The sequence below is a fragment of the Streptomyces sp. NPDC088147 genome (assembly GCF_044741565.1).
Classification (GTDB): Bacteria; Actinomycetota; Actinomycetes; order Streptomycetales; family Streptomycetaceae; genus Streptomyces.
This window is the reverse complement of record NZ_JBIUSY010000005.1, coordinates 284,919-342,589: the sequence shown is the minus strand read 5'-3', so window position 1 is coordinate 342,589 and position 57,671 is coordinate 284,919. Positions and strand designations below refer to the sequence as shown.

At 66.4% G+C, this 57,671-nt stretch carries 42 protein-coding genes and 1 tRNA gene (1 of these 43 only partly in view); 24 read left to right on the top strand and 19 right to left on the bottom strand.

All coding sequences use genetic code 11. The annotated features are described in order from the left end of the window. The 3 genes from ACIOGX_RS19530 to ACIOGX_RS19520 form a co-directional block, all read right to left on the bottom strand. Nucleotides 1-27, bottom strand: the start of a protein-coding gene (locus ACIOGX_RS19530) for a DUF397 domain-containing protein (protein WP_129768573.1). It extends 183 nt beyond the left edge of the window; only the first 27 of its 210 coding nucleotides appear in the window; the start codon lies at nt 25-27; its stop codon lies off the left edge, out of view. A 296-nt stretch (nt 28-323) separates the two neighbouring features. Further along, nucleotides 324-1,181, bottom strand: coding sequence for a helix-turn-helix transcriptional regulator (locus tag ACIOGX_RS19525; RefSeq protein WP_129768574.1), 858 nt, complete (start codon nt 1,179-1,181; stop codon nt 324-326). Nucleotides 1,182-1,655: 474 nt separating this feature from the next. After that, nucleotides 1,656-2,399 (bottom strand): GPP34 family phosphoprotein, encoded by a 744-nt coding sequence (locus ACIOGX_RS19520; protein ID WP_129768575.1) that lies wholly within the window; start codon nt 2,397-2,399, stop codon nt 1,656-1,658. Nucleotides 2,400-2,570: 171 nt separating this feature from the next. Here ACIOGX_RS19520 and ACIOGX_RS19515 point away from each other — a divergent pair, with 171 nt between their 5' ends. Together ACIOGX_RS19515 and ACIOGX_RS19510 are read left to right on the top strand one after the other, a co-directional pair. Beyond that, nucleotides 2,571-4,916 carry a serine hydrolase gene (locus tag ACIOGX_RS19515; protein ID WP_401914677.1) on the top strand — a complete coding sequence of 782 codons (2,346 nt, stop codon included), beginning with the start codon at nt 2,571-2,573 and terminating at the stop codon, nt 4,914-4,916. A 237-nt stretch (nt 4,917-5,153) separates the two neighbouring features. Continuing rightward, nucleotides 5,154-7,007, top strand: coding sequence for an MFS transporter (locus tag ACIOGX_RS19510; protein ID WP_401914675.1), 1,854 nt, complete (start codon nt 5,154-5,156; stop codon nt 7,005-7,007). Between the two features lie 73 nt (nt 7,008-7,080). On the opposite strand, the gene ACIOGX_RS19505 is transcribed toward ACIOGX_RS19510, so the two are convergent. The 5 genes from ACIOGX_RS19505 to ACIOGX_RS19485 all read right to left on the bottom strand — a co-directional run bounded on the left by ACIOGX_RS19505 (nt 7,081) and on the right by ACIOGX_RS19485 (nt 14,429). Further along, nucleotides 7,081-8,163, bottom strand: coding sequence for a C40 family peptidase (locus ACIOGX_RS19505; RefSeq protein ID WP_129768577.1), 1,083 nt, complete (start codon nt 8,161-8,163; stop codon nt 7,081-7,083). A gap of 28 nt (nt 8,164-8,191) precedes the next feature. Next, nucleotides 8,192-8,674 carry a poly-gamma-glutamate biosynthesis protein PgsC/CapC gene (locus ACIOGX_RS19500; protein WP_129768578.1) on the bottom strand — a complete coding sequence of 161 codons (483 nt, stop codon included), beginning with the start codon at nt 8,672-8,674 and terminating at the stop codon, nt 8,192-8,194. Beyond that, nucleotides 8,671-10,395 (bottom strand): poly-gamma-glutamate synthase PgsB, encoded by a 1,725-nt coding sequence (gene pgsB, locus ACIOGX_RS19495; RefSeq protein WP_401914672.1) that lies wholly within the window; start codon nt 10,393-10,395, stop codon nt 8,671-8,673. Before pgsB ends, ACIOGX_RS19500 begins: the two co-directional genes overlap by 4 nt. 6 nt (nt 10,396-10,401) lie before the next feature. Further along, nucleotides 10,402-12,717: a HAMP domain-containing protein gene (locus ACIOGX_RS19490; protein WP_356512438.1), complete on the bottom strand. Its 2,316-nt coding sequence runs from the start codon at nt 12,715-12,717 to the stop codon at nt 10,402-10,404. A gap of 359 nt (nt 12,718-13,076) precedes the next feature. Beyond that, the gene (locus ACIOGX_RS19485) at nt 13,077-14,429 is read right to left on the bottom strand and encodes a CapA family protein (RefSeq protein ID WP_401914668.1); all 1,353 of its coding nucleotides are present in this window, start codon (nt 14,427-14,429) and stop codon (nt 13,077-13,079) included. A gap of 53 nt (nt 14,430-14,482) precedes the next feature. On the opposite strand from ACIOGX_RS19485, the gene ACIOGX_RS19480 reads away from it, so the two are divergent. Beyond that, nucleotides 14,483-15,445, top strand: a complete 963-nt coding sequence (locus tag ACIOGX_RS19480; RefSeq protein WP_401914665.1) for a hypothetical protein — start codon at nt 14,483-14,485, stop codon at nt 15,443-15,445. A 164-nt stretch (nt 15,446-15,609) separates the two neighbouring features. After that, complete coding sequence (locus ACIOGX_RS19475) at nt 15,610-16,479, top strand: adhesin (protein WP_401914663.1); 870 nt, start codon at nt 15,610-15,612, stop codon at nt 16,477-16,479. A gap of 176 nt (nt 16,480-16,655) precedes the next feature. Here the strand turns inward: ACIOGX_RS19475 and ACIOGX_RS19470 are convergent, their stop codons facing one another. From ACIOGX_RS19470 to ACIOGX_RS19460, 3 genes are all read right to left on the bottom strand, one after another. Next, a complete protein-coding gene (locus ACIOGX_RS19470; protein WP_401914660.1) occupies nt 16,656-17,567 on the bottom strand; it encodes a calcium-binding protein in 912 nt (303 codons plus the stop codon). Between the two features lie 346 nt (nt 17,568-17,913). Further along, complete coding sequence (locus tag ACIOGX_RS19465) at nt 17,914-19,359, bottom strand: FG-GAP and VCBS repeat-containing protein (RefSeq protein WP_401914657.1); 1,446 nt, start codon at nt 19,357-19,359, stop codon at nt 17,914-17,916. A gap of 253 nt (nt 19,360-19,612) precedes the next feature. Continuing rightward, nucleotides 19,613-19,885, bottom strand: coding sequence for a hypothetical protein (locus tag ACIOGX_RS19460; RefSeq protein ID WP_356512449.1), 273 nt, complete (start codon nt 19,883-19,885; stop codon nt 19,613-19,615). A gap of 331 nt (nt 19,886-20,216) precedes the next feature. Between ACIOGX_RS19460 and ACIOGX_RS19455 the strand changes: the two genes are divergently transcribed. The 6 genes from ACIOGX_RS19455 (at nt 20,217) to ACIOGX_RS19430 (ending at nt 27,227) form a co-directional block, all read left to right on the top strand. Further along, complete coding sequence (locus ACIOGX_RS19455) at nt 20,217-20,930, top strand: Crp/Fnr family transcriptional regulator (protein WP_401914654.1); 714 nt, start codon at nt 20,217-20,219, stop codon at nt 20,928-20,930. Nucleotides 20,931-21,023: 93 nt separating this feature from the next. Continuing rightward, complete coding sequence (locus ACIOGX_RS19450; RefSeq protein ID WP_356512453.1) at nt 21,024-21,833, top strand: hypothetical protein; 810 nt, start codon at nt 21,024-21,026, stop codon at nt 21,831-21,833. Continuing rightward, a complete protein-coding gene (locus ACIOGX_RS19445) occupies nt 21,826-24,093 on the top strand; it encodes a hypothetical protein (RefSeq protein WP_401914651.1) in 2,268 nt (755 codons plus the stop codon). The genes ACIOGX_RS19450 and ACIOGX_RS19445 overlap by 8 nt, the downstream gene beginning before the upstream one ends. Next, nucleotides 24,090-25,163 carry a hypothetical protein gene (locus ACIOGX_RS19440; protein WP_356512457.1) on the top strand — a complete coding sequence of 358 codons (1,074 nt, stop codon included), beginning with the start codon at nt 24,090-24,092 and terminating at the stop codon, nt 25,161-25,163. The genes ACIOGX_RS19445 and ACIOGX_RS19440 overlap by 4 nt, the downstream gene beginning before the upstream one ends. Beyond that, nucleotides 25,156-26,601: a DUF4407 domain-containing protein gene (locus ACIOGX_RS19435; protein WP_401914648.1), complete on the top strand. Its 1,446-nt coding sequence runs from the start codon at nt 25,156-25,158 to the stop codon at nt 26,599-26,601. The genes ACIOGX_RS19440 and ACIOGX_RS19435 overlap by 8 nt, the downstream gene beginning before the upstream one ends. An 86-nt stretch (nt 26,602-26,687) precedes the next feature. Then, entirely contained in the window at nt 26,688-27,227 is a 540-nt protein-coding gene (locus ACIOGX_RS19430; protein WP_356512461.1) for a Pycsar system effector family protein, read from the top strand. A 297-nt stretch (nt 27,228-27,524) separates the two neighbouring features. On the opposite strand, the gene ACIOGX_RS19425 is transcribed toward ACIOGX_RS19430, so the two are convergent. Beyond that, nucleotides 27,525-27,597: transfer RNA gene (locus ACIOGX_RS19425), tRNA-Arg, on the bottom strand. A 395-nt stretch (nt 27,598-27,992) separates the two neighbouring features. Between ACIOGX_RS19425 and ACIOGX_RS19420 the strand changes: the two genes are divergently transcribed. Together ACIOGX_RS19420 and ACIOGX_RS19415 are read left to right on the top strand one after the other, a co-directional pair. Beyond that, complete coding sequence (locus ACIOGX_RS19420) at nt 27,993-28,310, top strand: helix-turn-helix domain-containing protein (RefSeq protein ID WP_401914645.1); 318 nt, start codon at nt 27,993-27,995, stop codon at nt 28,308-28,310. A gap of 268 nt (nt 28,311-28,578) precedes the next feature. Continuing rightward, the gene (locus ACIOGX_RS19415; RefSeq protein ID WP_401914642.1) at nt 28,579-28,809 is read left to right on the top strand and encodes a hypothetical protein; all 231 of its coding nucleotides are present in this window, start codon (nt 28,579-28,581) and stop codon (nt 28,807-28,809) included. A gap of 43 nt (nt 28,810-28,852) precedes the next feature. On the opposite strand, the gene ACIOGX_RS19410 is transcribed toward ACIOGX_RS19415, so the two are convergent. The 3 genes from ACIOGX_RS19410 to ACIOGX_RS19400 all read right to left on the bottom strand — a co-directional run bounded on the left by ACIOGX_RS19410 (nt 28,853) and on the right by ACIOGX_RS19400 (nt 30,923). Next, the gene (locus ACIOGX_RS19410; protein ID WP_281196396.1) at nt 28,853-28,981 is read right to left on the bottom strand and encodes a hypothetical protein; all 129 of its coding nucleotides are present in this window, start codon (nt 28,979-28,981) and stop codon (nt 28,853-28,855) included. A gap of 363 nt (nt 28,982-29,344) precedes the next feature. Further along, the gene (locus ACIOGX_RS19405) at nt 29,345-29,650 is read right to left on the bottom strand and encodes a hypothetical protein (RefSeq protein WP_401914639.1); all 306 of its coding nucleotides are present in this window, start codon (nt 29,648-29,650) and stop codon (nt 29,345-29,347) included. A 751-nt stretch (nt 29,651-30,401) separates the two neighbouring features. Next, complete coding sequence (locus ACIOGX_RS19400; protein WP_401914636.1) at nt 30,402-30,923, bottom strand: VUT family protein; 522 nt, start codon at nt 30,921-30,923, stop codon at nt 30,402-30,404. Between the two features lie 555 nt (nt 30,924-31,478). Between ACIOGX_RS19400 and dpdE the strand changes: the two genes are divergently transcribed. From dpdE to dpdD, 8 genes are read left to right on the top strand one after another with little or no spacing between them, the layout of a single operon-like run. After that, nucleotides 31,479-34,763 carry a protein DpdE gene (dpdE, locus tag ACIOGX_RS19395; protein WP_401914634.1) on the top strand — a complete coding sequence of 1,095 codons (3,285 nt, stop codon included), beginning with the start codon at nt 31,479-31,481 and terminating at the stop codon, nt 34,761-34,763. After that, nucleotides 34,756-37,359, top strand: a complete 2,604-nt coding sequence (gene dpdF, locus ACIOGX_RS19390; RefSeq protein WP_401914631.1) for a protein DpdF — start codon at nt 34,756-34,758, stop codon at nt 37,357-37,359. The genes dpdE and dpdF overlap by 8 nt, the downstream gene beginning before the upstream one ends. Further along, on the top strand, nt 37,359-38,270 hold the full coding sequence (gene dpdG, locus ACIOGX_RS19385) for a protein DpdG (protein ID WP_401914629.1): 912 nt from the start codon (nt 37,359-37,361) through the stop codon (nt 38,268-38,270). Before dpdF ends, dpdG begins: the two co-directional genes overlap by 1 nt. Next, nucleotides 38,263-41,334, top strand: coding sequence for a protein DpdH (gene dpdH / locus ACIOGX_RS19380; protein WP_401914626.1), 3,072 nt, complete (start codon nt 38,263-38,265; stop codon nt 41,332-41,334). Before dpdG ends, dpdH begins: the two co-directional genes overlap by 8 nt. Before the next feature lie 5 nt (nt 41,335-41,339). Further along, on the top strand, nt 41,340-42,020 hold the full coding sequence (locus tag ACIOGX_RS19375) for a hypothetical protein (protein WP_401914624.1): 681 nt from the start codon (nt 41,340-41,342) through the stop codon (nt 42,018-42,020). Beyond that, nucleotides 42,017-46,522, top strand: coding sequence for a protein DpdJ (dpdJ, locus tag ACIOGX_RS19370; RefSeq protein WP_401914622.1), 4,506 nt, complete (start codon nt 42,017-42,019; stop codon nt 46,520-46,522). The genes ACIOGX_RS19375 and dpdJ overlap by 4 nt, the downstream gene beginning before the upstream one ends. Continuing rightward, entirely contained in the window at nt 46,519-47,040 is a 522-nt protein-coding gene (dpdK, locus tag ACIOGX_RS19365; protein ID WP_401914619.1) for a phospholipase D-like domain-containing protein DpdK, read from the top strand. Before dpdJ ends, dpdK begins: the two co-directional genes overlap by 4 nt. Then, complete coding sequence (gene dpdD, locus ACIOGX_RS19360; protein ID WP_401914616.1) at nt 47,037-49,058, top strand: protein DpdD; 2,022 nt, start codon at nt 47,037-47,039, stop codon at nt 49,056-49,058. The genes dpdK and dpdD overlap by 4 nt, the downstream gene beginning before the upstream one ends. 55 nt (nt 49,059-49,113) lie before the next feature. Here the strand turns inward: dpdD and dbpB (ACIOGX_RS19355) are convergent, their stop codons facing one another. From dbpB (ACIOGX_RS19355) to ACIOGX_RS19340, 4 genes are read right to left on the bottom strand one after another with little or no spacing between them, the layout of a single operon-like run. Next, nucleotides 49,114-50,211: a DGQHR domain-containing protein DpdB gene (gene dbpB, locus ACIOGX_RS19355; RefSeq protein ID WP_401914613.1), complete on the bottom strand. Its 1,098-nt coding sequence runs from the start codon at nt 50,209-50,211 to the stop codon at nt 49,114-49,116. A 47-nt stretch (nt 50,212-50,258) separates the two neighbouring features. Next, nucleotides 50,259-51,512, bottom strand: coding sequence for a tRNA-guanine transglycosylase DpdA (dpdA, locus tag ACIOGX_RS19350; protein WP_401914610.1), 1,254 nt, complete (start codon nt 51,510-51,512; stop codon nt 50,259-50,261). After that, on the bottom strand, nt 51,509-52,651 hold the full coding sequence (dbpB, locus tag ACIOGX_RS19345; RefSeq protein ID WP_401914607.1) for a DGQHR domain-containing protein DpdB: 1,143 nt from the start codon (nt 52,649-52,651) through the stop codon (nt 51,509-51,511). The genes dpdA and dbpB (ACIOGX_RS19345) overlap by 4 nt, the downstream gene beginning before the upstream one ends. Next, the gene (locus ACIOGX_RS19340) at nt 52,648-53,208 is read right to left on the bottom strand and encodes a hypothetical protein (protein WP_401914604.1); all 561 of its coding nucleotides are present in this window, start codon (nt 53,206-53,208) and stop codon (nt 52,648-52,650) included. Before ACIOGX_RS19340 ends, dbpB (ACIOGX_RS19345) begins: the two co-directional genes overlap by 4 nt. A 436-nt stretch (nt 53,209-53,644) precedes the next feature. On the opposite strand from ACIOGX_RS19340, the gene queC reads away from it, so the two are divergent. From queC to ACIOGX_RS19320, 4 genes are read left to right on the top strand one after another with little or no spacing between them, the layout of a single operon-like run. Continuing rightward, on the top strand, nt 53,645-54,355 hold the full coding sequence (queC, locus tag ACIOGX_RS19335) for a 7-cyano-7-deazaguanine synthase QueC (protein ID WP_401914601.1): 711 nt from the start codon (nt 53,645-53,647) through the stop codon (nt 54,353-54,355). Nucleotides 54,356-54,357: 2 nt separating this feature from the next. After that, complete coding sequence (gene queE / locus ACIOGX_RS19330; protein ID WP_401914598.1) at nt 54,358-54,993, top strand: 7-carboxy-7-deazaguanine synthase; 636 nt, start codon at nt 54,358-54,360, stop codon at nt 54,991-54,993. After that, a complete protein-coding gene (gene queD, locus ACIOGX_RS19325; RefSeq protein WP_066947680.1) occupies nt 54,993-55,349 on the top strand; it encodes a 6-carboxytetrahydropterin synthase QueD in 357 nt (118 codons plus the stop codon). Before queE ends, queD begins: the two co-directional genes overlap by 1 nt. Nucleotides 55,350-55,352: 3 nt before the next feature. Next, nucleotides 55,353-56,120 carry a GTP cyclohydrolase I FolE2 gene (locus tag ACIOGX_RS19320; protein ID WP_401914596.1) on the top strand — a complete coding sequence of 256 codons (768 nt, stop codon included), beginning with the start codon at nt 55,353-55,355 and terminating at the stop codon, nt 56,118-56,120. Nucleotides 56,121-57,671 lie beyond the last annotated feature (1,551 nt).

The following is a 57,671-nucleotide window of genomic DNA, read 5'->3' as shown; positions in this document are numbered from 1 at the left end:
GTCCGTAGCGCCCTGAAGAATTGCCATGTTCGCTCCGGTTCCGCAATGGGTGTGAAATAGCGCCAACTTCCTGCTGGCATGATCGACGCTACTAGCCCCACTCCAAGGGCGGGACGGGCGTTCACTCGTCCTGATGGCTTATGCCCGGCGGGTCTTCCGCATCCGGGTAGCGGAGGTGTACCTTCCCCTCCCTCTGGCCGGAAAAATCGGCGTACTCGACATTCCGCGCAAATGCCTTGGTGGTGGGCCCAGGCCGGAGCGGCCGACCGGCCGCCGGCGGCCGTCCTCGGGGCCGGGCGGCCGGTATACGGCTCGAAGATCCGCTAGCGGGCGTATTCCTTGGCGATATCCGCGATGAACTGCCGGGTCTGATCGGCATTCAGCGCCTGTGCCCGCAAATGCTCGTACATCACGCTGTAGCGCTGTACGTCATTCGCCTTCTCCAGATAAAGGTCGCTCGTCACGCCCTCGATGTAGACCACGCTGGAGTCCGACGCGTCCGGGAATTCGAGAATCGCGTAGTGCCCGGTGATCCCGGGATGCGCGCCCATGTCGAAGGGCAGCACCTGCACCGTCACATGCGGGAGCTGCGACTGCTCGACGAGGTGCTCCAACTGCTCGCGCATCAGCTGCCGGTCGCCGACGCGACGGCGCAGCGCCGCCTCGTCCACCACCGCCCACAGCCGCAGCGGATCGTCGGGCGTGTTGATACGGTCCTGCCGCCGCAGCCGGACCCCAACGCGCTTCTCCACGTCGAGCACGGGGGATTCGGGCAGCGCGCCGTTGATGAGCGCCTCCGCGTACGGCCGGGTCTGGAGCAGTCCGGGGACGACCTGGGGCTCGTACACGCGCAGCGACGCCGCGTCCGTCTCCAGACCGATGTAGACGCTGTACGGGATGTCGCCGAAGGCGTGCCACCAGCCCTGCTGGCGGGAGTCCTTGGCCATTTGCATCAGCGAGTCCACGATGCGCTGGTCCTCGACCTCGTACACCCCGCAGAGGTCACGGACATCGCGCTGGCTGATGGAACGGCGGCCGTTCTCCAGACGGCTGATCTTCGACTGGGAGACCAGCAGGCGCTCCGCCACCTCCTCGGCCGTCATGCCCTTCAGCTCGCGAAGCCGGCGCAACTCCTGGCCCAATCGGCGTCGCCTGACGGTGGGATTGACGTTGGACGCCACGGAAACTGCACCTCCGGCTGCGTAGCTGTACGTATCTACTGCTCAGCAGACTGCCACCAAATGCCGTGACTGCGCTGGAAAATGGCCACAGAGGCCATGGGGCCCGGTCTGCGCGGTTCCTCCGCGCGCCGGTGCGAGCGCCCTCGCGCCGGGACGGACTCCTGTCCGCCTCGGGCGCCCTGATGGCCCCTCTCCCCCCGCCGTCCCCGCCCACGGGCCGTCAGGGGCCCGCCCCGGGCCGTCAGGGGGCCGTCAGGGAGCCGTACGAAGGCCATCAGGGGGCCAACGCGCGACGCGCGGGGCGGTCAGACTGGTGTGGTCTGACCGCCCCGCGCGTTGTGTGCGGCTCCCGAACCGGCTCTGGGGACGTCGGTGCGGCGGACTGCTGTGGTGACGCTTCCCGCGGTTCCCGCGCGTGCTGCGGGTGTTCGGGGTCATGCGGGTGTCGCGGGTCGTGCGGGTGTCACGGGTCGTTCAGTGCGCCGGAACGCGGGCCATGCCGCCGTGGTGCGGCTGCATCGGCACAGCCCCTGGGGGCCGTCCGCCGCCCGGGGCGCTGGGGGCGCCCTGGGCGGGATTACGGCGCGGCTGTGCGCCCACGCCGTTCTGGACGTCCATCACGGCGTGCGCGACGAGACCGCCCATGGGGTCATGTCTGATCAGGTCCCGGAGCCGGGAGCGCGACGAACGCCCCTCGTTACCGGGATACAGGTGCTTGCCGAGTCCGACCGCGTGGGCCAGCGCGGCGAGCGCCGCGGTCCGCGGGTCCGGCGGTACGCCGGTGCGGATCGCACTGTCCAGCCGGGTCCTGATCTCCCGGCTGATCGCCGTCTCCGTCGCCTGGTAGCGAGTCGTCGGCAGCACTCCGCACATCTGGCCCGCCACGGCATGCACCATGCCGCATCGCTCCAGATGCGAGAGATAGGTCTGGCGCAGCCCCAGTCGGGGCCCGCCAATCCAGTGGACGGCCCGGACCGGGCTGCCGCGTCTGCGCAGCAGCTCCAGTGCGGAGTCCAGAGTCGGATCTCCGGTCGGCCGTGGCATCACCACGGCGATACGATCCCCGTCAGGGGCTATCCGTCCTGCCAGAGCCAGCTCCACTAGCTGTGCTCCGGCCAGGCCGAGGTCGAGCGACTGCGGCTGCGCTGTGGTACCCGTGGCCGGGTCCAGAGCGAGCAACAGAAGCTCCTCCGGAATTGTTCTGCGGCTCCTGCCCATCCATGCCTCCCCGCGTGGATGAATGACAGGGTGACCCCTCTCACATTGGTCTGTCGAGGGTGCCTGGGTGCTTTGTGCGGGAACCGTTATGTATGTCGTTCTCGTCTAGCACGTTGGCCGAGGTCTCAGAGCAGGACACTGATAGATGCTTCGGACAGTGCGGTACGTCGGATGAGACATGAAGGAGACACGGTGGCGGGCGAGTCCCCCGGCAAGTCGGATCAGCGGAAGTCATCGGGGGAGACGGCTCCGGGAGAGCGGGACCCGCGGCTCGCGGTCTTCCGCGAACCGGCGACAGGGGCGGCGGACGCGGCAGGGCGGGCGGAGCGCGATGACTCCGGCTCGGCGGTGTCGACGAAGGTCGCGATCGCAAATCGCACAGAGGAGTCCACGGAGTCCGAGGCGGCCGAGGACGCACGCGAATCGGACGGTCGGCGCATTGCTCCGGCCCCGCAGCCGCGGAAGGCCGAGCCCGCGAAGGCGGAGGGCGGGAGCGGGAGCGAGCGCGACGCGGAGGGTGAGGCGGAGAGCGCTGACGCCGGCTCCGGAGCCTCGAAGGGCGACGGCCCGGGGAAGCCCGCGTCCGCCGACGCGGGTGCCGATACGAGTGCCGATACGGGTGCCGACGCGGACGCCGGTGCGGACGTGGACACGGACACCGAACCGGATACCGGCACTGGTGCGCCGAAGACCGACAAGGACGACAAGGGCGGCCAGTCCGACGCATCGGGCGAACCCGTCAAGGGGGGCAAGGGCGGCACGGTCCCCTCCTGGGCCACGCCCGCCGAGGAAGACGTCACGACGGACACCAAGGCCGACGCCAAGGACGGCGCCAAGAAGGCCCCGGAGGCCGGCTCCAAGGACTCCGGTACCGGCTCCGGCACCGACGGGCCCTCCGCCGACTCGGAGCCCGTCGACCAGCCCACGGCCGTCTTCAGGGCGCTGCCCCGGCCCGCCGTCGATCAGCCCACCACCACGCTCACGGTGCCCGGGAAGCGCGAGGAGAAGGCCAAGGCCGCAGAGAAGGCCGCCGACGGGAAGCCCGCTGAAAAGCCCGCCGAGAAGGCCGAGTCGGCCGCCGAGCGGACCAGCACGTTCGTACCGCTGCGCCGGGACGACACGCCGCCCGCCGCCGCGACTCCGCCCCGGTCGTCGTACCCGTCGCCGTCCCCGGCCGCGCCCACCGCGCTCCCCGAGGCGGCCGAGCGGACCCGGCAGCAGCCGATGCCGCCGATGCCGCCGCTCGATCTGCTGGCCGAGCTGACGAACAAGCCCGCCCCGCCCGAGACTCCGGTCCGCACGGCCGTCCGGCGGGTCAAGATCTACACGCCCTTCGCCCTGCTCCTCCTGGTCGTCCTGGGGATCGTGCAGGCCGTACGGCCGCTCCCGGCGCCCACGCTGGCACTCTCCGCCGACCCCACGTTCACCTTCGAGGGCGGCAAGCTCGACATGCCGTGGCCCGGCGAAGGGCAGGGCGGCGTCGAGGTCGAGGGCGTCGGCACGATCGGCATGTACGGGGAGCAGAAGCCCGCTCCGATCGCGAGCGTGGCGAAGGTGATGACCGCGTACGTGATCCTCCGGGACCACCCGATCAAGGGCGAGCAGGTGGGCCCGGAGATCGAGGTCGACAAGAAGGCGGGTGAGGAGGCCAACCGCCCCGACGAGTCGACCGCGCCCATAAAGGAAGGGCAGCGGTACACCCAGAAGCAGATGCTCCAGCTGCTGATGATCCCGTCGGGGAACAACGCGGCCCGGCTGCTGGCCCGTTGGGACGCGAAGTCGGAGCCGGCGTTCGTCGAGAAGATGAACGCCGCCGCCAAGGACCTCGGCATGACGAACACGACGTACACGGACCCGAGCGGTCTCGAGTCCACCACCGTGTCCACCGCCGCCGACCAGATGAAGCTGGGCAAGGCGGTCATGCAGAACGATGTCTTCCGCGAGATCGTGAATCTGCCCCAGGTCAGGATCCCGGGCATCGACAACCTGATCATCAACAACAACTCGATCCTGCTCGAACCCGGCGTGAGCGGGATCAAGACCGGCTCGTCCACCCCGGCCGGCGGCAATCTGCTGTGGTCCGCCGACACGATCGTCGACGGCCAGAACCGCCGGATCATCGGTACGGTCATGGGCGCCCAGGAGGGCGTGAAGCTCTGGGACAAGCTGGAGCTGTCGATCCAGAACAGCCTCAAGCTGATCAAGGCCGCCCAGGACGGCGTCACCTCCGCCACGGTCGTCAAGAAGGGCGATGTCGTCGGGTACGTGGACGACGGCCTCGGCGGCCGGACCCCGGTGGTCTCCACCAAGGACCTGAAGGCGGTCGGCTGGGCGGGCCTCCAGGTGAAGCTCCACCTCGGCGCGGGCAAGGAGACGGTGCCGCACACGGCCGCCTCCGGCACGGTCGTCGGGGAGGTCACCGTCGGCACCGGGGCGGGCAAGGTCTCCGCGCCCGTGGCGCTCCAGGGAGAGCTGGCGGAACCGGGCTTCGGCGCGAAGCTCACCCGGGTCGGCTGACCCGCCGGCCACACGTCGGACAGGCCCCCGGGGCCTGGCGGCCGGGGAAGGCGCCGGAAATGGCGTCCTCCCCGGCCGCCGTCACGTGTTAGCGTCCCGAAACGGACATCTGCATGAGGCACCCGCTCGGCCGGCCGTCCGGGCAACCGCCGGACGCGGGGACGGCGTCTCGCAGCATGTCGGGGGTCGGCACACCGGGTGGGACAACGGTGAGACGGAAAGACGTGGAGAGCCGTAGTGACCACCACTGAGCCGACGCAGGCCGACGGCGCCGCCCCGCCCGGCGGCGTCACCTCTGCCGACCGGCGGGACACCGCCCGGCCACGAATACGACTGCCCGCGCAGCGCGGTGGCGGCGAGCCGCCCGAAGGTCCCCGGCGGTGGGCGGCCCCCAGACGGTGGGTGTCCCGGCATCCCGTTCTCCTCACCACCGCAGTCGCCGCCCTCACGCACGTGGTGTGGTTCCTCTTCTTCGCCAACAGCGGCGGCGACATCGCCGCGCAGGACGCCTGGGCCGAGTTCGTCGGCCGGCACCCGGACTCCGCGTACAACCTCGCCTGGTACGGCGGGATGCACCCGGTCTCGTACAGCGTGGTCTCGCCCTATCTGATGTCCGTCCTCGGCGTCCGTACGACGATGATGATCGCCGGGACCGTCTCCGCCGCCCTCACCTCACTGATCCTCGTCCGGGTGCGGGCCGTCCGTAACCCGGTGGCCTGCTCGCTCGCCGGGGTCTTCGCGTTCCTCTGCAACGCCCTGTCGGGGCGGGTGACCTTCGGCCTCGGCATGATGTTCGCGCTCGGCGCGGTCGCGGCGGTGTTCTGCTGGCCGTACCGCTGGCGGACCAAGCGCTGGGCCAAGGCGATCGCCGCCGCGCCGCTCGCCGGTCTCGCGACCGCGGCGAGCCCGGTGGCCGGGCTGTTCCTCGGGGTCGTCGCGGCGGCGCTGTTCCTCAACAAGCGGCGCCCCGGGGCGTACGCGCTCGGTCTCGCGCCGGCCGCCGTGGTGGCGCTCTCCTCCTGGCTGTTCCCGTTCTCCGGGACGCAGCCGATGTCGGTGGGGACGGCCTCGCTGCCCTTCCTCTTCGCGGTGCTCGTGTTCGTCCTCGTCCCCAGGGCGTGGCGTACGGTCCGGGTCGCCGCGGCGGTCTACGGCGTCGGGGTGCTGCTGACCTATGTGATCGATTCGCAGATCGGGTCCAATGTGTCCCGGTTCGCGATGGTCATCGCGGGCGTGGTGCTGCTCGCGGCCCTGCCGTACACGGCCCCCCGGTCACGCCGCTGGTACGCGCTGGTGGTCGCCTTCGCCGGGCTCAACGTCTGGATAGGGTTCAAGGGCGTCGACGACATGGTGCGAACGGCGCCCACCGCGTCCTGGACGCGTGAACTGGCGCCGCTGGTCAACCAGTTGCAGCTGACCGGCGCGGAGAAGGGCCGGGTCGAGGTCGTCCCCGCCAGGAGCCACCGCGAGGCCTCGGCGCTCGCCCCGTACGTCAATCTCGCCCGCGGCTGGAACCGCCAGGCGGACATGGAACGCAACCCGCTCTTCTACGACGACACCCTGACCGCCGAGAGCTACCGCGGCTGGCTGGACCGCTGGGCCGTGCACTACGTGGTGCTGCCCAAGGGCAAGCCCGACTCGGGCGCGGGTCTCGAGGCCGAACTCGTCCAGAAGGGGCTGCCCTATCTGCAGCACGTCTGGGGCGACTCCAACTGGCAGCTCTTCGCCGTCAAGGACCCGATGCCGCTGGCCGATCCGCCGGCCACCGTGGACCGCGCGGGCGCGGGCGAGCTGACGATCCATGTGAAGTCGGCGGGACGGGTGCTGATCCGGATCCCGTACTCGCCGTGGCTCGGCCTCGTCGACGCGGAGGGCAAGAGCGTGCCGCCCCCGGAGGAGACCCCGGCGTCCAAGGCGGACAAGGACGGGCCCAAGGTCTACACGAACCCCAACGGGTGTCTGCTGAAGGCCGAGACGAACGTGGAGGGCGACGAGTGGACGGAGCTGCTGGCGCCGCGCCCCGGCGTCTACCGGCTGGCCGCGCCGTACCAGCTGCCGCGCGGGACCGGCTGCCCGGAGGAGCTGCGCTGAACCGGCGTGCGACCGGCCGGGGGGCCGTCCGTCCCGTCAGGGCCCCAAGGCCGGACGGACCCCGCGCTCGTCCTCAGAGGCGCTTGGCGCTGCGCAGCGTCGCGGCGTAGTACCCGTTGCCGTCCAGGCGCGACGTACCGCCCTTGTCGCCGATCGTCGGGCCGTTGACCTCTTCGCGGCTGGACACGAAGATCTGGTGCCCGTCCGTGTCGTTGCCCATGTACATCCCGACGTGGTCCAGACGGTTCTTGGTCCGCGCGTCGAGCTTGAAGAAGACCAGGTCGCCGGGTTGGAGCACGCTGATGGACTTCGGCCGTTCGTAGCGCGGCTCGGGCCCCGACAGCTTGATGACGTCGACGCCCGCGTCGGAGCGCGCCATGCCGTTGGCGGTGCGCGGCAGTCCGTCGCCGGCGACGTCGGAGACCATCAGCGGGTAGCGGCCCCGGTAGCCGAACACGGTCCGGATGAAGCCCGAGCAGTCGATCGCGCGGTAACGCGCCGACTGCGGCTGCTTGGTGGTGCCGTCACGGAAGGTGTACGGGATGCCGAGGTAGTCGTAGAAGTCGGACTGTTCGAGGCGGTAGTCGTTGCCCTCGCTGCCCTCCGGGTTGACCGGCCCGAAGGCGGCGTCGCCCGCGTACGGAACGCCCTCGTCGTCCTTCTTGATGGGCGCGCCCTCGACGTACTGGAAGGCGAACGCGAAGAGGTCGTCCTCCTCGCTGCCGTAGTACTCCTTGAACCAGTCCTTGAACCACTTCTCCTTCTCGGCGCCCTTCTTCCACGCCTCCGGCATCAGCCGCACCCAGTTCTCGGTGACCACCCGGGTCTTGGTGTTCGTCGGCTCGTCGAAGGTACGGCTGGGGCCGGTCAGGGTCGCGGTACGCGCGTCGTCGGTGAAGGTGGCGAGGATGTCGCCGTCCCCGCTGCGCAGCACCGAGCGCTCCGGGTTCTTCAGCCGCTCCCAGGTCTGCTCGCCGGCCGTGCTCCCGTTCCCGGACGTCAGCGCCGGGATGTCGGTGATGGCCTGGACGGCGGGCGCCTTCGCCTGCTCGTCCTTGCGGAGTTCAACGGTGAGATAGGCGCTGCCGGCCAGCAGCGCGAGGACCGTCGCGGCATGCAGGACCGGACGGCCCCGCTTCTTGGACTTGGCACTCATGACGATTCGGCTCCCGTGGATGGGCTGGTCAGGCTGACGGCAGGGCGCCGAGCAGGATGCCGGCGGTGAGGACTACATAGGCCGTGAGCGTGACCGTGCCGGTGGCGAGGATGGTCGCGCCCTTGGGCTGACGTACGAGCTGGTAGGCGATCAGACCCGGGACGATGAAGCCGAGCGTCTGGTTCGCGTACAGGAGAGGGAATTCGAGCGAGAGCACGATCATCACGGTGCCCTGGAGGAGCACACCGATCATGACGACCGCGGAGAACAGGCGCTTTCCGTAGAGGATCACGAAGCGCTGGACGAGCAGCGTGGTCACGTACGTCAGTACGGTCACGCCGACGACCATGGCGGCGCGCTGGAGGTCCTCGACGAGGGTCAGCGCCAGCCAGCCCGGCGTGATCATGCCGCCGGGGGAGAGGTTGGTCGTGAGATAGCAGATCAGGGAGAACATCAGGCCCAGGCCGATGCCGATCGCGGCGATCTCGGGGGTGAGGACTGCGGGGATCAACGGGGTTCTCCTGGGTTCTGCGGCGCCACGGAGTGCGAGGGGTTCGGGGTGTGCGGGGCGTTCGGGTGCTGCGGCTGCTCGGGGTGGTGCGGCTGCTGGTGGGGCGCGGGGTGCGCGGAGTCGTCCCGCGCGGGATCGCCGGAGTCGTACGGCTCCTGCTGCCGGCCCTGTGCCTGCTCCGGCATCTGGACCGGTTCGAACAGGCCGCGCTCGCGCGGCGGTCCGGCGGCGGGACGCTGCTGGTAGCGCTGCTCGTACGCCTCCGGGTAGGGCTGGAACGGGTCGAGGCGCGGCGCGTAGCGGGCCAGTGCCACCGTCTCGTCGTGACGCGGGTGCTGCTGCTGGGGCTGCTGCGGGGTGGTCTCGGGGGCGGCGGCGTCGGCGTTGACGACCGGGATGGCGACGGTGTCCGACGCCTGCCCCTGGTCCTGTGTCTGCCCCTGTGTCTGCCCCGGCTTCTGTGCCTGTGCCGGGATGTGGGGCTCCGCCGTCCGTACGGGGGCGGGCGGGTCGGTGGGCCCGTCCTCCGGGTCCGGTGTCTCGTCCGGCGGCAGCTCCGCGAGGTGTTCGAGCAGCAGCTCGCCCTGGCCGTGGATGTTGCCGATCGCGACCAGCGAGGAGTCGGGCCCGAGCATGCCGAGCAGCTCGTGCATGAACTCCTCGGGGTCACGCTTGTCGCCGCCCAGGTCGACCGCGCGCGAGCGCCATTCGGCCGGGATCGCGTCGATGGCGCTCTTGGCCGGGTGGCCGATGACGAAGACCTTCTCCGGCTGGAGCTCGGGGATGATCTCGCCCATCTGGCCGTTGCGCTCGACGCGGTCGGGACGGCAGTTGATGACCACGTGGAGCGGACGGTTGATCGCGCCCAGGTCGAGCAGCTGGTTGATGTTCATCAGCGTCGACTCGGGGTCGTTCGCCGCGAAGACGTTCGCGAACCGCAGCCGCTTGGCGTCCGGCGTGAGGTAGCGCTCCACGGAGAGGACACCCGGGTCCGGCGGCGCGTCGTACATCCCCTGGAGCGCGGTCTCGCGCTCCACGCCCAGCAACTCGGCGACCTTCAGCGCGATGGCCACGTTCTCCTTGAACGTGAACCAGCTGAAGCCGCGCAGCTCCTCGTCGGAGACCGTCTCCGGGTCCGCGTAGATCAGCTGGCAGTTCCGCGCGTCGGCCTCCTCCTGGAGGATCGCGAACCGGTCCTTCTCCGCGGTGACACAGATGCCGTCCTCCGGCATGGAGCGGGAGAGCGAGCGCGCCACGTCGTCGAGGGTCGGGCCCATCTCGGCGAGATGGTCCTCACGTACGTTGCACAGCACACCGATCGTGGACCGGATCAGCTTCGACTGGTTGATCTCCTGGAGCGCCGGCATGACGGCCATGCACTCGATCACCAGCGCGTTGGGGTTGTACGCGGCGGCCCGGCGCACGATACCGATCTGCTCCACCACATTGGCGATGCCGAACTTGCGGTAGACGGGCTCCTCGGTCGCGTCCGGGTGGATGAAGCGGGCCGCCGTACCGGTGGTCTTGGCGACCGTGACCAGATCGCCGCCGCGCAGCGCGCCCGCGCACAGCCGGGTGATGGAGGACTTGCCGCGGATGCCGTTGACCAGCACCCGGGTGGGGATGCGGTTCAGGTTGGTGAAGTGCCGTCGCTGTTCGACGAGTCCGGCGACCAGCAGGATCGCGCTGCACACGAGCAGCACGAAATAGAGGAAGAGCACGGTCGGTCAGATCCTTTCGGCGAGGGCCGGCGGCGCGCCTTCGCGCCTGCGCTGCTCCTGGAGCTGCTGGCGCAGCAGTTCCAGGGAGCGTGCGATGGCCCCGACCTCGTCGTGGTGGCGCGGGTAGAGGACGGTGCGGCGGTCGCCGTCGGCCAGCGTCTCGGCCTGCTTGGCGAGTTCGCGCAGGGGGCGTACGACGACGATGTGCAGCCAGCCGAGGCAGGCGGCGGCGGCGGTGACTCCGAGCAGGCCGGCGAGGACGGTGCGGTTCTGTGCGCTGTACTCGGGGATGGCGAGGGCGGAGGCGGGCTGCCAGCTGACGACGGTCCAGCCGAGCGATTTGGCCGCTCCGCCGCCGGCGAAGGGGGCCGCCGCGGCGATCTGGATGCCGTCGCTGTCACGGAAGAGGACTCCGCTGGGGCGTGTGCTGAGGCCGACCTTCTGGCCGGTGGCCTCGACGAGGGAGTCGAGCCTGCTGGAGGGCAGTTTCTGGAACGCGCGGTAGCCGGTGTTGGAGCCCACGGTCCTGCGCTCGGCGTCGACGATCCGTATCTGGCCGAGACCGGGCCGCTTGAGGAGCGAGTTGAGGAAGTCGACGCGGAACTCGCCGACCACCGAGGCGCCGTCGCGGCCGGGCAGCTCGGCGTATCCGGCGACCTGCGGTTCCTTGGCGTCGGTGTTGAGAATGCCGATCGGGTCGGTGCTGGTGCGCTTGCCGCCGGGGTGCTGCGGGTCGTCGCCCGCCTTGGCGAGGACCGAGCCGTCGGCGGAGAGCACGTACAGCGAGCGGTAGCGCGGGTGCTCGGTCCTGGTGCGTTCGAGGACCTTCGCCATGTCCGCGGGTGCGGTCTGGTCGCCGATGAGGGTGGCGACGGACAGCAGGTCCGCGTGGCCCTCGTTGAGGGCGCGGCGCACCCGGTCGGTGACGGTGTCGGTACGGTCGCGCTGGTCGTTGACGAGCTGCTGCGGTACGACGGCGGTGTCCCCGGCGCGGTTGAGCAGCAGCATCATCGGGGCGGACCAGATCAGCAGCAGGATCCCGCCGCCGGCCAGCAGGGCGCGGGTGCCGACGCGCCGCCCGCGCCGCTTGGAGCCACCGGTTCCGGTGCCCTTGTCCGTGGCCGGGCCCGCGCCGGGCGCGGGGGCGCCGAGCAGCTGGAGCCGCAGCTGTTCCAGCGCGTCCCCGATGCGTCGCGTCTCGCCGAACCGGGGCACGGTCACAGGCCGGGTGAGATCGCCGCGGGTGAGGCGGCGGCTCTCCAGGAAGAGCCGGAGCAGCGGGCGCTGGACCGTACCGAGCAGCAGGGCCACCGCGAGCGCCCCGATGACGATCAGCGCGGCGGCGGACAGCAGGCCGAACAGCGGGTCGTTCACCCGGCTGGTGTTCTCCGGGACGGCGACCTGCGTGACCACGGAGAGACCGAGGCCGGTCGCGTCGGTGCTCTCGCCCGCCTCGGGCGCCGCGAGCGTCGCGTACCCGGCGACCGTGCGCTCGTCGGTGATCCGGGAGCCCGTCATCGTCCCGCTGACGCCGAGGAAGCCGCCGGAGCCCGGCTCCTTGGTCGTCTGCGGGTTCTGGCCGGACTTCTGCGCGGCGAGCTTCGCGAACTCCTTGAGCTGCTTCTCGGTCTGCTTCAGCTCGTCCTTGATGCCCTCGGAGTCGGTCTCCTCGGGGACCTGGAGACCGTCGCTGCTGAGGATCGAGCCGCCCGCGTCGACCACGGCGATCACCCGGAACTTGCCGAGGCTGATACCGGGGACCTTCAGGCTGTTCGAGGTGACCAGCAGCTGCTGCGGCCGGCCTTCCCACGACAGCAGCGCGAAGGTGAGCAGCCGGGTCTCGCCGTTCTTCAGCCGCACCATCCGGGGGGCGAGCCCGTTCTCGTCGGACAGTTTCTTCCGGTCGACCGCGAGGAGCGGCACGTTCTCACCGCGCGCGGCGAGCAGCTTGCCGGACTTGATCTCGACGATGGCCGAGCCGCGCCACTTCTGGTAGACGCTGCCGAGCTTGTCGAGGACGGTGTCGGCGGAGACGGGGTCGCCCGCGTTGAACAGGGCCGCCGTCCGGCTGAGGTCCGTGATCGACTCGTCCAGCGAAGCCCGCAGCGCGATGGCGCCGTCCTCGGCGAAGTGCTGCTGGGAGATCCGGACCGCCTTGGGGAGCGCCTCGTTCTCCGGCTTGCCGAAGCCCAGGGCCGTGAGGCCGGCCAGCGCGAGCAGCAGTGCCGAGAGGACCGCGATCGGTGGGCGTATGCCGCCCAGGAGCGACATGTCGGCCCGTCTGCGGACCTTGTGCCGCCGCTTCGCAGACGAAACGGCCATGGGGTACCTCTCTCAGCGTGGTGCGGGCAGCGCCGTAGCGCGCGCGTCCGTGCGCGCAGGCGGATGAAGCGGATAAAGACGGGCGTGTGGGGGAAGGAGGGGGACGGGGGGATTTCCCCCACCGTTCCCACGCGTCCCACGCGCGAAATTAGGACCGGTCGCGCTGTCGAATGGTTGTGCAAAATCAGACAGTCGCGCGTGTGATCTGTATTACAGATGTTACGTACCGGACATGCGGAACCAGCGGCCGGATGCTGCCGTCAGGGTGCCTCGCACCGTAGGGATTCCGGGCCGCGGGGCGTTGGAGCGCGGTATCCGCGTCCGAAACCCCGGCAGACCGAACAACCTCCGGAATCAGCCTAGTTGGGCGGCTCCTCAAGAGGCGTCAGCCCGTCCTTCGCCGCACCGCGGTTCAGCATCGTGCCTTGTGTACGGTCGAAGGCCAGCCGGTAACGGGCGAGTTGCACCTCGGTGTACTTCTTCCCCTCGTCCGGAGTGCCGCTCTCCGGCTTGCCGTTCCTGAGTGCCCGCGCCACATCCACCAGCCGGTAGTCCGTGACCGCGCCGTCCGGCAGCTTGTCGGGCGTCTCGGGGTCCTCCGGGTCCGGCGGGATGTCGACGAACGTCGGCACGTACTGCGCCCGCACGTCCCACGTACCGCCGCGCTTGGTGAAGGTGAACCAGCCGATGACGCCTTCCTCGGACTGGCCGCTGGGCACCTCGTGCCGGGCGACCTGATTGCCGAGGCTGTAGGCGACCCAGGTGTCGTTGACCTTCTCCATCGGCTGCACGACATGGGAGTGATGGCCGATGACGAGATCGATGCCGGTGTCCTTCGTGAGGCGCTCGGCCAGCTTCATCTGCGGGGGGCTCGGCGCGTTCTGGTGCTCACGCCCCCAGTGGATGCTGAGGATGACCACCTCCGCACCCGCCGCGCGGGCCCGCTTCTCGGCCGCCGCGATCTCCTTGAAGGATGTCTTGTTGACCAGCCACGGCTTGTCCGCGGGCACCTCGTCGGTCCCGAATCCGAAGGCGAAGGAGAGCTGCGCCACCTTCACGCCCTTCACCTCGGTGATGAGTGGCGTGCGCCACTCGTCCTCGCTCCTGGCCGAGCCTGTGTGGCGCAGACCGGCCGCGTCGAGCGCGTCCAGGGTGCGCTTCACGCCGGCGGCGCCGTGGTCGATCGAGTGGTTCGACGCCGTCGAGCAGGTGTCGTAGCCGACGTCCTTGAGCGTGGTGGTGATCTCCGGCGGGACCTGGAAGTTCGGGAACCCCTCGTAGGGCCCGCCCTTCTTGGCGACCACCGGCTCCATGTGGCAGATCGCCAGGTCGGCCTTGCTGATCACCGGCTTCACCCCGGCCATCAGCGGCGCGAAGTCGAGCGTCCCGGCCTTGCCTCCCGTGGCCTTCGCGTCCTTCGTCGCCTGATCCGTCAACGGCGGATGGATCAGTACGTCACCGGCCGCGGCGACCGTGAACGACGGGCCTCCGCCTCCCTTGGCGTCCGTGCCCCCGTCGTCGGAGCCGAGGACGGAACAGCCCGCGACGGCCGTGGCGAGGCAGGCGGCGAGACAGGCTGTCGCGGCGGTACGGAGGGCCGTACGGCCGGCGGCACGTCGTCCGCGGGGCAGAGAGAGCCGTCCGCGGAGCAGGGGGAGTCGTCCGCGGAGCAGGGGGAGTCGTCCGCGGAGCAGAGGGAGGGGTTGTTTCACATAGGTATTTTGAACGTCATATGACACGATCTCCGACCGTGAAGATAACAATCATGGCAAGCCTGCTGGTCGGGGTCCTGATCGCGGCAGCTGTGGTGATCGTCACTCCGGTCCTGGACCGGCACTCCGACGACCCCTCCGCACCCGCCACCGGCAACGGTACCGACCTCGATCTGGAACGCCGGATCGCGGGATTCGCCACGGACACCGTGGCCGACGCCCGCTTCCTGCCGCCCAACCGCGTGGAGCGCGAGACCGTCGCCGCCGGGGTCGGACTCTACCTCGACGGCAAGCGCGGTGAGGCCGAACGCAGGCTCGCCGAGGTCGACTTCGGCGTACACATCCTCCGGGACACCGTGCGGGGGCGGCGGTACGCGGAGATCGCCGACCGGGCCCGCGAGGGCGCGCGCGGCTGGGGGCGGATCTACATCGACCTCGACGCGCCCGCCCGCTTCTCGGTGCAGGTGCCGCACCCCGTCGCCGACGCGTACAGCGAGACCCTCGGCGTCGGCGTGCTGCGCGGCGCCTCCGGCGGGGTGCTGGTCGTGGCCGGTGCCCATCGCACGGCGGGCGAGGGGAACGCCGCGGACGTCGCGCACCGTACCGACACGGTCTTCCACGCGGTCTGCGCGGAACTCGTCGCCCGCGGGCTCGGCGGCATCCAGGTCCACGGCTTCGCGGACAAGACGGCACGGGCGCACGACGCGGTGGTGTCCACGGGCGCGGGCGACGACGGCCGCCCGCAGGCCGTCACCCTGGCGCGGGCCCTGACGGACGACGGCTTCCGGGTGTGCCGCGCCTGGTCGGCCAAGTGCCCGCTGGCGGGGCGCGCGAACAAGCAGGGCCGGCTCGCGGCGGACGACGGAGTCCCGTTCATCCACGTGGAGTTCAGCCGTACGGTCCGGGAGGACACGGACCGCGGGCGCCGGGTGGTGGCGGCGATGACGACGGCGGTCGCGGAGTGGAAGACGACGGCGGGGAAGGCGGCGGGGGGGAAGGCGACGGCGGGGGGTTAGCTCTCCGTGCCGGCCCGCCGTGCTCCGACCTTGGGGAAAGGTCAACCGGCCAATCGTGAGCTTCCGCTGCCGGAGAGTGGCGGGATCCCCCATAGTGGGGCGGCATGAGGTGCGAACGGTGCGGGAGTGGCCGGGGAGTATCGCTGCCGGGCGTGGTGTGCCCCGTGTGCGACACCGTCGCGGGCGGGCCCGAGCGGCACACGGCCCCTGACGACCGCCGCTCGCGCCGTCGCCCGCTGGTGACGGTCGCGGTGGTGGCACTGGCGCTGGGCACCCTGGGGGCGACGGTCGCCCTGGTCACCGGATCCGGAGGCGAAGGCGGAGGCGGCGCGAGCGGGGCGGACGGTGCGGCGGCGGATGGGGTCCCGACCAGGATCGGCCCGCCGGAACTGCCGGGCCTGGGCGGCGGAGGCTCGTCCGCGTCTCAGTCCTCGTCTCCGTCCGTGTCTCCGTCCGGGCCTTCCGCCGACTCTCCGACGGTGTCACCGACCGCGTCACCGACCGAGACCCACGACCCCGACGCGCCGGGCTACTCGGCATGGGCGGGCCCCGGCTGCGCCTCGGGCCAGTACACCGAACACGGCCGCTTCGAGAACGGCGACGCCGCCTGGTACACCGTCACCGACGGCGGCTACGAGGGCGGTTCGTGCGACGGCCGCTTCTCCGCCGTCCCCATGTCCGGCAGCCCCGCCCGGGACCGCGGCTCCACGGCGACCTGGTCCTGGAAGCTGGGCAAGGCGTACGAGAAGTGCGCGCTGGCCGTCTACGTCCCGGACAGTGGCCGCCCGGCCGACACCGCGGGCCACCCCACCGTCTACCGCGTCCTGCGCGACCCCGCCGACACCTCGTCCGCGTACGCGGCCTTCGGCGTACGCCAGACCGCCCACCGCGGCAGCCTGGTGAGCGTCGGCAGCTACCGGGTCGAGGGGGAGTCCTTCTCGGTCCAACTCCTGGACCGTGGGCGGGACTGGGGAGGCGAGGACCGCTACGGAGCCCACCACGCGGCGGCCCAGATGAACCTCTACTGCACGTGACGGGGCTACGGGCCGTTCCCGGGGCCGTTGCCGCTGCCGGGGCCGTTGCTGGGGCACGGCACGGCTTGGTGAGCCGCGCCGTGCCCCGGGCGTGGTGAAGCGGCCGGTTCTGTCGGCGACGTGCCGTCACGTGCCGTCAGGCGCCGTCAGGTGTGGTCACCTGTGGTCAGGTGCGGTCAGTCCTGGTGGACGACGTTCTTGCCGGGGCCCCCGGAGAGGGTGTCCGTGCCGGGACCGCCGTACAGCTCGTCGTCCCCGCTGTTCCCGTAGATCGTGTCGTTGCCGCCCTCGCCGTGCAGGATGTCGTTGCCCTTCCCGCCGTAGATGAAGTCGTTTCCGGCGCCGCCGTGGATCGTGTCGTTGTCGTCGCCGCCCTCCAGCCTCTGCTCGCCCGCGTCGCCGTGGATCTCGTCGTCGCCCGCGCCGCCGTCGACGGCGCTGCCGTCGCCGTTCGAGTAGATCGTGTCGTTGCCGTTGCCACCCAGGGCTATGGTTCCGGCGGCGGCGCGGATGGTGTCGTTGCCCTCGCCACCGGAGGCCACGGTGACCTCGTCCACCGTGAGGTTGTCGTCGCCCTCTCCGCCGATGACGGCGTTGCCGTTGACCCCGCCGGTCTCGGTCAGCGTGTCCTTGCCGGCGCCGAGGTCGATGGAGGCGAAGTAGTACGTGTCGTCGGTGGTGTTGTTGTAGGTGACGACATCGTTGCCGTCGCCGAGGGTCACCTTCAGGGTGGGGTACGGGTCCTGACTGTCCAGCGTGGCGACCGTGCAGGAGACCTTGGTCAGGTCCGCGCTACTGGGGTGGACGCAGTCGGTGCCCGCGGCGATCGGCACGGAGTCGTCGATCACGTAGGTGATCTCCGCGGCGCCGCTGGTCTTCGACGCGGTGACGCTCACGTTGTTGGTCTGGCCCGCGGCGGCCGTGTAGAGGATCGCGTGGTCGGTCGCGCTGAACGCGGCGGTGGCCTCCGGCGCCGCGGCGCCGGCCGTACCGGCCAGGAAGAGCGGAGCGACCAGCCCCGTACCGAGAGCCAGCGTCAGCGCCGATGCGGCACGTACGACTCGGTGGCTGACGAGGGGAGAGGGCATGTGCAAAACCTCCGTGGGGGCGTATGTGGTTCTTACAATTAGTTGTGACCGCCTGGGATCGGAGTTGGTTGCACCCCATGGGTTCGGCATATATCCGCGCATCCGTGGTGCAGTCGCATGGAATATCTGCTGACCAGCGATGTTTGGCTGATGGGCGGCAATACGGCCATTCATCGTCGGGCGCAGTTCAGCGGAAATTCATGAAGGCGAGGAGAATGCCGCGCGGAAAGCGACAGGGCCCGCGACAGCATTCAGGCCACGGACGTCACAGGGGCCGGACCCAGGCGGGTCCGGCCCCTGTGACGGGTGCTGCGCTACGCGGTTATCCGGTCATCCGGCTATCCGGCTATCCGGCGAGGACGTCGCCGAAGTACGACAGACCGGCGGGCCCGCCGACCGAGGCGGCGCCGAAGGTCGTCGAACCGGTGGCGGTGATACCGCTCGTACCGGACTTGAAGAGCCAGACCGACCCCGCGCCCGCGTTCTCGGCGAAGGCGCCGGCCACCAGCTCCGCGCGGCCGTCCTTGTTGCTGTCCGTGAGTTCGACGGAGGCGCCGAACTGGTCGTCGGCCTCGGCGGCGCCGGGCACGTCCGCCGTGTCCTGCGTGAAGCTCTTGGAATTTGTGCCGGTCAGCCCCTTGGCGGAGCCCCGCAGCACGGTGACCGTGCCCGTGGCCCGCTTGCTCCCGATGGCCTCGCCCGGCGCGCCGATCGCGACGTCCGCGTACCCGTCGCGGTTGGTGTCACCCGCGGCCAGACTCCAGCCGAAGCGGTCACCCTTCTTGGCGGTGCCGGGAATTCCGGTGGTGTCCTGGGTGATACGGACCGGCGTACGGGTGGACAGCCCGGCGGCGCTGCCGTACGTCACGGTGATCGCACCTCCGAGGCCACCGTTCGGCTCGTCGGCGGACTTCTCCATGAAGTTGCCGGTGACGATGTCGCCGTAACCGTCCTTGTCGACATCGGCGATGACCGCCTCGTACCCCCCGGCGACCTTGCTCGACGCCTTGAGCCCGGTCTTGCCCCCCTTGTAGAGGACGCTGCGGGTCCGGTACGCGTCGCCGCTCTCCTCCTGGCCCATGACCAGGAGGTCGGTCGCGCCGTCGCCGTTGACGTTCCCCGCGACGATCCTGTCGGCGTTGATGCCGGTCTGGCCGTACGTGTCGATACCGACGAGGCCCGCCGTCTTGCCGGTCCGGGAGATCGGTCCCTTGAAGATGTTCAGTTCGGGTGCGGCGATATTGACGGCGGCCAGGTCGGTGCGTCCGTCCCCGTCGAAGTCACCGGAGGCGAGGCCCCAGCCGAGTTCGTTCCGGTACGTGGGCAGCGGCGCCGAGATGTCCACGGCGGACTTCAGCCCGCTCGCGCCGCCCCAGACGACGGTGAGGACGCCGAAGGAGTCGGTGTCGCCGATCCGCTCGGCGTGCACGCCGACCACCAGGTCGGTGTAGCCGTCCCCGTCGAGGTCACCGGTGGTGAGGCGGTCGCCGAAGTAGTCACTCGTCTCCGGCGTTCCCGGAATACCGGTGGTGGCCTGGCTGATGATGGTGCGCTTGGACTTGTCGAGCCCGTTCTTGGTGCCGTAGACGACGGCCACGTACCCGGCCCCCGCCTTTCCACTGATCTTCCCGAGGGGCGCGGCGATCGCGAGATCGCGGTAACCGTCGCCGTTGAAGTCACCCTGCACCCCGGACGGCGCGGCGACGGCACTCCCCCCGGCGGCGAGAAGCAGCCCGCTGACGAGGGCGGCGGAGGCGGTGGTGGCGAGGATGGTGCGAAGGTGCTGCTGCATGCGTGTCTTCTTCTCCTACGGCACGCCGGACGCCGTGACGGCCGCCCGAGTCGGTATCCCGAACCGACGACACACGGGGGCCGGATCCCTTACCAGGCCTCCGACCCCGCACACGCGCATCGCTCGGTGCAGGTGTGACCACCGAAGGGGCCCGGGGGTTGTACGCACCGCACAGAACGCACTCGCCCCCCGCCCCCACCCCAACCGCGCGGAGCCTCCGACAGGATCCGGACCCACGGACGACGTGTCACGCTCAGCGTGCCGTGAGGTGCCGCCGGGCCGCGGCCCACACGTCGTCGAATTCCCGAAGGGTCAGAGGCTCCTCGACATGCCCTTCCCAGTCGGCGACGGGCGACTCGGCGGTGAAGCCGTACCGGGCGTCATCCTCCCCGACCGACGCGGCCACGACGGGGCGCAGCGCAGGCCCTTCGAGTTCGACCTGCCGGCTCACCCATCCGTCGTCGCCGACCTCGAAGTAGAACCATGTGTCTTCTTCATCCCAGTAACTGCGGAACCATCTGGCCACCGGCTCATCCTGTCCCTTGGCTGTCGTATTCCACTACCTCCACGGTCAGTTGATCCAGGTGACCATCTGTACATTCTCCGATACCGTGCGGCGTTGGTAGCCTCGGGGCCGGCCGAGGACATTTCTGCCGGAGGGCGTGCTGACGCCTGCATAACCGATTCCCTGACGACCTGCTTCGATTACTTCCACGAGGAACGCGTGTTCGGTCAATTCTGGCTGAGAAGCAAGAAAACAGGCCACATCCCGTCCTGTCTGTTTGCCGGCGCTCGGCTCGACGGCAGCATGGTCAGGCTTGAGCGGCGCGTCGCACCGCGGAATGCGATTATCGGGGGTGCTGGTGAATCACGCGTGGCCACCGTCCACGTTTCTCGGCCGGTTGCGAGACACGACGCGGGAAGAACTCCTGAGCCAGGGCACGCCGATGACCTATCCGCCGCATCGCGCCCTGCTCCAGCAGGGCGACGAGAGTCGGCACGTCCTGTTGATCACGAGTGGAGTCGTGAAGGTCGTCGCGAGCGCGGAGAGCGGTTACGACATGCTGCTCGCCGTCCGCATAGGGGGTGACCTGGTCGGTGAGATGGCGGCCTTCGAGGAGCGCCCCAGGTCCGGCACGGTGGTGGCGTGCGGTGACGTGACCGCGCGGATCATTCAGGTGCGAGCACTGGAGACCTTCCTCTCCCACCATCCGGACGCCATGCGGGCCATCCTCCACATGCTGTGTGCCCGGCTGCGCTGGGCCAACCTGCGCCGGATCGAATTCCAGGCCTACGACTCGCTGACTCGGCTGGCCAGGGTCCTTGCCGAGTTGTGCAAGGCCTACGCCCAGCCCGATCCGGACAGTGACGGCAAGCGGTGCGACCTCGGCGTGACGCTCACACAAAAGGAACTCGCTTCGCTGGCCGGCCTGAAGCTCAACACGGCCGAAAAGAACCTGGCCGCCCTGACAGCTCAGGGGCTGGTGGAACGCAGTTACCGAAACATAACCATCTGTGACGTTCCGAAGTTGCTCGAATTCGCCAAAGTCGTGGCTGACAACCCGTACTGATACGGAATCACTTCGCGCACTCTCTCCTAGCCTCTCGGACAGCACCTCGTGGGCAGTGTCTGCCCATCACCTGTCCAGAGAGGAAATGATCGGGTGGCTGCGTGGCCTGACTTCTATCCCTGTACCTGTATCGCCGTGGACGCACAGGGCTACGGAAGCAACAACGACCGTAGACAGTCCGAAATCCAGCACGATCTGCCGCGGCTTCTCGACCGTGCCGCCAGGCGTGCCGGCCTGGACCGCGCGGAGTGGCAGATTCAGCGCAAGGGCGACGAGCAGCTGGCGGTGCGGCCCCTCGACGGCAAGGAACCGCGGCTGGTCGACGACTACATCCGCCAACTCGTCGCCGAACTACGTGAGTACAACGCTCAGCGGGTCCCCGAGGCACGCATGCGGCTGCGGGCCGTCATCCACCAGGGACTGGTGGAGCTGGCCGACAACGGCTTCGCAGGTACGGCCGTGGTGGCCACGGCGCGCCTGCTGAACGCGCGTCCGCTCTACGACGCCCTGGCCGCGCATCCCGGGGCCGACCTGGCGCTGTTGCTGTCCGACGACGTCTTCAGGTCCACGGTGGCGGGGCGTCACACGACCCTGACTCCCGAGGACTTCACCCGCGTCACCGTCCAGGTGAAGGAGTACGAGGCCACGGCCTGGCTGCGCGTGCCCGCGCTCGGCGCGCGGGCTGCCACCACAAACGAGCCCAGGACCGGGGAGACGGGGTGGCCCGAGAGCCCGGCATCGGGGAAGCCCACGGCGGCACGGCCCGGACCGTCCGCCACGGGCGGAGCCGATAGGGCGGGGATCAGCAACGAGTACCGGGCAGACGAGATCAACGTCACCAATGTCGCCGGTCCCGTGGACGCCCGAGGCGCCGTCTTCGGCTTCAGGAGCGCCGGTGGCTGACAAACCGGACCCGGACGACCGGTCCGCCGTACCGCCCGTACCCCCTTCCGACGAGGCGCCCGTACCGGACGACGTCGGTGGAGAGCCGGAAGCCGGGGAGGACGGCCTCGGCCCGGATAGCGGACCGGGCGCGGCTCCCGAGCGGCGTCCGGAGGCGGACGAACGAGAGGAGGACGACCGGGGCTATGACGATCTCCGCCGCGTCCACCAGCTCGTCAACAACAACTTCTACGGCGTTGTCGACGCCTCCGGAGCGGCGTTCGGCTTCGGCTCCGTCTCGTCCCCCGGTCTCGCCCCCGGCACCATCGAGCCCGAGGAGTCGGACCGCGCCCTGCGGTTCTACATCCCGCCGCAGCCCTGTTTCGACGAGGCCCTCGGCAAACTCCGCGAGGACGCCTTCGTTGTGCTGACCGGCCAGGACAACTGCGGCCGGGGCGCGGGCTCCCTCGCTCTGCTCAGGGAGATCCTCGGCGAGGGGGCCGGGCTGCGCAGCCTGTCGCCGGCCAACGCCCTCGCCGAGCTGGCCGTGTCGAAGGACCTCAAGCCGGGGCAGGGGTACGTCATTCTCGACTATGTCGGCGAGCTGAATGTCGAGGCCGTGCAGGCGTACTCGATCGGGCGGCTGAGCGGGGAACTGCGCCGCAAGGGGTCGTACCTGGTGATCACTGCGGGCGGCACGACCCATCGGCGGCTGGCGCTGCGGGACCACTGTGTGGAATGGCGGGCGCCCGACCCTGTGGAGTTGTTCGCGCACTGCAGGGAACTGCTGCCCCACGTCGCCCTCGCGCCGGACACCGAGCGCGAGCTGCGGGAGCGGGTCGGCGAACAGCGCCGCCCCGCGGACGTTGTCGACGCAGCCCTGGTCCTGTCCCAGCAGGGCGCGGAAAGGGCGCTGGACACCCTGCGGGACCGCTGCCGGGAGCTGGTCCGGGAGCTGTTCCGCAGGCAGCCGTCCGCGGACGACCTGATCCCGCTCGCGGCCCTGGCCTTTCTGGAGGGCATCCCGGAGCGGACGTTCGAGAAGGAGTGTGCCGCGCTCGCCGCCCACGTGCGCAACTGGGAGCTGAGCGGTGAGACACCGGCAGCGGAGCCGGACCACGACGACAGGACGGCGCTGCACGGTGCGGTGGCCCAGCAGTCCCGGGCCCGGTGGAAGGAGCGGGCGGAGGGGCTCGTGACGGTCGAGCACCGGCCTGGGCCGAGCCGGAACGCCGGGCGCAGCGAACGTCATCTTGTCTTCACCGAGCCTCGTGTCCGCGAATTCGTCATCGCGGAACTGCATGACCTGTACGGCTATGAGCTCTGGTACCCGCTGCGCCGCTGGCTGACCGAGCTGGCACTGCTGGGCGACCTGGGCACTCGTACGGAGGTGGCCCGCGGTGTAGCGCTCCTCGCCCGACACGCGCTTGTCGAGGTCGACGAGAGCATGTTGAAGGCGTGGTCCGAAGGACTTACCAGTCAGCGAGTGACCGCCGCGCTGACGCTGCAGTTCATGTGCGACGTCGAGCATCTCGCGCCGCAGGCTCTGAACATCGCCCTGGGCTGGACGGAGAACAGCGGGCCACGCCGTGCCGTGACGGCGGCCATGGCCCTGACGGGCCGCCTGGGCGCCCTCTACCGCCTGGAGGCCCTCAAACGGCTTTGGTTCCTGGCACAGCGCGGGGAGCGGATCGCGTTCTCGGCGCACCGCTCGTTGGTTCTGCTGCTGCAGACCGCCGATCAGGACCCCGAGCGTGCGCTGTTCATCCTCCGGTACGTACGGACGGTGATCGCCAGGACTGCGCCGAGGTCCCGCGAGCGGACGATCGCGCTGCGGGCCGCCGTTCAGCTCCTGGAAGCCGTCCGGCTGGAGGCTCCGGAACCCGTCACCGCGGCACTCCTGACCACCGTCCCGGACAGTGCCCGCCACCTGGGGTCCCTGTGGGCGGATGTCCTGCACAGCGGCAACCGAAGCCGGGCGGTCGGCGCGCTGTGCCGGACGCTGGTGCAACTGCGGGACGACCCGTCCGTCACCGACGCCGTACGCGAACTCGGCGAGGCGATGCGGAAAGCCATGAGCGAGCGCCAGTGGGCCGCGCTGTGCCACCACCTGTCCATTGCCCTGAAGCACCCCGACTACGCGATTCCCGGCGCCCGCCAAGTGGCGCAGGTGCTCATCGGATCACTGCGCGGCCGAGCGCCGGCGGACTCCCGGCGTTCCACCGCGTCCCTCATATCCACTTCTCCCTTCACTTCCGCTCAAGGAGGACGAAGCAAGTGAACTACCCCGTCATCGCCGAGCACATCCTGGCCACGGTCCAGGGCACCTGGTGGTCTCGGCGTCGCCGTCGCGACGACGTGCCGCAGCTGCCGCCCGGCGCGGTCTACGTCTTCAGGGTCGGCGGGAACTACCGCCCGTTCCCCGAGGGCATGGTGTACGACCCGTCCCACCCCGACGTACTCGACGCCTCGTCGGTCAGCATGGTCGACACCCGGGCGCGCCTGGTCGAGGTGGAACGCACGCTCCCGTCTGTGAGTGAAGCGGACAACTTCACGGTGCGGGCGTCCTTCACCTGCCAGGTGACCGACCCGGCCGCCATCGCCCGGCAGGGCATCATCGACGTCACCGTCCCGTTGCGCGCCTACCTGGTGGGCGACGGGGACCTGCCGCGGGTGAGCGCCGGGCATCGCGTGGAGGAAGTCAACGCGGTACGGACCGAAGTCAGTCACCGTATGACCGCCTACAGCGCGATCGTGCCGCCACGGGTCACGGGCATGAGCGTGGAATTCGTCAGCGCCGAAGTACACGCGTCGGACGACCTGCGGGACTGGGAACAGAAGCTGCGCGACGAGCGACGCTCATGGGAACTGCAAAGGGGGCAGCGCGACTTCGAGACGCAGGACGCACTCCGGATCGCGGAACTGCTCTCCCAGGGGTCCGACCACGTGGACGCCTTCGGCATCACCCGGAAGGAGATCGACGTCACCGAGGCCGCGGCCCGCATCCATCGGATCACCGAGAAGGAGTCGGCCCGCCGTCACGAGGCCGAGACGTCGGACCGGGCCCACACGCAGGCGCGGGAGACGGCGGAGGTGCAGATACGCCGCGACATGCTGCTGACGCTGCTGCGGCAGATGGGCGGCAGCGAGTACGTCGACTATCACCAGGTACTGGAACAGGTCCTGCAGGAGACGGGCGGTCAGGCCGCGCCCGGCGTCGGAACCGCCGCCGGTACGACCCGCATGGTCGAATCGGGGCAGGCGCGCTCCTTCCGCACGGAAACCGGCAGGGACGGCTCACGCGACCCGCAGGGTGGTCTCGTCGAGGACGAGGACGATCTCGTTGACTGACTTCCTGACGGACCAGGTGACGGCCCCCGGCACGGCGGCGGGCGGCCGGGACACCGGCGATGATGCAGCCGCGCGTAGTGCGAGCGGCCGGACCACCACCCTCACCACGGAGGATGTGTCCGCCGCCCGCACCACCGGTCACGAGGCCCTCGCCGCCCGCCGTCCCGTCGATTTCGACGTCGCACGACGGCTGCGTGCCCTTACCGGCGTCGACGAGGGACTGCTGGCCAGGGTCAAGTACGAGCGGAGCAAGTACACAGCCCTCGGCGGGGTGGTGCTCGGCACCTCTGTCATCGCGGCGTTCTCCATGTGGAACTTCGCGACCGAGGCGCTCGGCAGGGTCTCCATCATGGCCCTCGTCCCGACGGTAATCTGGATGCTGTTCGTGCTCAACCTCGACCGCTGGCTGGTCACTCCACAGCCCAACGCGCGGCGACGGGTCGGCCCTCTTGTCACGCGCTTGCTGATCGCGCTGATGCTCGGCATGGTGATCGCCGAGCCCCTGGTGCTGCGCATCTTCCAGACGGCCATCGAGCAACGCGTGGCCGACGAACGAACCGACACGATGGACCAGTTGCGTACCAACCTGGTGCGCTGCAACCCCGTACCGTCCACGACGCAGACCGTCACGCCGGAGGGCTGCGGCAGGAACTACGTCCTCTCCTTCGGCAGGACACCCGGGGAACGGGTCGAGGAACTGGCCGCCCTGCGCTCGGATGCCGCCGTCCTGCAGAAGCGCGTGGACCGGGATACCTCCAGGCTGGAGGCCATCGACTCCGATGTACGGAACGAGTGTCGCCGGCTGATCCGCATAGCGGCCACCGGCTTGTATCAGCGGACGTCCGAGTGCTTGCGCCTGCGCGACAAGGCACAGGACTACCGGACGACACACCGCACCGATGAGAACGAGAAGCGCCTGGCCCACATGAACAGCCGTGTCTCGGGGATCGAGGCCGAGCAGACCGTCTCACGCGGCGCCTTCCTCAAGGCCCGCGCCGACGGCATCGAGCAGCGTCTGGGCGAGGAGCGTGCCAAGCAGAAAGAGATCGGTGTCCTGGAACGGATGCGGGCGCTTGATCAACTCGCGGCCGGGAACCCCGTGCTGTTCGTGGGCATCTGGCTGGTCCGCCTGCTGTTCGTCCTCCTCGACGTACTCCCCGTGCTGGTGAAGTACCTGAGCGGCGAATCCGCGTACGACCGGATGCTCACCAGCGCGAGCAACAGTGCCGTCAAGATCCACGACGAAGAGGTCCGGCTCGACGAACGCCGGGCCATGGCGAACCTCGAGATCGCCCAGGACGCCATCGAGCAGGAGGTGCGGCGTCACCGCGCCGAGTCGGAGGCGGCGTTCCGGGAGCACAGGGCAGCGATGAACATCCGGGTCCGGCAGGCGGTGAACGCGCTGGAGGACGAGATCCGCCGCTCGACGACGGTCTGACGCACCCGCCTGCACCAGGGACACAGCACCACGGCCGCCCCGCACGCCGGGGCGGCCGCCTGACACCGACGGTACGGAGGGGAAACATGACCACGCCCGGAGACGACGCCGACGTGGACCCGAACACCGCCACCACAGCGGACCGGGGCGCGGAACTCGCCAGGATCCTGTTGTCCGAGGCCCGTGAGGAGCTCACGAAGGCCGACAACAAGGCCGGCCTCTTGCTGGCGTCCCTGGGCGCGGCCCTGACAGCCTTGCTCGGCGCGATCGGCAGCGACGTTATCGCCCTACGACAGTACGCCGCCGTCCCGCAGTTCCTCCTCTGGGCGAGCTGCGCCGCTTGCGTACCGGCACTCGTTCTCCTGGGCCTGGCCATGACCCCACGGCTGGGAAACCCCCGCCGCTCCCGAACTCACTACTTCGGCGACGCGAGGCTCGCGATGTCGGTCGCTCACCTGGAGCGGACAGTCCGCCGTACCGACCCCATGTCCCGTGACCTGAGCCAACTGGCGATCCTGTCCCAGATCGCCTGGACCAAATACCGCTGCATACGCCACGCACTGGCCTGGGGCATGGTCTTCTTCGCGTGCGCGCTGCTGGGCATAGTGACGGGAGCCTCGAACTAGCGGCACAGCGGCTGAGGAACGGCGAGGCCCTGGTCATGACGCGCTCAGCGAGCTCCGCACGCCGATGGCTGCCGAGATACTGCCCGACCAGATCCGAAACGGCCCCACAACCACTCAGAGGTCTGACCCTCGATGCACGTCCGGGCGGAGCTTGTGCCGGATGGTGCTGATCCGGCGGGAGAAAAGTCGGGGCCTGGCGATCCGCCCGCTCACGCAAACGGCCCCGGACGGGAAGTCCGAGGCCGAACAGAACGCCTCCCTGAGGAAGAAACCCCAGGTCAGCGCCGTAACGCGCTGTGCCCCCGGCAGGATTCGAACCTGCGACACCCGCTTTAGGAGAGCGGTGCTCTATCCCCTGAGCTACGAAGGCGGGGGCTTGCCGAAAACCGTGCCGGAAACCCCAGTGGGGGGTGCCGGGCGGGATGAGGCAAACGCCCTGGTCAGGTTTCCGTCGGGGCGCTGTCGGGTGAGGTCCGGAGGGACACTTTCCCAGGCAGGCGCCCTGGAGGTCGACTGACCGCTGACAGCCTAGCGGATAGGGGTTACCGAGGTCGCCCCCGTTGCCACTGCGCGCTGCTGCACGTTCTTGTATACCTTCTGACCTGCGAGTTTCCGGCGGGATGTCTGCGGATGGGACTCGATGCGGTCAGGTGTCGGCAGTGCGGGGGTGGGGCGGCATGTCCGTTTTGGTGAGTAGCTCCGGTTGTTGACCCGCTAGCTGCATCACCTGACCAGGTGGGGGGGGGCACGCCAGGACGCCGCGCGATGTGGACGCGGAAGGGGGAGAGGGCCCTGGGGCCGGGTCGGAGCCGCCGTCCGGTCAGCGGCAGGCAGGTGCCGACGGCGGGGGTGGCACCGGCAGGATCCGATGCTTCTGCTGAGGTCGGGCGGGCCATGGCGTCCACAGGGCACACTCTGCGCACTCTCGCCGACTCGACGGGCGTGACCCATTCCACGGTTAGTAGGGTTCTCAATGGCAAGGTCATGCCCGATCTGGGGACGCTCGCCCGACTTGAGGCGGCCTTCGGCTTCCAGCTCTGGCCGGGGCCGGCGGCCCTGCCTCCGGATCCTTCCTCCCGCTGAATCACCTGCCCGTACGCCTTTCGGCTGCTGCCGCCTTGCGTGGCCACCGCGCGGCGCGATGATTTTTTCATGTGCATGTATGCACCGCCTTTGCGGCGGATGGTCTACCTGCTGTGCTTCGACCCGCGACGCAGGTTGCTCCTGACCTCCGGCACGCCACCCGCTGGTGGTGGCGTGCCGACGCTCCCGGTGATCCGATGCCAGGAGCGTGAGACGTACGAGAGGGCGGCGCGACGGCTCCTCTCAGGCCGATCGGTGCGGCGCGGGGATGTCGTCGCACGTGTGCGTGCGGCACCTTTCCCGGGGGGGTGGGTACCGCGAGGCGCGCGTCTACACGGCCCACTCGCTCGCCACGCAGGCCGACCTTGAAGGCTGCTGGATCCCCTGGTGCGACGCCGTTCAGGACTTGGGTCATCTCGAGATCCCGGAGCTCGCCGTCTTCGTCGAGGGGTACCTCGGTGGCTGGATCCCAGACGGCTGGATCACGCTCGAGCCGTGAGTTCTAAGCCACATCTGGCCCCGTAGCAAGAGGGACAGGCGGGCTACCAGCCGCGGATCTTGCGTCCGAAGTCGGTGTCGGGCCCGAGCAGCGCGTCGGCGACCCGGCCGCCGGAGTCCTTGACGCCGCCGCCGAAGTTCAGGACACCGACCGCGTTGGTGCTGGCGGCCACGCCGTCCCAGTAGCGGGCCTCGCGCTCGAAGCGGACCGGCTCCAGCAGCCGCAGCAGTTCCTCGATGCTGAGTCGGCTGCCACCGTTCGCTCAGCTGGTCGCCTGGTGGGCGGCGATCCGAGGCCGGCGAGCACGGCGGGGGTCGAGACAGCGCCGCGCGTGTGAAGTGAGGGAAGAGCGCCGAGATCACCTGGGACAGCATCGGGACGAGTTCGCGCTCGGCCTGCTCGGCGCTCACGCCCTCCGCCAGGTCGCCCTCGTGGGCCGTCGCCGAGGACAGCCCGAGCCCGCCCCGCCCGTGCAGCGCCGTGATCACCAGAACCCGCAGCGCGGAGAGCGTCACGGCCTCCGGGTCGGTCTTGGTCAGCTGGCGCTTGCGGCCACCGAGCGAGACTTCCACGCGCCGATTACCTCCAGCAGATCCCCGAAGCTACCCTCGCCCACCAACTCGTCTACCCCCACCGCAGTGACGCCGAGTCCCTCCACAACCAACTCGACCGGAGCATGTGGAACAGACGCCTGATCTCCTACGGCCTCGATCGCCAGAAGGTGTTCACGCTCGGCTTCGTCCTGGCCCAGAACGCCACCAGTCAGCGGCTGCACGTCGCTTGCCGTGCAATGGGCGGTGAACCAGCAGGACGGGTCGGAATCAGAACTTGATGAGCCCATACAGCAGGTACCTGCGCCAGAGGACGAAGACGAAGCAAGCGAAACTTTGGCAGTGGCTAGGCTCGTGCCGACCCGCTGCCACAGATAGCGCGCGGCCCGGGCTACGCCGGCGAGACACTGCAGTACTCCGTCCGTGCCTTCAATGACCGCCCGAAGGCCGCGGGAGCAGGTGCCCCCGCGGCATGCCTCACGGTTCTACAGCCAAGGCCAGTGGCCCCAACTCACCGCCCCGAGTCCCAGGCACGCACCTGCTGCACCTGCCACAATCGCGGGCGAGATGTACACCGCGAAGACGGTGCGGCCGCCGACCAGCAGTTGTACGTTTGCGCGCCGTACATGGGAGGACGTCGACGATGGAGCCTCCGGGAACCGGGCGTCGTCCGCGGGGCCATCCCCGCGTGACTGCCGACTGGAACCTGTGCCATGGTGTGTACTCACCAGTTGTCCTTACGCATGAGCACGGCTGCCGTCTCCCTGGCCGCCAAACCTGAAGAAGACGGTGGCACGCGACATTCGGTCCCCCCGGGTTCGAGAGGACACAAAAGGGCCCCACCAGACCTAGGCATGGTGGGGCCCTCATTGATGACGCGACCGTATCGGAAGCGCCAGGAGCGAGGCAAGTTGACCCTGCGACTCGTGCCCTGGCGTCAATGGCCAGGCATTAACCGGGAGTTGTACTGGTACTGCGCACGCACAGGTCAGTGCCACGCGACGCCCACACCAGCGCCCCCGATGACGTCGCCAACGGTGATCAGGTGCTCGCGCTCGCCTGCTTGCGTCGTCGAAGGAGGGCCAGCACGGCGATTGCAGCGAAGGTCATCCACGCCTTGCCGAGAATCTGGCCGGGCAGGTACTCGAAGGAACCGAAGGCCAACTTGAGGAAGAGGAGGCTGTCCGCGAGCAGGCCGACGGCGTTCGAGGCGAGCATCGCGATCAGTAGGCCGCGTTTCCGGAGAGGCTCGTAGACGACGAAGTCCATTGTTTCGGCCACCGCGAAGGCGGCAGCTGAGGCGCCAGCCAGCGCCGGGTCAGCAAGGAAGTACGACAGGATGGTGCCGACGGCTATGGCCGCGAGAACAGCACCACGGCCGGCGGACTCACGGGCAAGGTCCCGAAGTACCAAGGCGAGACCCACCATGTAGACCCCGGCAGGGGCGGCGTAGCCGAAGCCGACGGAGACGGCTCCGAAGTGGGTGACGGCAAGGTTCGCAGCAGGGATGGTGGCGACGTAGGCGACGAGGGTCGCGATACCGGCAGGGGCGGGGACGTTCACGGTCTTCTTTCTGTTTTCGGTGATGTGGTGGTTTGTGCCAATACCGCGCCGTGGACGGACAGCGAGGCGAACGCCCAGACAGTACAACCCAGGCCACTGACATCGGCACGGCTCCTGGCCTTGGAGACTCTGTCTGGGATTGAGTGCACTGCCAGGCGGCATATGCGGATCAGGGCAGCATGGCTCGGCTACATCCGGGCGCACCAGGGAGTGCGCCTGGAGCATGCACGTGCAGGTCAGGCGGAGGTCGTTCCCCGGCGGCGGCGCGAGCGTCGTTGCTGTGCACGGCTCGCTGCGATGGCGGTGTCCCCTCCGGGCAAGATGTTGTTTCGGTCGTATTTTGTGGCGCGATGCATTTAGCGAGCCAGTCCGATAGATCCATTTAGTGCGCATTGGGCGGGTACATGACGACCGTAGAGGGATGCCGCAGGAGCACCTACTATCCAGTATCGAAAACGCATGCGAATTCGCGATCTACTCCGTCGACTGCGTTGTCAGTGGATGCGCTTAAGCTCGTGCCAGTTGTTAAATCAGCAGGTGGGGGCGAGCAGAAGTATGTCTTCGGGCTTCGCGGTTGGACACCTCGTCGAGTTCACGGGGGCTCCGGGCATCGGCCGGGTTGGCGCCATCGACGGCGAGCTGCTGCGCGTCGACTTCTTCGAATCAGTAGCTGAGGAGGTCGTCCACTCTCAGCGTGTGCCGGCGAAGAGCTGCTGGCGGGCCAAACTCGAAGCAGAAACGCGGGTCTATTGGCGCGAACCGAGCACCGGAGATTGGCTCGCTGCCCGGGTCACGGGGGAGCATCTCCCGGAATACTTCATCCAGGTCCCCAACAAGAAGTGGAACGAGCGCGCGAACGAGTGTGATCTCCGAGTGCGCTGGGACCGCCCCGTTCACGATCCCCTCCAAGTCCTCACGAGTGGTGGTGGCGAGTCGGGGTTCTTCCGCGACGCTCGGCTTCCCTTCCTACGTGACCTCGTTGCACAACGGGCTGCTTGCGCGAACATGGCTGCGCTGCTGTCCTCGGCTGCCGAGGTCTTCCCACACCAGATCCGCGCGGCAATGACGGTGCTCACTGATCCGGTGCAGCGATACCTCATCGCAGACGAAGTAGGCCTGGGGAAGACCATCGAGGCTGGGTTCGTCATCCGGCAGACCCTCCTGGACGATCCGCAGGCACGAATTACAGTCGTTGCCCCCGAGCCACTGCGGCGCCAGTGGGACAAGGAGCTCCGCAGCAAGTTCTTCGTCGACGACTTTCCTTCAGCCCGGATTGTGATCACGTCCCACGAGACGCCGGAGAAGTGGTCCGCGTACCACGACAGTGCACTTGTCGTCGTGGACGAAGCCCATGCACTGGTGCAGAACGCCGACGAGGGCCTCTCGCCCTACCGGGAACTATCCGCCCTGGCGCACTCCGCACCGAAGCTTCTGCTCCTGTCCGCGACCCCCGTGACTTCGCACTACACCACTCACCTCGGCCTGCTGCACCTGCTCGACCGCGACCTCTACAGCTGGGACGACCGCGAAGCTTTCGAGCACCGCTACGCCCTACGAGCCGAGTTGGCCGACAGCGTCTACGCCCTGGATGCCACCTTCACCTTCCTGCTGAGGTCCACGCTCAACAACATCCGGCGGATCCTTCCCGATGACCCCCGATTTGAGCACCTTGCAGATCGGATCGTCGAATGCCTCACTGAGGACGATGACCTCCGCGATGAAGTAGAACCCGATGAGCTCTCCCTGCGCGTGGAGGAGTTGCGGGGGCACATCAGCGAGACGTACCGCCTACACCGTCGGGTGATCCGACACCGGCGCGACCAGGTGGAGAGGCCGGAAGACGATACTGAAGAAGGCGAATCCTACGCTGTCCGCGGGCGGAAGCTCTCGGACGTCATCACCCTGCCGTCCACCTTTGATGCGGTCGAAACTGCCCTTACAGAGTGGCGCATTGGCGTCTCGAGTTCCTTGCTCGATGCCGGGCTTGAAGATCAGACCACCGCGTACGCCCGCATCCTCGGTGTCCTCATGTCCAGGACGGGCGGGCCCTTCGACGACTTTGTCGATGCCCTGCGCTGGCGGGTCCGCAGAGATGCCGAGGCGGCGCAACGAGCCGGCCTCAGTGCCCAGGAACAGGCCATGCTCGCCGTGCCCACTCTCATCCCTGCAGAGGTGGAAGCACTCGACGAGCTAGAGAGGCACCTCGACGAAGCAGAGGGCAACCAGCCACTCAAGGCGACGGTCAACGCCCTCGTCCCAACTCTGAATCGCGGTGGACGCATCGTTGTCTTCTGCGGTGCGGGAGTGCTGGCGCAACAACTGGCGTCGTATCTACGGCGGTTGTCTCGTACAGCCTGTGTTGTGGAGCACACCGCACAGGCCGGAGCGGCGGCTTCTGAGGATGCGGTCACGAAGTGGCGCACGGCGCCGGGCACGTCCGTCCTTGTCGCCGACCACACCGCCGAGGATGGCCTGAACCTTCAGGTCGCGAGTGCCGTTGTTCATATGCGCCTGCCGTGGAACCCCAACCAGCTCGAACAACGGATCGGACGGGTTGACCGTTATCCCAGTGGCGAGTCCGGCAGCCAACTCGATGAAGCCAGCCAGTACGTGGTCAGCGCAAGCGCCGAGGATGAAGCCCTTGGCACGGCGTGGCTCAACCTGTTGCGTGAGGGCTACGACGTCTTTTCGAGGTCAGTGTCGACACTGCAGGACGCCATCGCAGAAGGCCGCGATGCTGTCTGGAACGACGCCCTACGAGATGGCCCGTCCGGGCTCGCGTCCGCCCAGCAACGAGTTCAAGATCAGCTCCGCGAAGCGCGCCAACAGATCGAGAAGATGGACATGCTCGAAGCCATCTACCTCGATGTCGATGACCGAGACAGCATGGTCAAGACCCTCAGGGGGCTAGAACTGGAGTGGAGAGAGATTCAGCGCGGTGTCTTCCGGTACACGAGCGCAGGATCTGGCGGTATCAACATCCGCCACTACGAGCGCACGGCCGGCAAGAGCGCCTTCGATCTCGTTGGGTCACGGCCGCAGGTGCCGCCGCGGCTCTACGTGGCGCAGACCGCGGCGCTGGGTCCTGCCATGGCCCAGGGGACGTTCAACCGGTCCAGGGCCCTGCGTGATCCTGGCACAAGGTTGTTCCGCATAGGCAACCCCTTCATCGACGCGCTCGCCGCGTTGAGCGGCATCGACGAACGTGGCCAGGCCACTGCCTACCAGCGAGCGGACCCCAGCCACATGGGTGACCCGGAGCCTTACTTCGGCTTCGACTTCCTGGTTGAGGCCGACATCTCCGTGGCGGCAGAGGCGATGGCCAACCGGGGAGAGGTGGAACGGGCGTTGCAGCGCCAGGCCGATTTCCTGCTTCCGCCGTTCACGCACAGAGTGTGGGTGCGGGCTGGAAGCACCGAGGCACTGACGCTGGCCTCGGCGCTCGAATGGCTGAACGACTCCTACAGCAACCAAGAGTGTCAAAACCTGAGTGGTCAGCGGATTCGTGTTCTCATCGACGTGTTCGGTGGCTGGTCGGAGTTCCGGCATGCTGCTGAGACCGCCGAGAAGGTCGCACGCGACGAACTCTTCTGCGTCACTGACCTGAAGGCACTCTGTGCCGAGGCCCAGGAACGCGGTCGCCGACGACTCGCCGTGACTCGGGCGCAGGCAGAGGCCCGCAGGGCTGCCGGTCGCCTCCTGCGTGAGGACGAAAGCCAACTGGCAGATGTGAAGACCGCTGGTCTGCTCATCGACGGCCTCATGCAGCCCAGCGTACGGCTCATGGTTGCAACCTGCGTTCTCCGCGCTGAGCGAAAGGGGGCACAGGCAGGTGCGTGACAGTTGGATTGGGGCACAGCAACTCTTTGACGCCTGGCCGTTCGTTGTCCCGACGCCGGAAGAGGCGGAATACAGCGGCACATTGCGGCGGCTCAAGGATGCCCTCGACGGCCTGACTGAACAGAGGGCCTCGTGGCGTGACGTGGCAGCATTGACACGGCAGATCCTTCTCGAAGCTCAGGCCGGCGGAAACACCTTTGGCCTTTCAGTTCCAACTGGCGCACCGCTGCCCACGCGAGAACAGTGGGAACAGATGCGTTGCCATGCGCTCCCGGACAGCCGTCGTGTCTTGGTCACAGCCCGGCCGTGGCACCCTGGCGGGGAAGATCAGAAAGCTGACGAAGCAGCCACGTACGACTTGGAGAAGGTCCACCTCGGGGAAAGCCTTCAAGCACACCTTGAGTTGGAGCCGTGTCCAGCTGACCCCTTTTGGATCCGTGCTCTCGGCAGCGGTTACGCTCAGTACAAGTCAATCGGGCAGCGGCAAGCTGCGCGCGCTGTGGCACTCGCAGAGCCTGGCAGCACTGTCATCGCTTGCTTGCCGACCGGCCACGGCAAGACCGCCCTCGTACAGGCTCCGGCTCTGCTCGCAAGCAACCGTACCGGAGTCACGTTGGTCGTAGTGCCGACTGTCGTGCTCGCGTTGGACATGGAACGTCGCGCCCAGGAGTTGCTGAACAGCCGCGGACGACAAAGTCCCTCCGGCCGCTACGCCTACATCGGCGGCCTCGACGAGAACCTCAAGCAACAAATACGAGAAGATATCCGGACAGGTAAACAGCGGCTAGTCTTCACAAACCCTGAATCGCTCGTTTCTGGACTTAAGTCTGCGCTGGAAGATGCTGCCGAGGCAGGCCACCTTCATTACTTCGTCATTGACGAGGCCCACCTCGTCGAGCAATGGGGCGAAGGCTTTCGACCTGAGTTCCAAACCATGTCCGTCCACCGTCGGACCTGGCTGAGCGCAGCACCGCCCGGACGTGCACCCGTGACGGTCTGCATGAGCGCCACACTCACCGAACAGCAGGTAACCACGCTCGAGAAACTCTTCGCAGACCCCAAGCCAGCCGAGATCGTTTGGGGCGCCCAGGTGCGCCATGAACCCAGCTACTACATCGATGCCTTCACGGACGAGGAGCAGCGCACCGAGGCAATCCTTCGCGCCATCGACCGTCTACCGAAACCACTAGCTCTGTACGTGACAGAGCGGAAGGACGCTAAGGCGTGGCTCGACCGCCTACGCACAGCCGGCTTCGCACGAGTAGCTGACGTCGCAGGCTATTCCAGCTCCGACGAACGCCGAAACGCAGTGGAAGGCTGGAGCGGCCGTTCCGCTTCGGGCCCTATCCCCACCAGATACGACATCGTCGTAGGAACTTCAGCCTTCGGCCTGGGTGTAGACCTACCCGACGTCCGCAGTGTGGTGCACGCTTGCCTGCCCGAAACCGTCGACCGCTACTACCAGGAGGTAGGGCGCACAGGCCGGGACGGACGTCCGTCCGTGGCCTACCTGGCGTCCGCCCCTCGGGATGAGCCCGTCGCCGAAGGCATCAATCGGCAAGCGATCATCGGTGCAGACAAGGCGTGGTCGAGGTGGCGGTGGATGTGGACGCTCAGAGACAAGACCTACGCACGTCCGCGTCACTACCTTGTCAATCTTGACTCCATCCCGGACAACGTCCACGACACCTCCGAGGCCAACCGCGACTGGAACATCCGCACCCTGAACCTCATGCTGCGCGCCGGGCTCATCGGTCTCCACGTTCCTGAACCGCCCCAGCGACGCGATGACGAACCACGCGCAGCCTTCCAGGAACGCCTCGACCGGTTCTACGAGGTGGCATCCACGCACGTGGACGTCACGCTCGAAGACACTCAGACCAACGACGAGGAGCACTTCCGGACTCGGTTCGAAGCGGAGCGCCGACGCTCAATCACCGCGCAGCGACACGCCCTAGCCGATCTCCGCACCCTGCTACGTGGTGATCGATGCACAGGCGAGGTTCTCAGCACCTACTACCGCGTCCAGCAAGGCGGTGCCCCACTGCTGACAGGGGTGAATTGCCGAGGCTGCCCCAGTTGTAGAACGACAGGCCTTCCACAGGAGAACGGCTTCTACAAGCTGGCCGGAGACCCTCATCCACTGGTTCCAGCCCCTAGCCGGACCAGCCACGATCCACTCCGAAGCATGCGAGGCACAGCGTCCTGCCTCAGTTTGTGGTGGGGGACCGAGAATGACCGTCAGGTCAAGGTGCCTAGGCTGTTGGAGATGCTGGCCCTTCGTGGCATGAATGTCATTGGTGGGCCAGGAATCACGCCATCTCTAGCTGAAGCCCTTCAGGAGGATGTGGCACCGCACCCGATCATCTGCGACACCGACGCGGATCTACTCCGCTTCTACGAAGGCCCCATCGTCTGGGTTCTGGAAGACGATCCCTCACCGATGGACCGGGTACTCAGGTCGCGACTTGACTCACCAGACGTGACCTACTTGATCCACCCGCGAAGCACGCCGGATCCGAGTTGCCCAGCCCTGGCCTTCGGCGCTTTTCATCCTCAAAGTTTCTCCGTTCAGACCGCGTTGGAGTCGTTCTGATGGCCCTGATCAACGTGGACGCTTCGCGCCCCGACCCCATGTGGGCAGTCGTCCGTCTACTGGCTCACTCGAAGAAGCCAGTACCACTCAACGGCGCACGCGCTCTGCTGAGTCCACCGACCCTCGCATCTGGTGACAAAGATGCGTCGGAGATGTTCAACAAGGCCGTCAAGACGCTGCGGGAGCTCGGGCTGCTTCACGTCGACGAATCCACCGGTGAGCTGACGCTCATGGGACCCGCTGAGCATCTCGACGGCCAAGACTGGGACGCATTCGCGGCTGCGCTGCGCAGCGCCGTCTTCGCATCTGAGCGCAACAGTGGTTTGGGCGACAACGATGAACAGAGAGAATCCCGAGACCTCACGCGTGCCCTGACATGGTTCCTCACGCTAGATCCCATGGGCCCTCCCGTGGACTGGGACCAGGCGCAGGACCTCATGAAGGAGACCCCTCTCAGGCCCGAGGCGGGACCGGCTGTCGTAAACGCCGAGCGATGGCGACAGTTCTGCGAATGGGCCCCGGCGCTAGGGCTCGCAGCACGACCACTCCTTGCCGGCGGAGGTGGCAGTCGATTGGTACCCGACTGCACCGCTGCGGTCAGATACGTCATACAGCGCCTGTGGGAGACGGGCCGCCAGGTGAATGCCGTAACAGCCGTCCGAAGCATCCGCGAGCACTTGCCCATACTCTCCGGCGCCCAATACTCCCTGGCTCTCGACCTCCCCAACCCCGGTGACCGTGTAGCGGGCCCTGTCCTCTCCTTTGCGCTGCTTCGCGGTAACGACGAGGGCTGGCTGCGCCTGGAACTCGATTCCGATGCCGCATTGGTGCTGCAGGTGACCGATCCAGAGCAGCCCTCGAGTCCGCGCTACGTAAGCGACATCACGATCGAGGAGGTCCCAAGTGCCTGACTTCCGCGGGAAGGTCTGCTGGGATCCCGCTACGGCCGCCAACACCATCAGCGTGGAGGCGATCTCCCCTTCTCCTGCTGTCTTTCGGGCCACTCATGCGCCGTTGCGTATCCAACGAGCGCGGCTTGACGGCCGGCAACTCGCGCTTGAAGGCCAGCCGATTGACGAGCGGACGGTCCTTCACGACTTCCTGAACCACGAGTCCAACAGCGGCGCATTGCTTATGCCCATCGTGGGCGAGTCCGGGTCCGGAAAGTCTCACCTCGTCAGATGGGTCCGTGAGCACCTCGAACTGGTCGACGACAGGCCTCATGATCGCGAGATCATCTACCTTGAGAAGCACAGGACAAGCCTCAGGGCAGTGGTGCAGAGCCTGATCGCCAAGGCGGACAGTGACGAACTGAAGCAACTCAAGTCGGAGATCGACAAATTCACCGCTGATATCGATGCGTCAGCTCTTGCTCGGCGACTGATCCATTCCCTTAATGAGACCCTCGTAGCCGAGACTGGAAGCGGTGTATCAGGACCGGCGCGGCAACTCTTCGGCCCTCATGGTCTCGGAGCACTCCTTGACGATCCGCACGTCAGTGAATTCATGCTCCAGCCCAAGAAATTTGTTCCACAACTGGCCATTTATCTCCTTCGGGACCGCACCAAGGGAGATGAAGATCGCCCACCGAAGTTCACAGTTGATGATCTCCCGCTAGACATCACTGACGTCAGTAAGGCTTCGGCGCTCGCCAAGAAGTGGGTCCAGGTTCTCAGCTCCAAGGCCGAACTCCAAGAGATCGCGATCGACCTCCTGAACGAGCACTTGGAGACTGCGATCAATCGCAGCTTCAACCTGGGCATGGGCCGCTTGCTAGAGGCCATGACCCTTGTCCGTGAGGAGTACCACCGACAGGGAAAAGAGATCATTCTTCTCATCGAGGACTTTGCCCTCATTCAGGGGGTGCAGAAGGACCTGCTGGACGCCGTCGTCGAAGCCGCCCACCGGGAGGGGGCGACACGGCTAGCCCCCATCCGTACCCTTATGGCGGTAACGACTGGTTACTTCCGTGACTTGCCAGAGACTGCGCTCACCCGTGTACAAGCAAACCTGGGATACGCGTATGACCTGGATGTTCCGTTCAGTGAAGAAGACACCGGTGAAGAAGCCATCGCTGCATTCGTTGGCCGCTACCTCAACGCAGCGCGCATCGGCAAGGATCAACTGGAACAGGTAGGCGGTGCCGAACCGCCGAACGCATGTGACGCCTGTCCCCAGCAGCCTCGTTGTCACGACGCGTTTGGAGCATCGGGCGAGGGATATGGGCTCTACCCCTTCAATCGCCCAGCCTTGACTCGCATGGTCCACTCCACAGCTTCGAAGGATGAACCGTGGGGGTTCGTCCCCCGAACGGTGCTCGGGAGTGTGGTACGACCAATTCTCATTGAGCACGCTGGGTCGCTGCGGCGCGGGGAGTTTCCCGACGTGGCCTTCTCCGAGAGCTTCCCTACGGCTGACATCGACACAACGCTCGACACAGCCGTGCGATCGTTCATCGATACCAATGATCGGGTGGCCGGCCCACGGCGGAAGCTGATCCTTGAGTTCTGGGGCGACGCGGCTGCTCGGGGCATCGAAATCGATTCCACAGTGTTGGAGGCCTTTGCTCTCAACCCCATGGCTGCTGGGGTCCAAGCCCCTCCGCAGCAGCCACGACGTGAGGTTGAGCCTTCCCCCCAACACAGCGCCACGCCAGGCACTGCCAAGACGGAATACAAGATCTATCCGCTGTCTGTTCAGCGGAGCCTCCAGAACATCGAGGAGTGGGTGACCCGCGGCGACGACCTCAAGCAGGATCATGCCCGAGCCATCCGCACAGTCATCGCCACAGCAGTAGCCGAGCGGTATCGCTGGAATACGCCGCTCATGCAGGCCCAGGGCAACGTGAAGGAGAAGGGCTGGCCGAACAACGCGACCGTCGTCAGCATCGAAGGCTCTGCTGTCGCAGGCATCACAGGTGCTGATAGCGCGCCGATCCAGTTCAAGCGGAGTGCTACGAACAGCAGGTTCTTCCAGAGCTTGATCCGCGCACAGAACGGGTTGGACCAGGTCCGCGGAGAGGACATCCGGAGGCTCGCGACCCTCGCCGAGCGGCACGCCGGTGCGCTGGCATCCCGGGTTCAACGCAACTTGGAGGTCACGGACGACGACCTTGTCCTGGGCCTACGGGCGTCCGTTCTGGGAGCAGTTCTTGCTGGCCGCTGCTGGCCTGGCATGAGCATCGAAGAGCTCCTGGCGGCAGCGGTGGACGACGGCGACGCTTGGAGAGGTGCCGGCGTCATGTCAAGGCCGGACCGGTGGACCGCCGCCCTCAACCAGCACCTGTCGGCGCGCAGCGCCCTGGTGAAGCGTATTCGTACCGGAATCGGCATCTCGCAGGGCAGCAGGGGAGCCGTGGGCATGATCGATGCAGCCCGGGCAGTCCCTCTGCTGGAAGAGGCAACAGGCACCTGGGCGTGGGAAATGCCAGCGGGCAGCATCCCAGAGTGGGTGAAGCCCGCAGTCAAACCATTCGCGTCGTGGTCCACGCTCATCGACGGGCAAGTCACGGTGCTCAGGGACTGGCTGAGCGACATCCGGATGCGGCAACCCCGCAGCACCCCGGGGAATCACACCCTGGCCAGCATCAGATCTGCCGTTGATAGGGCAAGAGAGGTCAGTCTGTCGTTGCCCGCCCAACGAGCGCGTGAACTCGATGCTCTCCTTGAGCAGGCCGCTGCTGTGGAGTGGTCCGCGATCTCCGCTCTGGAAGACGACCTGGGTCGGTGTTTCGACGACGATCGCCCTGAGGCGTCGCGTCTGACTGCGCGCATCCGTACGGCCGCCCAGGACCGAGGAGCTTCCATCGCAGTTATCCGGAACCTGCTTTGTGTCGCTGATGAGTGGCTTGATGAGGCACTGAAGGGCGCCGAGATGCGGGCGAGTTCTTCGGCCGCAAAGAGCGCAGCCGAGGGCGTGCAGGAACTCGTTGCCGAATGGCGTTCCCTGGCAGTTGAAGGGGTTGATCAACAGTGACCCGGATGTCCGTGTACGAGAAGGCAAAGCTGCTTGAGGATCACGCTTCACGCATCGCGGATGGCGAGGACTCTCAGCGGCAGGCCGCTCGTGTATCAAGCCGGTTGCTGGAACTCCGCTCTCAGCTCAACCAGCTTCGCTCGCAACTGGCCGTCACGCAGGCTCTGCAGTCCCGCGGCGCGGGAATCGGCATCGACTTGTCCGGCATCGATGACGGCAGAGTTGGATTTGAACGCGGTCTGGGACCTAGCGGACTCCCCTCCAACCAGGTGTTCAACACGGCGAAGAGGAAGGCACAGGCGGCAACCGATCGCCTCGCGGAAGAGAATCAAGCGGCTTGGTCTGCCTGGACGGAGCAACTCCTCGCGGAACTTCCCCTGGCACGAATCTCGATGCTTGTCGAATTCGAGGCCGAGGAGCAGGCATCCAGGCGACAACTCGAAATGGAGCGAATCGCCAAGGGTAAGGCGTCCAAAGACGCCATCACCACATTCGCAACCACGTACGCCGGACTGGCGGAACTTCTTCAAGATACTCAAGATCCGCCGGAAGCACTTGTCGACCTGCTGAATCGGCTACGCGAGCAGCCTGGCCTGACGCTAGGCGACGTCACAGACGAAGAGATCGCGCTCCTTCGCGAATGCCGGATGGACGCCCACATCACCCTGAAGAGGAAGGGTTCGTGAACCAGAGCCCCGTAGACCGGAAGTTCGTCAACGAACTCCTGAACCAACTTGAAGATCTTGAGTTGCCCCTCCTCATGTGGGGCGTGACGGAAGGTGCGCTCTCAGAGGATGACGTCCTCAACTGTACTGAGCGGTTCCTCGACGAATGCGAGAATCCGCCAGCACTATCAGCTGTCGAGATCCTCCGCGAGATGCAGGGTCGCGCGCTGCTCTTCAAGGTGTCCTGGCCTACTGACGGATCGATCCGGTACCGCACTCGTTTTGCTGAAGCTCTGCGCTTGACCGCGGGACTGCGTCAACTGTTCCGTCCTCGCGGAGACTGGGCAGACGACACACCCAACGGGTGGTGGCGGCAAGGGAAGCGGCTCGTTGCTGACTACCGCCTACACGTTCGCTACCGCCGTTACCCGGATCGAGACATTCCGGGCTCCCAGGCACTCAAGGAGTTGCGCGCCCTTCCCGGTTGGGGCGATCTTCAAGACCGCGTTGCCCAGGATCAACTGGGCGGCAAGAACCTCGCCCGTTTTCAATTGGAGTCAACGCAAGCTGTCTTCTCCTCACTGCGAGGCCAAAACCGTTCCAAGGGCGTCATCGTCAGCGCCGGCACCGGCAGTGGCAAGACGCTGTCCTTTTACCTGCCCGCCTTCGCGGCCATAGCGGAGTACGCCCACAGCAGGGTTCAGAACAGGATCCACACTCTGGCTCTGTATCCGCGAACTGAGTTGCTGCGGGATCAGTTGCGCGATGCGATCGTCAATGCTCGCAGCGTTCAGAGCGCGCTCGTCAGTCAGGGGAAGAGGCCTCTGCGTCTCGGCGCACTCTACGGAGGCACCCCGAATCACGCCGACGACTGGCGACTTCAGCCCGGACGAGGTTCCGGCCGTTGGGCACGTGTAGGGGACGGCGCCGTGTGTCCCTTCCTTCCCTGTCCCAGCCCTGAGTGTGAAGACGGCGAGTTGGTTTGGTCCGACAGGGACCGCGCTGAACGCGTTGAACGCCTCATATGCCGACGCTGCGGGGACGAAATCCCGGAGGGTCAACTCGCCCTGACTCGCGAGTCCTTGAAGAAGAACCCGCCGCACCTGTTGTTCACCACTACCGAGATGCTGAACAATTGCAGCGCCGACGGCTACCTCGATAGCCTCCTGGGCTGGCGCGGGGGAAGCGTGCCGTCCCTGATGCTCCTCGATGAGGTGCACACCTACTCGGGAGTGCACGGGGCGCAGGTCGCCTACCTCCTACGCAGATGGAGGGACGCAGTAGGCAAACCCGTAACTTTCGTGGGCCTCAGCGCCACACTGCGCGACGCGAACCAGTTCTTCGCACAGTTGGTCGGCCTGCGCGAGAGCGACGTGGACCCCATTGCACCCGACGATGCCACCATGGTGCGGGAAGGCCGCGAGTACGCGCTCGCGCTGCGAGGCGACCCAGTCTCGGGAGCCAGTCTCCTGTCCACGTCGATCCAGACTGCGATGCTCTGGGGCCGCATACTCGACAACGGTGACGACGCCTTCCTCTACGGCTCGACCGGGTTCCTCTTCACGGATGCCCTGGACGTCACCAACCGCTTCTACAAGTACCTCCGCGACGCCGAGGGCGACCAGGACCACCGTGGGCGCACGAATCGCCGGGGTGACGTGCTGGCCGGGTTGCGGTCACGTGCGCGCCCTGAGCCCGGGCCTCGCTACCTCGAGGGACAGAACTGGGAACTCGTCGAGCGGATCGGTCATGAACTCGACCCCGATCTCCGCATGCATCCCTTGATCATCGGGCGGACCTCATCCCAGGACGCGGGGGTGAACCGCAATGCGAACCTCACCATCGCTACGGCTTCGTTGGAAGTGGGCTTCAACGATCCCCGGGTTGGTCTTGTCCTTCAGCACAAGGCACCGCGGAATGCTGCTTCGTTCATCCAGCGCCGCGGCCGCGCTGGCCGAGAGCGCGGGACTCGGCCGCTGACCATTGTGACCTTGTCGGACTACGGTCGCGATCGCCTGGCCTACCAGGGCTACGAAACGCTCTTTGCTCCGGAGGTCGCTGCCACGACCTTGCCGCTCAAGAACCGGTACGTCCTCAAGATCCAGGGAGCGCAGGCTCTCCTTGACTGGGCCGGGCGCAGGATGCGTGTCCAGGTCGGGCGGGGCGACGTGCGTAAGCTCCTGACAACCCAGGATGACCTGAGGATCTTGTCCGAGTACGAGAACGAGCGCCTCGGACTGATCAAGATCCTGCATCAACTGCTGACCGAGGAGCGTGTCCAGGACGAGTTTGCACGACACCTCGTCAAGGCGTTGAAGATCAGCGTTGACGACGCGCAGGCCGTGTTGTGGGAACAGCCTCGCTCCCTCCTCATGGCCGTCGTGCCCACGGCTCTTCGCCGGCTCCGCTCTCGTTGGGAACCTCTTGTAAACGACCCGGGCATGGGCAAGAAGGCCATGCTGCCCGAGTTCATCACCCGTACCCTGTTCGAGCCGCTGAACCTTCCTGAGGTCGATCTGGAACTCCCCTTCGACAATGGGGACGGATCCATCGAGCACATGCCCATCGGTAAGGCGCTGACTGAAGCCGTGCCGGGACGGGTCAGCCGACGTTTCGGATACCTGGACGACACTCACCGCACGTGGCTCCCCATCCCCGACGAGGACGGCCACGTGCTCAACCTGAGGGAAATCGTCACCGAGGGCAGGCTGGAGGGAACCTGGCAGCCTCATGGATGCGATGGCGCCCACTTCGAAGTCGTCCGCCCCTTGAGTCTCGCACTTTCCCAACCCGATCCCGACATCGTGGACCAGTCCCACGGACAGCCGCAGTGGGGCACCCAGATGGTAGTGGAGGACGACGCACCCCTCAGTGAAGGGACCGTGCCGAAGCCTTCTCCCTGGCAACGTCGCATTGACAAGGTCAGCTTTGCGACTCACGCGGCCGGCAACCCTGTACAAGTGCGCCGCATGACGTTCGGCGCTGAGTGCAACGTCCGCCGGGAACGCCAGAACAGTCAAGCCCGCACTGTTCGATACGAACTCCGGGGACGACCGGCCGCACTCGGATTCGCCTTGGGTGTCGACGCCATCCGCTTCGCACTTAAGCCGCTCAACCTCGACGATCCAGCTGTCAGGGAGTACCTCACTACGCCTCAGTGGCGCTCTCTGGCCTTCTTGCATACGGTTCAGGATGATCCGGCCTTGGCCGAGATCTCCGACAGCTTCCAGAGGGAGCGCCTGGCTCAGATCTATCTGACCGCGTTCGCTCTGACCGGACTCGACGGGAACCGCACGAACGCTGACGTCCGTGCGCTGCTGAAGAACGGTTCCTGGACTCACAATCTCTCCAAGATCTTCCAAGTGCTCTACCGTGACTCCGACGTGACTGAGCAGGAGGTCGACGGTGATCGACTCGTGTCAGAGTTGATCAAGCTTGTCGCCAACAGCACGGTCATCACAGCTCTGGACAGGGCAGCAGAGCTGCTGGTAGCAGAGGACATTTCAGCTGAGACCAGCCCGCTCGCGCGGCGCACATACCGCGACACGATGGCAGCTGCGATTCTCGCTGCTGCTCAACGCGCGTGCCCGAACGCACAGGACGGCGATCTCATCGTTGACACACTTCCCGGTGCGGGAGAGGACTCGCTCACCGAGGTGTGGCTCAGTGAAACGTCCGTGGGTGGGTTGGGGATCGTTGAGCAGTTGGTCGACTTCTACTCGAAGGATCCCCGGCAGTTCTGGGGGCTTGTGACGAGCAGCCTCGCGCCAAGCGAATACGAGTACGTCGACGCCACGCTGACCCGGTTCCTCCGGCACGTCATCGACGAACCCAGCGGAACAGCTGCCCAGGCAATGGCGACACTCCGGGCTGGCAGTTCCGCCAAGGAGGCCGAGGACGCTCTGGACGTCCTTCGCGAGGCCTGGGCACGGCTCGACGGCCCGCCTCGGCATGCAGCTGTTGCTGCCCTGTCCACGCGGCTTCTGCGCCCGGGGTCTGGACCCGATACTGACGTCACCGCTCTCGTCCTTGTTGACGCATGGACGGAGTTGGAGCAACGTCTCCGGGTCGAGGTCGACGCTCGCGTAATCGCATACGCCGTAGGATCCGGCAAGCTCCAGATGGAAGGCGCCCGGTCCCTGACCGCAGACCAGGTCTTCAGTCTTCTGTGGCCCCGTGGCCACCAGGCCCGCACTCAAGACCTGAAGCACTACCAGCCATACGCCGACAGCCCCGTCCTCGAGCGTCTGCTGGTCCAAGCCGCACACGATGACCGTATACCGGTGATCGACGTCACCAAGCCCACCTGGGATAACGCCTACCGGCAGCAATTGACCGCGACCTCGGCTGTCGAGATGGTCTGTCCAGCGGGAGACGCAACTCTGATGGCTCAAGCCTTGAAGCAAGTTCCGGTCACGCCCATCGACCGGGATGTGCTGCGCGTCTACGGAGAAGTCTGCGGCGTGGTCCGCCACCAGAACGAGATTCGAGTCAGGGTCGAATTGAGGGAGGCAGCCCAGTGAAATCCCAGGAACGAACCCTCCGCACTGGGCAGCACACCGCGATTCGCGTTGACACCATGCTGTCCGCCGCGCTGATTGCGGAGTTCATCGCACCCAGCGACCACCTGTGGTTGGTGTCCGCATGGATCACTGACGTCCAGGTCCTCGACAACAGCCACGGCGCCTACGACGCACTCTTTGGCGACACCCCTCCCGTGGGGTGCCGACTCTCAGACGCCGTGGCCCGCATCGCCCATGGTGGCGCACAGGTACACGTCGTGACCCGCGATGATCCCCACAACGAGGACTTCCTGCGCCGGCTGATGAAGGCGGCATCAGGAAGGAAGCCTCACATCGTCCGCGACCCGGATATCCACGAGAAGACGCTGTGCGGGAATGACTGGATGCTGAGTGGATCGATGAACTTCACGATCCGAGGCATGGCCCGGAACGACGAAAAGATCACTTACCGGGCAGGCGGCGACGCTGCCGCTCAAGCACGCATTGACCTGGCCGAGCGGTGGGGGAACGGAGAATGAACCAGACCACGTCCTGGACCATTGATCGTATCCAGGCGTTCCTGCACAGGTTCTTCGGCGATGGCAACGACGCATGGCCCAAGATGGACCCCAAGCACTCGTGGACAGCGCGCACCGAGCCCTTCGTCAAGATTGCGCTGGGCGATAACGACGCGCCCATCGTTCTCCCTCGTTGGGTCGCCGAAAACCAGTCGTACTCGATGTACGCCATTGCACGTGACCCAGCAGATGCCGGCAAGACAGCTGAACTCATTGAGGCATTTGCCGGGCCTACGTACATTTACTGCAACATGGAGCGCGGTGGCCTTCGTCCAACCCTCCTCAACCGGGACGATCCCGTGGAACGCGCCGTCATCGACCTGGCTGGCGAACGTTCCACTTTCCGGCTGACAACCGGGGAGAGCGACAAGTACCGGCAGGGCCTGACTGATGCTCTGCTACTGATGCAGCAGACCTACCTGAGGCGTCCGCCAAGGCTATGGCGCGTCGTAAAACCGGTCGGGCGTCTCATCGCCGAGTTCGACGCGGCTCTCGCGGCCGGCGGCGAAGCTGCGTCGCTTGACCTCCTTGAGCAACTCGCTGCCGCGGGCGGGCTCACTGCGACGAATCTCGCGCATCTCAAGCTCAAGAGACTTGACCGTCTCGGAGCGAGTACCAAGGTGCTGGAGTTCCCGGCACTCCAGGACGTGGCCCGGCAAGATCCTCCTGCGCCGGTGAAGGCAGCAATCCTGAACGCCGTGTACACCGTTGCTCTGGAGGAGCCACTCGCGGCTCGGAATCTGGAGGCGGCCAAGTCCAACCTCATCACCCACGGCAGGGCCGTCCCCGAGTTGCTCGCAGGCGACCCGCGGTTGTATGGACCGCAGGCCATGACGGTGCTCCTACTGGCTTGCGTGATTCTCAAGAACGCAGAGGCCGCACGCCGGTTTGTGACGGCTGCTGAGGACCTTGACCAGACACCCGAGATCCCCACGCTTGTGTTGAACGAGGCCAATGTCCTCATTGCGCAGGCTTCGGACGACCTCGATGCCTCCACAGCCGCGCAACCCGAGGAGTCGGCCGACACGGCCACTCCGATCAACGATTGGCCAGCCCTGTTCTTCGCGCTCGCCGAGGGCGACAGCGCGGCGAAGGACGCTCTGGATGAGGAACAGTGGACCTTGTGGCCCACTCCTGCAGAGCACGATGGGACCCTCGCCGAGTTCCTGGACGGGTTGAGCGACGGTGCCGCGCGAGAACTATGGCGGGCAGTAGGCTCGTTCATCGATGCCGTGGGCTACGATGACCCCGCACCCGAATGCGCCCACGCATTCATCCGCAACGCAGTGCTTTTCAACCGCTACAGCCCTGGCGACTTGGCGGCCTTGCAGGCGCTGATGGAGATCGCATTTCGCGCTGCTCCCTCTGCCGAGCAGTACGCGGAGATCCTAAAGGACATCGGTTCGGACTCGGAACGGTGGGTTGCTCCCGAACGGGCCTCGGCCGTCTTGGACTTCGTCGACCGCTTGTTCCTTGCAGCGTGCCCTGATCCTGAGGCCCGCACGAGCCTGTGCTCGCAGCTGCTCGGGCCTCTGTCTGCACACAGCCGCCGTCTCACTGAGGCAGACCTTGCCTTCGCTCGCCGGCTCTCTGAAGACCTCGGCATCAACTTCTCCTGGGATGCTCCTGCTGGCGAAGACGGCAAGGAGAGCACGCCCGTCGAGTTCCCCTCGGCGACACTGCTGCTCTACTCACTGGACGAGGCAGTGCTCACCCGATGCCAGGAGGAACTGAAGCGGCTCGCTCCCGCTGTGAAGGTCTTGACGGCCTACGACCATGTAGGCACGCCGCAGCTGCGGCAGAAGGCCCGTACTGCCAATGTGATCGCTGTGGCCACGCGCTGCGCCAAGCACGCGGCCACCGGCTTCATTGATCAGAACAAGACGACAAAGCACGTCGGATATGCGAACGGGAGTGGCTCCGCGTCGCTCCTCCGCGCTGCCGTCGATACGCTCCGTCTCGCAGCAGCAGAGTCTTAACAGAGCGGGGGCCGCCCAGGACAGGGCGGCCCCCGTAGCAAGCGCGAGCTATGGGCTATGCGCTGACTCGGGCTTGCAGATAGCTGCTGAGCAGCCGTACGTCCTTGGACGTATTCTGCAGGCTGTTCCAGTTGGGCTGATGGTCATCTCCGAAGTTCCACTTCCCCGTGGTCCAGGCCACGTGCTCTTCCAGCCCACGCAGAATGGCACGAACGTCATCCCAGTCGACCTTGTCGACCGGGACATCCGCAGTGAGCCGGTCCATGACGAAGCCCATCGCCTGGATGCCCACCCCATGGGTCAGCCTGGACTCCTTCGGGGGCTTCCCCCACGCCTCGCGGAAGATACTTGCCACTGGCGTCCAGAAGGCCATCAGATGGGCCAGCATCCGCTCCTCGTCCCCGGTGCCATCGGTGGCGTTGCGGTACTGGTACAAGGCGCCCTCGTAGATGCTGTGCTCCAGCATCTTCAGAACGCTGTTGTCCTTGATGTCTCCGGTCGGGGATGTGGGACTGCTGATCCTTCCGCTGAAGGGACCGTCCCCCATATTCAGGTGCACCATGAGCCTCGCGGCGAGTGCCCTGCGCGCGAGAGAGCGCGGCAGTTGGCCGGTGGTCTCGGGCAGAAGCTCGTACACCAGTCCCTTGGGGAGCGGCTTGGTGGAGTTGACCAGGATGAACTGCGACCGCTGCTCTTCCTGCCCGGACGCGATGAAGCCCACGGCAGCGACAGGGAACTCAGCGAGGTCAGCATCCCTGATGGCGGCGCTGCGCTGCTGTCCGTCCACGAGCCAGGCCGGCTTCTCGTCGTCGGCCAGTGACTCGTCGACCGGGATGATCAGCTCGCCCGGGATGGAGTACTTCACATCGCCACTACGGACCGCTGGTTCGAACCTCACCCGCTCGTCGAATGCGAGGACCACGGCGTTAGGGAGCATCGCTCCCTCGGACTCGAGGTAGCGGCGGATTGAGCGGATGTGGCTGAGGACCTCGGGCCGCTGGTACCCCTGCAACCGCTTCTGGTCATCACGGCGGATGCGCGACACGGCGGCGAAGTCATGCAGTTTCTTGCCGTCGACGGCGAAGCAGTAGATCTCCTTGGTGCCTTGGAGGATCTTGAGGGCGGGTAGCTTCAGCTCGTAGCGGTCGGCCACATCAACTCCTGTTGGGTTACTTTGGATGTTATGCGCGTTCTGGGTGATTATGTGAACGACAGCTTGCGCATCTTTGCTTCGAGTACCGTCATGTTATGGAATCCGCGGCGCTTGTTACGCTCAGACCCACGGAATATGACCATCTCGATCTTGTGTTCCCGGCAGAGGTCGCATGTGCAGTGCTTCCATGGCCTGTCAGCCAGCGTGGCGCCGTATCGCTTCAGTTGGTTGTCCAACTGCTTCAGCTTCTTGGCGTCGCCGAGGAGCACCTGGTAGCGGCGCAAGGCATCCAAGACCTCTGAGGCATCCACCAAATCCTTGTCGTAATCACGCAGCAATTGAAGGCACTCTCGCTCGGCCTTGATTGCTGCGGATTGGGATACGAGGCCGGCTAGGATCAATCGCTTGAGAGCTGGATTTCCGTCGACCTGCGGAACGCGAATCGCCGTGTAGGCCGTATCCGCGGTGTGATAGTTGTTGCGCTCATCCATAAAGGCCTGACGGAAAGCGGAAGTGCTATCAAAGCTTTCTACGTGGAGTTTTGCGAAATCTTGCATGCTGTCGACGCGAGTGATTCCGAGGAGATGGAGGTCAACTCCTTGTTCGCGAACTTTCGCAATCTTCTTGAGGCATTCCACGATCTCGGGCGTCTTCAGTGGAACCATGCCGCCTAGGGCGATTCGCTTATAGCCCATTCTCTGAAGTCGAGCAACGCTGTCGGCGTAGCTGTCCGGGCTCCATCCCTGGGCTGCACCGACCGGTTCGATCTTGTCGTCTTCTTCGAGGATCTTGGAATTGCGCGATCTGACACCAGAAATGAATTCTTCAGCCAACTCCAGTGAGATCTCACGTCTCTTTACCCATGCAGGATTTGCATCATCTTCGGTGAGTTCGGGATCATATCCGAAGATTACGTGGTCGATGCTGATCCCGGAGTTGAACTTGCAGCCGATATAGAAGTCGAGTACCTGATCAACCGTGTAGGGTGGGCGTTCTTCGTCGATGTAGTTGAAGGCTCCGCAGTCTCCAAGACTGCTCATCGTCTTGGGGAGCCTGAAGAAGTCCCGCACGCCAAGCCGATAGAGCCGTTCACGCTGCGGTGCGCTGTACTTACCCGCCCCCTTGACGGATCCGTCGACAATGGCCTTGCTGACCAGGATGCCGTCATACGGTGCCGGCTTCACAGCCTGATGGGCATAGAAATCGTCCCGTTGCCGGACGCGAAAAGGAGAATACTCGTCATTGAGGAAGTCATAGCTCGGACTGACCTGGTCCTGGCTGTCCGGAAAGTAGAACCTCACGCTGCGCCCGTCCTTGCCTTCTGGTAAACGCGAATCAGGTAATTTGACAGGATGTTGATGTGCTTTGTGATGTTCTCCAATTCGTTCCAGGCGTAGTTAATCTCGGGCCAGCGCCCCTTGGTCCAGCGGCAGTAGGGTTCGACCAGAGCCAATTCGGCCATGACCTTGCTGTAGGCATCGTCCGAGTTGATGTCTACTTCAAACATCACTCGCTCCATGACGCGGTCCATGAGCTGCCCCATTGACCGAATGCCGACGCCGTGCATCAGTCGGCTCTTGTTGGGGGAGATTCCCCAGGCGTCCGGAAAGGTGTCCCGCACGGCCGTCCAGTAAACGACAAGGATCTTGCGAATAGTGCTCGTATCGATGGTTCCGCTGGACAAATCCTTATAAGGGAAGAGCACCCCGGAAGGCGACAATGACGCAGTGATCGCCTGAAGTAGGCTGTTGTCCTTAACGACAGTCTCAGATTTCCTGCTAGCTGTCGTCGACGCTTGTTTGATAAGGCCCTTAAAGGGTGAGTCGCCATCCTGGCTTAGTGCATTCACCAAGATCGCCGGAAGCTTTCGAGACGAGAGTTTGGTGGGTAGCTGAGTGTTCACTTCCGGCAGGAGTTCGGAAACCAGGTCGCTGGGAAGCGGCGACACTGTGTTCACCCGCAAAAATTGCTCGCGCTGGACATGCACATCTTCGGAAACGAAGCCGGCCACTGTGATAGGCAACTTGGAATTCCGAGTACGCGCAAGGGCCAGGCTCCGCTGCTGGCCATCAACGATCAGAGCTGGACGTGGAGCCTCGCGTGACTCTGGCAGCGGGATCTCAAGCATCCCAATGGTTGCAAGGCCGTCGCTAGGGTTCGGGCCACGGCTTCCCCTGAAACGCACTGAGGAAGGAAGCGCGAGGATGAGTCCGTTCGGAAACAGCACCTCGTCCCCATCCAGATACTCCAAGATCTGCTTTACGTGCTGCTTTTTCTCAGGTCGCTGGTAGCCGAGGAGCTTTCCGGCTTCATCGCGAGAGATCCGCGCAACGTCGGCTACGAGGTCGACTTCTCCGGCTTCCAATGCAAAGAGGTACAAAGGGATGCCGGGGTGCTGATTGATGCGCAGAGCTCTGCGCGTGATGAGGTTCTCGGTCACTGATCCCCCATGGTTCGCTTGAACAAGCTGGCAAACCTGCTCTGTTCACATGCTCGGCCGCTGTCGCGCAAGATCCGCAACAGCCGTGTCCGTGAGACCCTCGGTTGAGTTCCCATCTCATGCCTGATGAAGGCGATGACCTGTGCATCGGTCATGGGCTGACGATTGAGTTGTTCCGGCTTCGGTACAGCCGACGCCCACTCGTGCCAGGCAGAACTGGTGGCCTCAGAGGTCAGTCGACTGTCTTCGCAGTGCTGGAGCCAGGAGGCAGCCATGCGCACATTGAGGCTCGTAAGTGTTCCGCCGAGCGCGGGTCGCAGCCCTGCATCGGAGGCGACTCTTCGGATGCCGGGAATTCCTTCGATACCGCCTACCAGCAGTGCCTCGCTCGCAACGGCACCCAGAGCTCGGAGTTCTGCTTCCATGGCTTTCGCGTAGACCTCAGACAGAACCATCAATATTGGTCCGTTTTTTCCGAGTTCCTGCAATGTTGTGCGACCTTGTTCCTCTTGAAGGTGCATCCACCACTGGGCGCTTCCGTCCGCAGAGGTGGCCACCGAGTCAGCGTGTCGCGTGCTGAATGTCGCCGCGTATGCCGGGGCCGACTCGGATGCTGGCCGAAGACCGAGGCCTGCGGACGCGACCCATAGCCGTGCGTCGAAACCAGCCTTGGCGGCCGTAGCGACGAGGTGACGCGACTGCGTCCAGTGGTCGCCGCAGTAGAGCCTGTCGAGTGGCTGGGTAGCGGAGGCGTCTGCGACGCGCCTCTTCCAGATGGTCGAGCGTTCCTCCGCGGTCCCAACTGGCAGTGACCTTGCGTGCAGTGAGGCTTCCGGCGCCACAGCCTTACGGTCAGTGCATGTGACCACAAGTGAAAGTTGCCTCACGCGGCTCGGCTCCCGACGCTCATAACTACCAGTCTGTTGTCGTTACTCTACCTGTCACTTTTCGCGTAGGCTGCCGCAGTACACACGGAGCTAACTAGGAGCAGGCATGGCGGAGCGTCCCGCGATCGTTCTACTGAGTGGCGGACTGGACTCAACGACCGTTCTGGCGATCGCCAAGGACCAGGGCTACACGCCGTACGCGCTGAGCTTCCGCTACGGGCAGCGGCACAGCGTGGAGCTTGAGGCCGCGAAGCGCGTGGCTGAGGCGCAGGGGGTCGCTCGGCACGTCATCGCGGACATCGACCTGCGAGTTTTCGGCGGATCCGCGCTCACGTCGGACATCGACGTTCCGAAGCACGAGTCTCTGGACGACGCTGGCGCCAGGGACACCGGCAGCAGTGTCCCTGTTACGTACGTCCCGGCACGCAACACGATCTTCCTCTCCTTCGCCCTCGCCTATGCGGAGACGGTTGGGACGAGCGACATCTTCACCGGAGTGACCGCGGTCGACTACAGCGGCTACCCGGACTGCCGCCCCGAGTACATGGAGGCCTACGAGCGCATGGCCAACCTGGCCACCCGCGCCGGGGTCGAGAGCACGCAGAGTCTCAAGCTCCACTCGCCGCTCATCGCCATGTCGAAGGCCGACATCGTCCGCGAGGGCCTGCGCCTCGGCGTGGACTACTCCCTCACCTCCTCTTGCTACGACCCGGACGAGCAGGGGCGGGCATGCGGACATTGCGAGACCTGCCTGCTCCGCCTCAAGGGCTTCGCCGAGGCCTGCGTCACCGACCCCGTGCAGTACCAGGGCGCGTGAGAATGACCTACCTGGTCAAGGAGATCTTCTACACCCTGCAAGGCGAAGGGAGTCACGCCGGCCGTCCAGCCGTATTCTGCCGCTTCTCCCGGTGCAACTTGTGGACGGGCCTGGAGAAGGATCGTCACCGTGCGATCTGCCAGTTCTGCGACACAGATTTCGTCGGAACCGACGGGGAAGGTGGCGGCCGGTTCAGCACCCCGGACGACCTTGCTCGAGCCGTCGAGCAGGCGTGGCCGTCGTCGTCCAGAGAGCACCGCTTCGTGGTATGCACCGGCGGCGAGCCCCTCCTACAACTCGACGAAGCGGCGATCGACGCGCTGCACGCCCGAGGCTTCGAGGTAGCCGTCGAGACGAACGGCACCCGCGTACCGCCGAACGGCATCGACTGGATTTGCGTCAGCCCCAAGATCGGATCCGAACTGATCGTGACCAGCGGAGACGAACTGAAGCTCGTCTACCCTCAGTTGGGTGGCGACCCCCGTCAGTTCGAGCACCTGGACTTCCAGTACTTCCGGCTCCAGCCCATGGACGGCCCGGACGCTGAAGCCAACACCACGGCGACGGTCGACTACTGCATGAAGAACCCGCGCTGGATCCTCTCTCTCCAGACGCACAAGTACCTGGGAATTGAGTAATGGAAATCTTCCGCGAGTTCACCTTCGAGGCTGCGCACCGCCTGCCCAACGTGCCCGAGGGTCACAAGTGTCAGCGCCTGCACGGCCACTCCTACAAGGTCATCGTCCACGTCGAGGCTCCCGTCGACCCTGAGACGGGCTGGGTCATGGACTTCGGCGACCTCAAGAAGGCCTTCAAGCCCCTCGAAGCACGGCTCGACCACTACTACCTCAACGACATCGAAGGCCTGGGGAACCCGACGAGCGAAGTTCTTGCCCGCTGGATCTGGGAGCGACTGAAGCCGACCCTGCCCGACCTTTCTGCGCTCACCGTTCGCGAGACGTGCACGTCCGGCTGCACCTATCGGGGCGAGTGAGCGATGCACGACATCCAGAACGAGACTGACACCCGCGGCATCGAGATCGACGGCGTTGGCATCAGCGGCTTGCGCTACCCGCTGTACTTCGAGGACGGCCACCTCCGCCAGGAGGGGATTGCCGAGATCGAAGTGACCGTGCGGCTCCAGCATGACCGCCGTGGCACCCACATGAGCCGCATGGTGGCTCTTGCCCACGAGCACCTTCGCCGGTTCGACCCGCGCAGGCTGCCGCACGTGCTGAAAGTCGGTGCGGACCTCCTGGATGCACCGGAGCTCGCAGTGTCGGTAGCCATCCCGCTGAGCACGACGGTGATCGCGCCTGCGACTGGCGCCGAGTCGTTTCAGGTCCACGATGTCCGGTTCGACGGCCGCTGGGACGACGGAGACACGACAGTGATCACGTCGGTTACCACCGAGGTCACCAGTCTGTGCCCGTGCTCGAAAGCGATCTCTGACTACGGCGCCCACAACCAGCGCAGCCGTGTCATGCTGTCCGTGACCGGGCACGGGGACACCCCCTATCCTTTTGGGGTGCAGCAGGCCGTACGACTCTTGGAACGCTGTGCGTCCGCGCCCGTCGTGCCCTTGGTAAAGCGTCCAGATGAACGTGTGCTGACGATGCAGGCGTACGACCACCCTGTGTTCGTCGAAGACATTGCCCGCGAAGTCAGCCACGTCTGCCGCGAGCGGGGTCTTCGTCACTCGGTGAGGGTCTGCAACCTAGAAAGCATCCATAGTCACGACGCCATCGCATACATCGCTGGCTGAGCCCCGCACTCAATCCAGGGCGTGCCACATGGCCTGCTCCGGTCGGGGCTTGCCTTGACGGAACCGTGGAATGATGTGGCTGACCTGCACCTTCGCACGCCCGTGGGGGTAAGCCCAGCCAAACGGTCCGGGATAGCAACAGGGCGGTGCCTCGGCCTCGGACTCTACGAAACTCGGAGCAGCTCACTGTGGGGCGATACCGTCCCTCTCGGTGACGACATTTGGATCACCGGCAACCATGTTCAGTCCGCAGCCGCCGCCTTGAAGACCGTCGGCGCGCGTCGCGTGGCGGTCGTCGTTCTCGGCCGCTACCTTAACCCCTCGCACCGCGACATCGGCGAGGTCGAGCGGGCCCGGCTGCGCCGCTTTTCCTGGGACGTGTACCCGCTGCGGAACTGGTCTCATTCTTGAGGGAAGAGAAAGTGGCACCAGGGCCGACGGGTGCCTGCGGGTGGTTCAGCTGTCCAGAGTGATCGGTCCGTCAGGAATCCAGCGATCCACGTATCCCCCGACGAGTAGTGGGGGTTTGGTCGGAAGATCGGCGTCTCCGGCAGGTGCGCGAGTGGATGCCAACTCCCGTCGTGGGTCAGTGAGCTGATGTCCGGTGCGGACAGTCTGAGGATGACGATCGCGTACAGGTGGAGTTCCGCCTCGACCATCACGGAGATGCGGCCGGTGACGGTTCCGCGTGTCATCGTGGGAAGCGCGGTGTGACACCGCCTCCACTGTTTGAGTGCCTTGGTCTCGGTAAGGCAGGCTGAGACGGGCCACTGCAGTGGCGTCAGGCGATGTGCCCAGCGCGTTTGCGCAGGAACACCGCCCGGCCGTCGTGGGAGAGCAGCACGATCAGGCTGCGGCGGATGCGTGGTACTCGGAAGGCCATGGTGCCCACGTTGATCAACAGTGGCGGCCTGGGCACAGGGGATGAGGCGTTGTGGGGAAGCGCTGAGCGACAGCAACCGCCGTCAACCGGACTGTGGCCGGCTGTGCTGCTGACCAGCAGCTATTCGCTGAACGTTCCCGAATCGGGAGCCGACCATTTCCGAAGCCTCTGCGACCACCCCGCTGGCCTGCACCGATGGAGTTTTCTGCAAGCCCCACGAAGGCGGGGCTAGCGTGAAACCTTGCGCGCATCTCGCTGACGAGTCACGGCCAGGTCTCTTGATCAAGCCCTGAGCGATTTGGGGGTAGGCCGCTACGTCGTAGGGTCACGCGGAGCCCGCGTGGTACGGCGCAGCGCCCGCCAGAGCGCTCGATCCACAGGGTACCGGATCGGGGCTCGGGCGGGCGCTGGTGTGGAGGAGCTGGGTGGGAGGGGAGCGGCCGTAGAGGTGAGACGTCCGTTCCACAGGGAGGCGTCGAGGTGTTGTGAGTGATCCGCGTCCGCGTCGCTGGGGTAGGGGTGGACCAGCTGATGGGTGCGGGTGAATTCCGGAATCTGCTGCACGTGCTCGGCGCAGTCGAAGCCGCCGCGCTCCTCGTCGCTTTCACCGGGTGGCCGTTCTCCCTTTCGGCTGGTCGTTCCGACAGTGACACTGTGCTCTTGAACGT

Coding starts and splice junctions, on each gene's coding strand:
- ACIOGX_RS19490 (WP_356512438.1), bottom strand. CDS start 12,717: ATGGCCGTTTCGTCTGCGAAGCGGCGGCACAAGGTCCGCAGACGGGCC.
- ACIOGX_RS19375 (WP_401914624.1), top strand. CDS start 41,340: ATGTCCGTGTACGAGAAGGCAAAGCTGCTTGAGGATCACGCTTCACGC.
- ACIOGX_RS19505 (WP_129768577.1), bottom strand. CDS start 8,163: ATGAGTGCCAAGTCCAAGAAGCGGGGCCGTCCGGTCCTGCATGCCGCG.
- ACIOGX_RS19480 (WP_401914665.1), top strand. CDS start 14,483: ATGGCAAGCCTGCTGGTCGGGGTCCTGATCGCGGCAGCTGTGGTGATC.
- ACIOGX_RS19405 (WP_401914639.1), bottom strand. CDS start 29,650: ATGGGCTCATCAAGTTCTGATTCCGACCCGTCCTGCTGGTTCACCGCC.
- queE (WP_401914598.1), top strand. CDS start 54,358: ATGACCTACCTGGTCAAGGAGATCTTCTACACCCTGCAAGGCGAAGGG.
- dpdE (WP_401914634.1), top strand. CDS start 31,479: ATGTCTTCGGGCTTCGCGGTTGGACACCTCGTCGAGTTCACGGGGGCT.
- ACIOGX_RS19520 (WP_129768575.1), bottom strand. CDS start 2,399: ATGGGCAGGAGCCGCAGAACAATTCCGGAGGAGCTTCTGTTGCTCGCT.
- queC (WP_401914601.1), top strand. CDS start 53,645: ATGGCGGAGCGTCCCGCGATCGTTCTACTGAGTGGCGGACTGGACTCA.
- queD (WP_066947680.1), top strand. CDS start 54,993: ATGGAAATCTTCCGCGAGTTCACCTTCGAGGCTGCGCACCGCCTGCCC.
- dpdD (WP_401914616.1), top strand. CDS start 47,037: ATGAACCAGACCACGTCCTGGACCATTGATCGTATCCAGGCGTTCCTG.
- dpdG (WP_401914629.1), top strand. CDS start 37,359: ATGGCCCTGATCAACGTGGACGCTTCGCGCCCCGACCCCATGTGGGCA.
- ACIOGX_RS19415 (WP_401914642.1), top strand. CDS start 28,579: ATGTCGTCGCACGTGTGCGTGCGGCACCTTTCCCGGGGGGGTGGGTAC.
- ACIOGX_RS19430 (WP_356512461.1), top strand. CDS start 26,688: ATGACCACGCCCGGAGACGACGCCGACGTGGACCCGAACACCGCCACC.
- ACIOGX_RS19320 (WP_401914596.1), top strand. CDS start 55,353: ATGCACGACATCCAGAACGAGACTGACACCCGCGGCATCGAGATCGAC.
- ACIOGX_RS19420 (WP_401914645.1), top strand. CDS start 27,993: ATGTGGACGCGGAAGGGGGAGAGGGCCCTGGGGCCGGGTCGGAGCCGC.
- ACIOGX_RS19515 (WP_401914677.1), top strand. CDS start 2,571: ATGAGACATGAAGGAGACACGGTGGCGGGCGAGTCCCCCGGCAAGTCG.
- ACIOGX_RS19465 (WP_401914657.1), bottom strand. CDS start 19,359: ATGCAGCAGCACCTTCGCACCATCCTCGCCACCACCGCCTCCGCCGCC.
- ACIOGX_RS19470 (WP_401914660.1), bottom strand. CDS start 17,567: ATGCCCTCTCCCCTCGTCAGCCACCGAGTCGTACGTGCCGCATCGGCG.